General features: G+C 72.5%; 56 protein-coding genes (1 of these 56 cut by a window edge). 25 read left to right on the plus strand and 31 right to left on the minus strand.

The window, feature by feature from the left end; genetic code table 11:
• The 5 genes from ACIBKY_RS25645 to ACIBKY_RS25665 all read right to left on the minus strand — a co-directional run.
• Positions 1 to 49 carry the 5' portion of an ABC transporter permease subunit gene (locus ACIBKY_RS25645; protein WP_397100127.1) on the minus strand. It extends 713 nt beyond the left edge of the window, so the window shows 49 of its 762 coding nt (coding positions 1-49); the start codon lies at positions 47 to 49; its stop codon lies off the left edge, out of view.
• Positions 46 to 957, minus strand: coding sequence for an ABC transporter ATP-binding protein (locus ACIBKY_RS25650; protein ID WP_397100129.1), 912 nt, complete (start codon positions 955 to 957; stop codon positions 46 to 48). The genes ACIBKY_RS25645 and ACIBKY_RS25650 overlap by 4 nt, the downstream gene beginning before the upstream one ends.
• Before the next feature lie 108 nt (positions 958 to 1,065).
• On the minus strand, positions 1,066 to 2,082 hold the full coding sequence (locus ACIBKY_RS25655; RefSeq protein ID WP_397100131.1) for an NAD(P)/FAD-dependent oxidoreductase: 1,017 nt from the start codon (positions 2,080 to 2,082) through the stop codon (positions 1,066 to 1,068).
• A complete protein-coding gene (locus ACIBKY_RS25660) occupies positions 2,079 to 2,603 on the minus strand; it encodes an isoprenylcysteine carboxyl methyltransferase family protein (protein ID WP_397100133.1) in 525 nt (174 codons plus the stop codon). The genes ACIBKY_RS25655 and ACIBKY_RS25660 overlap by 4 nt, the downstream gene beginning before the upstream one ends.
• A gap of 6 nt (positions 2,604 to 2,609) precedes the next feature.
• Positions 2,610 to 3,659, minus strand: coding sequence for a type III polyketide synthase (locus ACIBKY_RS25665; RefSeq protein ID WP_397100135.1), 1,050 nt, complete (start codon positions 3,657 to 3,659; stop codon positions 2,610 to 2,612).
• A 63-nt stretch (positions 3,660 to 3,722) separates the two neighbouring features.
• Here ACIBKY_RS25665 and ACIBKY_RS25670 point away from each other — a divergent pair, with 63 nt between their 5' ends.
• Positions 3,723 to 4,529 (plus strand): UbiA family prenyltransferase, encoded by an 807-nt coding sequence (locus tag ACIBKY_RS25670; protein WP_397100137.1) that lies wholly within the window; start codon positions 3,723 to 3,725, stop codon positions 4,527 to 4,529.
• A 34-nt stretch (positions 4,530 to 4,563) separates the two neighbouring features.
• On the opposite strand, the gene ACIBKY_RS25675 is transcribed toward ACIBKY_RS25670, so the two are convergent.
• Complete coding sequence (locus tag ACIBKY_RS25675) at positions 4,564 to 5,703, minus strand: NAD(P)/FAD-dependent oxidoreductase (protein ID WP_397100139.1); 1,140 nt, start codon at positions 5,701 to 5,703, stop codon at positions 4,564 to 4,566.
• Between the two features lie 103 nt (positions 5,704 to 5,806).
• Here ACIBKY_RS25675 and ACIBKY_RS25680 point away from each other — a divergent pair, with 103 nt between their 5' ends.
• The 5 genes from ACIBKY_RS25680 (at position 5,807) to ACIBKY_RS25700 (ending at position 9,666) form a co-directional block, all read left to right on the plus strand.
• On the plus strand, positions 5,807 to 6,409 hold the full coding sequence (locus ACIBKY_RS25680; protein WP_397100141.1) for a sigma-70 family RNA polymerase sigma factor: 603 nt from the start codon (positions 5,807 to 5,809) through the stop codon (positions 6,407 to 6,409).
• The gene (locus ACIBKY_RS25685; protein ID WP_397100143.1) at positions 6,393 to 7,541 is read left to right on the plus strand and encodes a hypothetical protein; all 1,149 of its coding nucleotides are present in this window, start codon (positions 6,393 to 6,395) and stop codon (positions 7,539 to 7,541) included. Before ACIBKY_RS25680 ends, ACIBKY_RS25685 begins: the two co-directional genes overlap by 17 nt.
• Entirely contained in the window at positions 7,538 to 8,500 is a 963-nt protein-coding gene (locus tag ACIBKY_RS25690) for an ABC transporter ATP-binding protein (RefSeq protein ID WP_397100145.1), read from the plus strand. The genes ACIBKY_RS25685 and ACIBKY_RS25690 overlap by 4 nt, the downstream gene beginning before the upstream one ends.
• A complete protein-coding gene (locus ACIBKY_RS25695; protein WP_397100147.1) occupies positions 8,497 to 9,360 on the plus strand; it encodes an ABC transporter permease subunit in 864 nt (287 codons plus the stop codon). The genes ACIBKY_RS25690 and ACIBKY_RS25695 overlap by 4 nt, the downstream gene beginning before the upstream one ends.
• Positions 9,361 to 9,489: 129 nt before the next feature.
• Entirely contained in the window at positions 9,490 to 9,666 is a 177-nt protein-coding gene (locus ACIBKY_RS25700) for a TetR/AcrR family transcriptional regulator C-terminal domain-containing protein (RefSeq protein WP_397100149.1), read from the plus strand.
• Here ACIBKY_RS25700 and ACIBKY_RS25705 read toward each other — a convergent pair whose 3' ends face one another.
• Complete coding sequence (locus ACIBKY_RS25705) at positions 9,667 to 10,200, minus strand: hypothetical protein (RefSeq protein WP_397100151.1); 534 nt, start codon at positions 10,198 to 10,200, stop codon at positions 9,667 to 9,669. It lies immediately after the preceding gene.
• Between the two features lie 324 nt (positions 10,201 to 10,524).
• Between ACIBKY_RS25705 and ACIBKY_RS25710 the strand changes: the two genes are divergently transcribed.
• Complete coding sequence (locus ACIBKY_RS25710) at positions 10,525 to 11,793, plus strand: DUF6585 family protein (protein WP_397100153.1); 1,269 nt, start codon at positions 10,525 to 10,527, stop codon at positions 11,791 to 11,793.
• Here ACIBKY_RS25710 and ACIBKY_RS25715 read toward each other — a convergent pair.
• From ACIBKY_RS25715 to ACIBKY_RS25725, 3 genes are read right to left on the minus strand one after another with little or no spacing between them, the layout of a single operon-like run.
• Complete coding sequence (locus tag ACIBKY_RS25715; RefSeq protein WP_397100155.1) at positions 11,775 to 12,320, minus strand: chorismate mutase; 546 nt, start codon at positions 12,318 to 12,320, stop codon at positions 11,775 to 11,777. The two genes, ACIBKY_RS25710 and ACIBKY_RS25715, sit on opposite strands and share 19 nt — an antisense overlap.
• Positions 12,321 to 12,323: 3 nt before the next feature.
• Entirely contained in the window at positions 12,324 to 13,319 is a 996-nt protein-coding gene (locus ACIBKY_RS25720; protein ID WP_397100157.1) for a methyltransferase, read from the minus strand.
• 59 nt (positions 13,320 to 13,378) lie between these two features.
• Complete coding sequence (locus ACIBKY_RS25725) at positions 13,379 to 14,731, minus strand: GntP family permease (RefSeq protein ID WP_397100159.1); 1,353 nt, start codon at positions 14,729 to 14,731, stop codon at positions 13,379 to 13,381.
• A 125-nt stretch (positions 14,732 to 14,856) separates the two neighbouring features.
• Here ACIBKY_RS25725 and ACIBKY_RS25730 point away from each other — a divergent pair, with 125 nt between their 5' ends.
• Together ACIBKY_RS25730 and ACIBKY_RS25735 are read left to right on the plus strand one after the other, a co-directional pair.
• Entirely contained in the window at positions 14,857 to 15,729 is an 873-nt protein-coding gene (locus tag ACIBKY_RS25730) for a LysR family transcriptional regulator (RefSeq protein WP_397100161.1), read from the plus strand.
• Positions 15,730 to 15,798: 69 nt separating this feature from the next.
• Positions 15,799 to 16,872: a tartrate dehydrogenase gene (locus ACIBKY_RS25735; protein WP_397100163.1), complete on the plus strand. Its 1,074-nt coding sequence runs from the start codon at positions 15,799 to 15,801 to the stop codon at positions 16,870 to 16,872.
• Positions 16,873 to 16,892: 20 nt separating this feature from the next.
• Here ACIBKY_RS25735 and ACIBKY_RS25740 read toward each other — a convergent pair whose 3' ends face one another.
• Both ACIBKY_RS25740 and ACIBKY_RS25745 read right to left on the minus strand, forming a co-directional pair.
• Positions 16,893 to 20,033: a choice-of-anchor P family protein gene (locus ACIBKY_RS25740; protein WP_397100164.1), complete on the minus strand. Its 3,141-nt coding sequence runs from the start codon at positions 20,031 to 20,033 to the stop codon at positions 16,893 to 16,895.
• A gap of 85 nt (positions 20,034 to 20,118) precedes the next feature.
• Entirely contained in the window at positions 20,119 to 21,084 is a 966-nt protein-coding gene (locus tag ACIBKY_RS25745) for a LysR family transcriptional regulator (RefSeq protein WP_397100166.1), read from the minus strand.
• Between the two features lie 92 nt (positions 21,085 to 21,176).
• Here ACIBKY_RS25745 and ACIBKY_RS25750 point away from each other — a divergent pair, with 92 nt between their 5' ends.
• From ACIBKY_RS25750 to ACIBKY_RS25765, 4 genes are all read left to right on the plus strand, one after another.
• The gene (locus ACIBKY_RS25750) at positions 21,177 to 22,385 is read left to right on the plus strand and encodes an MFS transporter (protein WP_397100168.1); all 1,209 of its coding nucleotides are present in this window, start codon (positions 21,177 to 21,179) and stop codon (positions 22,383 to 22,385) included.
• Positions 22,382 to 23,188: an alpha/beta fold hydrolase gene (locus ACIBKY_RS25755; protein ID WP_397100170.1), complete on the plus strand. Its 807-nt coding sequence runs from the start codon at positions 22,382 to 22,384 to the stop codon at positions 23,186 to 23,188. Before ACIBKY_RS25750 ends, ACIBKY_RS25755 begins: the two co-directional genes overlap by 4 nt.
• 141 nt (positions 23,189 to 23,329) lie before the next feature.
• Positions 23,330 to 23,983 carry a M23 family metallopeptidase gene (locus ACIBKY_RS25760; RefSeq protein WP_397100172.1) on the plus strand — a complete coding sequence of 218 codons (654 nt, stop codon included), beginning with the start codon at positions 23,330 to 23,332 and terminating at the stop codon, positions 23,981 to 23,983.
• A gap of 75 nt (positions 23,984 to 24,058) precedes the next feature.
• Positions 24,059 to 24,289 carry a hypothetical protein gene (locus ACIBKY_RS25765; RefSeq protein ID WP_397100174.1) on the plus strand — a complete coding sequence of 77 codons (231 nt, stop codon included), beginning with the start codon at positions 24,059 to 24,061 and terminating at the stop codon, positions 24,287 to 24,289.
• Here the strand turns inward: ACIBKY_RS25765 and ACIBKY_RS25770 are convergent.
• Together ACIBKY_RS25770 and ACIBKY_RS25775 are read right to left on the minus strand one after the other, a co-directional pair.
• Positions 24,286 to 24,939 carry a response regulator gene (locus ACIBKY_RS25770; RefSeq protein WP_397100176.1) on the minus strand — a complete coding sequence of 218 codons (654 nt, stop codon included), beginning with the start codon at positions 24,937 to 24,939 and terminating at the stop codon, positions 24,286 to 24,288. The two genes, ACIBKY_RS25765 and ACIBKY_RS25770, sit on opposite strands and share 4 nt — an antisense overlap.
• Positions 24,936 to 26,036: a sensor histidine kinase gene (locus tag ACIBKY_RS25775; protein WP_397100178.1), complete on the minus strand. Its 1,101-nt coding sequence runs from the start codon at positions 26,034 to 26,036 to the stop codon at positions 24,936 to 24,938. Before ACIBKY_RS25775 ends, ACIBKY_RS25770 begins: the two co-directional genes overlap by 4 nt.
• 112 nt (positions 26,037 to 26,148) lie before the next feature.
• Here ACIBKY_RS25775 and ACIBKY_RS25780 point away from each other — a divergent pair, with 112 nt between their 5' ends.
• A complete protein-coding gene (locus ACIBKY_RS25780) occupies positions 26,149 to 27,138 on the plus strand; it encodes a DUF418 domain-containing protein (RefSeq protein ID WP_397100180.1) in 990 nt (329 codons plus the stop codon).
• 8 nt (positions 27,139 to 27,146) lie between these two features.
• On the opposite strand, the gene ACIBKY_RS25785 is transcribed toward ACIBKY_RS25780, so the two are convergent.
• Both ACIBKY_RS25785 and ACIBKY_RS25790 read right to left on the minus strand, forming a co-directional pair.
• The gene (locus ACIBKY_RS25785) at positions 27,147 to 27,665 is read right to left on the minus strand and encodes a GNAT family N-acetyltransferase (protein ID WP_397100182.1); all 519 of its coding nucleotides are present in this window, start codon (positions 27,663 to 27,665) and stop codon (positions 27,147 to 27,149) included.
• Positions 27,666 to 27,745: 80 nt separating this feature from the next.
• The gene (locus tag ACIBKY_RS25790; protein WP_397100184.1) at positions 27,746 to 27,955 is read right to left on the minus strand and encodes a hypothetical protein; all 210 of its coding nucleotides are present in this window, start codon (positions 27,953 to 27,955) and stop codon (positions 27,746 to 27,748) included.
• 54 nt (positions 27,956 to 28,009) lie between these two features.
• Between ACIBKY_RS25790 and ACIBKY_RS25795 the strand changes: the two genes are divergently transcribed.
• A complete protein-coding gene (locus tag ACIBKY_RS25795; protein WP_397100185.1) occupies positions 28,010 to 28,501 on the plus strand; it encodes an SMI1/KNR4 family protein in 492 nt (163 codons plus the stop codon).
• 3 nt (positions 28,502 to 28,504) lie between these two features.
• Here the strand turns inward: ACIBKY_RS25795 and ACIBKY_RS25800 are convergent, their stop codons facing one another.
• Entirely contained in the window at positions 28,505 to 28,771 is a 267-nt protein-coding gene (locus ACIBKY_RS25800) for a hypothetical protein (protein ID WP_397100187.1), read from the minus strand.
• A gap of 293 nt (positions 28,772 to 29,064) precedes the next feature.
• On the opposite strand from ACIBKY_RS25800, the gene ACIBKY_RS25805 reads away from it, so the two are divergent.
• Positions 29,065 to 29,421 (plus strand): NIPSNAP family protein, encoded by a 357-nt coding sequence (locus ACIBKY_RS25805; RefSeq protein ID WP_397100189.1) that lies wholly within the window; start codon positions 29,065 to 29,067, stop codon positions 29,419 to 29,421.
• On the opposite strand, the gene ACIBKY_RS25810 is transcribed toward ACIBKY_RS25805, so the two are convergent.
• The 7 genes from ACIBKY_RS25810 to ACIBKY_RS25840 form a co-directional block, all read right to left on the minus strand.
• Entirely contained in the window at positions 29,403 to 30,653 is a 1,251-nt protein-coding gene (locus ACIBKY_RS25810; protein WP_397100191.1) for a cytochrome P450, read from the minus strand. The genes ACIBKY_RS25805 and ACIBKY_RS25810 overlap by 19 nt on opposite strands.
• A gap of 104 nt (positions 30,654 to 30,757) precedes the next feature.
• Positions 30,758 to 32,035, minus strand: a complete 1,278-nt coding sequence (locus ACIBKY_RS25815) for a cellulose binding domain-containing protein (protein ID WP_397100193.1) — start codon at positions 32,033 to 32,035, stop codon at positions 30,758 to 30,760.
• Positions 32,036 to 32,060: 25 nt separating this feature from the next.
• Entirely contained in the window at positions 32,061 to 32,909 is an 849-nt protein-coding gene (locus ACIBKY_RS25820; RefSeq protein ID WP_397100195.1) for a carbohydrate ABC transporter permease, read from the minus strand.
• The gene (locus ACIBKY_RS25825) at positions 32,906 to 33,790 is read right to left on the minus strand and encodes a carbohydrate ABC transporter permease (RefSeq protein WP_397100197.1); all 885 of its coding nucleotides are present in this window, start codon (positions 33,788 to 33,790) and stop codon (positions 32,906 to 32,908) included. Before ACIBKY_RS25825 ends, ACIBKY_RS25820 begins: the two co-directional genes overlap by 4 nt.
• On the minus strand, positions 33,787 to 35,184 hold the full coding sequence (gene ngcE, locus ACIBKY_RS25830) for an N-acetylglucosamine/diacetylchitobiose ABC transporter substrate-binding protein (protein WP_397100199.1): 1,398 nt from the start codon (positions 35,182 to 35,184) through the stop codon (positions 33,787 to 33,789). The genes ACIBKY_RS25825 and ngcE overlap by 4 nt, the downstream gene beginning before the upstream one ends.
• Positions 35,185 to 35,212: 28 nt before the next feature.
• Positions 35,213 to 35,959, minus strand: coding sequence for a sugar isomerase domain-containing protein (locus ACIBKY_RS25835; protein WP_397100201.1), 747 nt, complete (start codon positions 35,957 to 35,959; stop codon positions 35,213 to 35,215).
• Positions 35,956 to 36,858, minus strand: coding sequence for a MurR/RpiR family transcriptional regulator (locus ACIBKY_RS25840; protein ID WP_397100202.1), 903 nt, complete (start codon positions 36,856 to 36,858; stop codon positions 35,956 to 35,958). The genes ACIBKY_RS25835 and ACIBKY_RS25840 overlap by 4 nt, the downstream gene beginning before the upstream one ends.
• Before the next feature lie 37 nt (positions 36,859 to 36,895).
• Between ACIBKY_RS25840 and ACIBKY_RS25845 the strand changes: the two genes are divergently transcribed.
• Positions 36,896 to 37,921: an N-acetylglucosamine kinase gene (locus tag ACIBKY_RS25845; protein ID WP_397100203.1), complete on the plus strand. Its 1,026-nt coding sequence runs from the start codon at positions 36,896 to 36,898 to the stop codon at positions 37,919 to 37,921.
• Here the strand turns inward: ACIBKY_RS25845 and ACIBKY_RS25850 are convergent.
• Positions 37,899 to 38,504 carry a TetR/AcrR family transcriptional regulator gene (locus tag ACIBKY_RS25850; protein ID WP_397100204.1) on the minus strand — a complete coding sequence of 202 codons (606 nt, stop codon included), beginning with the start codon at positions 38,502 to 38,504 and terminating at the stop codon, positions 37,899 to 37,901. The two genes, ACIBKY_RS25845 and ACIBKY_RS25850, sit on opposite strands and share 23 nt — an antisense overlap.
• Before the next feature lie 108 nt (positions 38,505 to 38,612).
• Here ACIBKY_RS25850 and ACIBKY_RS25855 point away from each other — a divergent pair, with 108 nt between their 5' ends.
• Both ACIBKY_RS25855 and ACIBKY_RS25860 read left to right on the plus strand, forming a co-directional pair.
• Positions 38,613 to 40,028, plus strand: coding sequence for an APC family permease (locus ACIBKY_RS25855; protein WP_397100206.1), 1,416 nt, complete (start codon positions 38,613 to 38,615; stop codon positions 40,026 to 40,028).
• The gene (locus ACIBKY_RS25860; RefSeq protein ID WP_397100208.1) at positions 40,004 to 41,575 is read left to right on the plus strand and encodes an amidohydrolase; all 1,572 of its coding nucleotides are present in this window, start codon (positions 40,004 to 40,006) and stop codon (positions 41,573 to 41,575) included. Before ACIBKY_RS25855 ends, ACIBKY_RS25860 begins: the two co-directional genes overlap by 25 nt.
• On the opposite strand, the gene ACIBKY_RS25865 is transcribed toward ACIBKY_RS25860, so the two are convergent.
• Complete coding sequence (locus ACIBKY_RS25865) at positions 41,576 to 42,919, minus strand: serine hydrolase domain-containing protein (RefSeq protein WP_397100210.1); 1,344 nt, start codon at positions 42,917 to 42,919, stop codon at positions 41,576 to 41,578. It lies immediately after the preceding gene.
• Between the two features lie 93 nt (positions 42,920 to 43,012).
• Between ACIBKY_RS25865 and ACIBKY_RS25870 the strand changes: the two genes are divergently transcribed.
• The 3 genes from ACIBKY_RS25870 (at position 43,013) to ACIBKY_RS25880 (ending at position 45,981) form a co-directional block, all read left to right on the plus strand.
• Positions 43,013 to 43,900 carry a helix-turn-helix domain-containing protein gene (locus tag ACIBKY_RS25870; protein WP_397100211.1) on the plus strand — a complete coding sequence of 296 codons (888 nt, stop codon included), beginning with the start codon at positions 43,013 to 43,015 and terminating at the stop codon, positions 43,898 to 43,900.
• Between the two features lie 61 nt (positions 43,901 to 43,961).
• On the plus strand, positions 43,962 to 45,119 hold the full coding sequence (locus ACIBKY_RS25875; protein ID WP_397100213.1) for an epoxide hydrolase family protein: 1,158 nt from the start codon (positions 43,962 to 43,964) through the stop codon (positions 45,117 to 45,119).
• A gap of 88 nt (positions 45,120 to 45,207) precedes the next feature.
• A complete protein-coding gene (locus tag ACIBKY_RS25880) occupies positions 45,208 to 45,981 on the plus strand; it encodes a hypothetical protein (protein WP_397100215.1) in 774 nt (257 codons plus the stop codon).
• On the opposite strand, the gene ACIBKY_RS25885 is transcribed toward ACIBKY_RS25880, so the two are convergent.
• Positions 45,982 to 47,958: a S9 family peptidase gene (locus ACIBKY_RS25885; protein WP_397100217.1), complete on the minus strand. Its 1,977-nt coding sequence runs from the start codon at positions 47,956 to 47,958 to the stop codon at positions 45,982 to 45,984.
• Positions 47,959 to 47,994: 36 nt separating this feature from the next.
• A complete protein-coding gene (locus ACIBKY_RS25890) occupies positions 47,995 to 49,272 on the minus strand; it encodes an NAD(P)/FAD-dependent oxidoreductase (protein WP_397100218.1) in 1,278 nt (425 codons plus the stop codon).
• Positions 49,273 to 49,683: 411 nt separating this feature from the next.
• On the opposite strand from ACIBKY_RS25890, the gene ACIBKY_RS25895 reads away from it, so the two are divergent.
• Together ACIBKY_RS25895 and ACIBKY_RS25900 are read left to right on the plus strand one after the other, a co-directional pair.
• Complete coding sequence (locus tag ACIBKY_RS25895; RefSeq protein WP_397100220.1) at positions 49,684 to 50,202, plus strand: hypothetical protein; 519 nt, start codon at positions 49,684 to 49,686, stop codon at positions 50,200 to 50,202.
• Between the two features lie 231 nt (positions 50,203 to 50,433).
• A complete protein-coding gene (locus ACIBKY_RS25900) occupies positions 50,434 to 50,859 on the plus strand; it encodes a hypothetical protein (protein ID WP_397100222.1) in 426 nt (141 codons plus the stop codon).
• Between the two features lie 126 nt (positions 50,860 to 50,985).
• Here the strand turns inward: ACIBKY_RS25900 and ACIBKY_RS25905 are convergent, their stop codons facing one another.
• A complete protein-coding gene (locus tag ACIBKY_RS25905) occupies positions 50,986 to 51,558 on the minus strand; it encodes a TetR/AcrR family transcriptional regulator (protein ID WP_397100224.1) in 573 nt (190 codons plus the stop codon).
• 100 nt (positions 51,559 to 51,658) lie between these two features.
• On the opposite strand from ACIBKY_RS25905, the gene ACIBKY_RS25910 reads away from it, so the two are divergent.
• Positions 51,659 to 52,246: a DUF2867 domain-containing protein gene (locus ACIBKY_RS25910; RefSeq protein WP_397100226.1), complete on the plus strand. Its 588-nt coding sequence runs from the start codon at positions 51,659 to 51,661 to the stop codon at positions 52,244 to 52,246.
• Positions 52,247 to 52,362: 116 nt separating this feature from the next.
• On the opposite strand, the gene ACIBKY_RS25915 is transcribed toward ACIBKY_RS25910, so the two are convergent.
• Together ACIBKY_RS25915 and ACIBKY_RS25920 are read right to left on the minus strand one after the other, a co-directional pair.
• Positions 52,363 to 52,779 (minus strand): ester cyclase, encoded by a 417-nt coding sequence (locus ACIBKY_RS25915; protein ID WP_397100228.1) that lies wholly within the window; start codon positions 52,777 to 52,779, stop codon positions 52,363 to 52,365.
• Between the two features lie 72 nt (positions 52,780 to 52,851).
• Positions 52,852 to 53,973, minus strand: coding sequence for an RNA polymerase sigma factor (locus ACIBKY_RS25920; protein ID WP_397100230.1), 1,122 nt, complete (start codon positions 53,971 to 53,973; stop codon positions 52,852 to 52,854).
• Positions 53,974 to 53,975 lie beyond the last annotated feature (2 nt).

Genomic DNA, 53,975 nt, shown 5'->3' on the forward strand with positions numbered 1-53,975 from the left:
GGCTGCGGAACTTGATCCACTCCGCGTGAAGGGTCCGTGTGAAGGTCACGCCGCCCCCTGGTACTCGACGCTGTCCTTGGTCAGCTCCATGAAGGCGTCCTCCAGCGAGGCCGGCTGCGGGGTGAGCTCGCTGAGCGCGACGCCGTGGTAGGCGGCCAGCTTGCCGATCTCCTCGCCCGTCATGCCGGAGACGACCAGCGAGGACTCCAGTCCGTCGCGCACGGTGGCCCCGGCGGCGGTGAGCCGCCGTGCCAGCGATCCGGGGTCGGAGGCGCGCACGAGCACGGTGCCCGCGCCGTTCGCCCGCATCAGCTCGCCGATGCCGGTGTCGGCGATGAGCCGCCCCCGGCCGACGACGACCAGGTGGTCGGCGGTCTGCGCCATCTCGCTCATGAGGTGGCTGGAGACCAGCACCGCCCGTCCCTCGCGGGCCAGCGAGCGCATGAAGTCCCTGATCCACCGGATGCCCTCGGGGTCGAGGCCGTTCACCGGCTCGTCGAAGATGAGCACCGGCGGATCGCCGAGCAGCGCCGCCGCGATGCCGAGCCGCTGCCGCATGCCGAGCGAGAACCCTCCCGCCCGCCTGCCCGCGACGCCCTCCAGGCCGGTTCTGGCCAGCACCTCGCCGACCCGCCGCCGGGGCAGGCCGTTGCTGACGGCCAGCGCGAGCAGATGGTCGTACGCCCTGCGGGCGCCGTGCACCGCCCCGGCATCCAGCAGCGCGCCCACCTCGGTCAGCGGCACGGGCAGGTCGGCGTAGCGGCGGCCGCCGATGGTCACCGAGCCCCGGGTCGGAGCCGCCAACCCCATGATCATTCTCATGGTGGTGGACTTGCCGGCGCCGTTCGGCCCGAGAAACCCGGTCACCCGGCCGGGTCCGACGGAGAACGACAGGTCGTCCACCACGGTGTCGGGCCCGTATCTCTTGGTCAGTCCTCTGACGTCGATCGTGGTCATGCGGGAGATCCTGGCGGGCCCGGCTGGGCGGGTTCTGAGGGCTTCTGGGAGAACTCTGAGAACCGGCGAAGGCCCGGCTCGCGGCGGCCTCGCCCACACAGGAAACTCTCAGCCGGAAAGGGCGCGGACCACCCCGGTGAAGACCGACGGCAGCCGGGCCGCCGCCGGGACGATCAGCTTCGCCGACGCCCGCCGCCGCGCCGCGGCCAGGAGCGCGGCGGTGAGCACCCGGTGTTTGCGCGTCAGCAGCCGCCAGGCCCGCTCGTAGTCCTGCGGCCGCTCCTCGACCAGGCAGCGCACCAGGGCCCGCGCCGTCAGGACCGCCAGGCACAGTCCCTCGCCGGTGAGGGCGTCGGTGTAGCCCGCCGCGTCCCCCACCAGCAGGATCCGCCCCGCCACCCGGCCGCGTACGCGCTGGCGCAACGGCCCCGCCCCGCGCACCGGGGTGGCCGCGGGGCCGTCCAGCCGCGCGAGCAGGCCGGGAAAGGACGGCAGGCGTTCGTCGAAGCCGCCCCGGTCCCGGCTCAGGATCGCCACGCCCACCAGGTCGTCGGCCACCGGCGTCACGTACGCCTCGCCGGCCGCCGACCAGTGCACTTCGACGTGGTCCGACCAGGGGGCGACCCGGTAGTGGCGGCGCAGGCCGTACCGGGCGGGCGCCCGGTCGGGCAGCCCCAGCCGCAGCCAGGAGCGCAGCGGGGAGTGCAGGCCGTCGGCGGCGACCAGCCAGCGGGCCCGCAGCCCCGCGGCCTCGACGCCGTCCCGGTCGTGGCGTGGCCGCACGACCTTGCCGGCGACGATCTCCACGCCCAGTTCGGCGGCCCGCGCGGACAACGCCGCGTGCAGCACGGTCCGCCGTACCCCCAGACCGGGCGTGTCGCCGAAGTCGGCGCGCGCGTGGGTGCCGGCGTCGAGGTAGTCGATGCCGAGGAGCGGGTGGCCTGGCAACTCCACGCCCATCGCCCGCAGCGCCGTCACGCCGCCGGGCATCAGGCCTTCGCCGCACGCCTTGTCGACGGGCGAACTGCGCGGCTCCACGACCACGGCGCGCAGCCCGGCCAGCGTGGCGTGGATCGCCGTGGCCAGCCCGGCGGGACCGCCGCCGGCCACGACGACGTCGATCACGCGACCTCGTCCAACTGCGCGAGCGCCCGGTTCTCGCAGCGGATGCGGACCACCATGAGCACGGCGTTCAGCACGGTGAAGACCAGCGCGGTCACCCAGGCGGTGTGCACGAGCGGGAGCGCGAGTCCCTCGACGGCGACCGCCACGTAGTTGGGGTGGCGCAGCCGGCCGAACCGGTACGGCCCGCTGCGCACCAGCGGCAGTCCGGGCACGACGATCACCTGCGTGTTCCAGCGCGGTCCGAGCGCGGTGATGCACCACCAGCGCAACCCCTGCGCGGCGATGACGAGCGCGAGCATCGTCCAGCCGAGCGCCGGGACGAACGGCCGCCCGGCCAGGAACACCTCGGCCAGGCACCCGGCCAGCAGGCCGGTGTGCAGCAGCACCATCCAGGGATAGTGGCCCTGCCCGCTGAGGATGCCGCCGCGTTCCATGCTCCAGCGGGCGTTGCGGCGGGCGACGACGAGTTCGGCCAGGCGTTCCAGGCCGACGAGCAGGATGAGGAGGGGGTACCAGAACATCGGCGGCTACCAGCGCAGCAGGACGAGTTCGGAGCAGAATCCAGGGCCCATGGCCATCATCAGACCATAGCTTCCCGGCGGTGGGGTACGGCTGCGCAAAGTGTCACGAAGGACATGCAGTACCGACGCCGACGACAGGTTGCCGTGGCCGGCCAGCGAGCGCCAGGTCAGCTCCAGCGCCTCGCGCGGCAGGCCGAGCGTCTCCGCGACGGCTTCGAGCACCTTCGGCCCACCCGGGTGGCACACCCAGGTGGTCACGTCGTTCCTGGTCAGGCCATGTTCGGCCAGCAGGCCGTCGACGTCGCCGGCCAGGTGGGCGCGGACGACCCCCGGCACGCCGGCGTCGAGGACGACGCCGAAGCCGCTGTCGCGCACCTCCCAGCCCATGACGTGCTCGGTGTCCGGGTACAGATGGCTGCGGGTGGCCACCACCTCGGGCCCCGCCGGCGTACCGGAGCCCCGGACCACGACGGCCGCGGCGCCGTCGCCGAACAACGCGCTGGCCACCAGGCTCGCGACCGAGCCGTCGCCGCGCTGCAGGGTCAGCGAGCAGAGCTCGACCGACAGCAGCACGGCCACGTGGCCCGGCCAGCCGCGCAGGTAGTCGTGCAGGCGGGCGATGCCCGCCGCGCCCGCCACGCAGCCCAGGCCGAAGATCGGGATCCGCTTGACGTCCGGGCGCATGCCCAGCCGCAGGCCCACCCTGGCCTCGATCGAGGGCGCAGCGATGCCCGTCACCGTGGTGAACATGATCAGATCGACGTCGGCCGGGGTCAGCCCGGCCTGCTCCAGCGCGCCGGACACCGCCTCGGCGCCCAGATCGACGGCGGCCGCGACGAACACGTCGTTGGCCGCGCCGAAGCCGTCGAGCTTGCCGTACTCCTCCAGCGGCAGGACCAGGTTGCGGTGATCGACCCGGGCGCTGTCATGCAGCCGGTTCAGCAGGCGGCGGTCGGCGCCCTCCGGGAGGAAGGACCGTGCCGCCATTTCGGTGATTTCGGGCTGTGCGTACCGATGCGCGGGTACCGCGCCGTGCACGGCTGCGATCCAGGTCATAGCCGGAGATTGCCCCGCACCCATGGTTACTATGCCCATAAAGCGTCATGGATCGAGGTGCGTGTGCGAACGGTGGCAGGGCTGGCGCGCGCATGTCATCCCGGGCCCACGCTCGCCGTCACCGCCTTCGTCACCGCCGTGACCGCGGCCAGCGGACGCGACCTCGCCGGAACGGTCCTGGTCGCGGCGGCGATCCTGACCGGGCAACTGTCCATCGGGTGGTGCAACGACGCCGCCGACGCCGCCCGCGACGCCGCCTCCGCGCGCGGCGACAAGCCGATCGTGGCGGGCCTGGTCGCCGCGGGCACCGTGCGCGCGGCCGCGTTCGCCGCCCTGGCGCTGTGCGTTCCGCTGTCGCTGGCCTCCGGCCCGCTGGCGGGCCTCGCGCACCTGCTCGGCGTCGGTGCCGCCTGGGCCTACGACCTCGGGCTGAAGGCGACCGTGCTGTCGTGGCTGCCGTACATGATCGGGTTCGGCGTGCTGCCCGCGTTCGTCACGCTCGGCCTGCCCGGACGGCCGTGGCCGGCGTGGTGGGCCGTCCTCGGCGCCGCGCTGCTCGGGCTGGGCGCGCACCTGGCCAACGTCCTGCCCGACATCAAGGACGACCTGGCCACCGGCGTACGCGGCTGGCCGCAGCGGCTCGGCCCCGCCCGCGTCGCCGCGCTCGTCCCGCTGCCCCTGCTGGCCGCCACCGCGCTGATCTCCTTCGGCGTGTACGGCGCCGCCTCCTGGCCGGCCCTCGCCGTGGCGGCCGCGGTGACCGTGGCCGGGCTGTGGCGCGGCGGCAGGGCGCCGTTCCTCGCGGCGATCGTGGTGGCGGGGATCGACGTGGTGCTCCTGGTGATCAACGGCTCCAGGCTCACCGGCTGAACACCCACCCCCAGCCCGGTCCTGGCTTCGAGGCTCAGCGGCTGAGCGCCGCGCCCAGGCTCGTCCTGGCCCAGCGGCTCACCACGGCGGCGGCCAGCGGGACGGGGACCGTACCGGCGCCGAGGCCGACCTCCACGAGGAGGTCGAAGACCTCCGGGCGGCGCGCGGCGGTGGCGATGGCCGCGTCGATGAAGCCGGGTGACTGCGCCGCCCGCGCCAGCACGTCGGTCGTGCGCAGGTGCCGCCCGAGGGCGGCGCGCAGCCCGCGCCGGTAGACGGGCAGCGGGTCGGCGCTCGCGGTGACGGCCGCCTCGCCGGCCAGGCGGCCCGACAGCAGCGCGTAGTAGATGCCCTCGCCGGTGAGCGGGTTGATGAGGCTGGCGGCGTCCCCGGCGAACAGTACCCGCCCGACGCCCGCGCGCGGCCGGCCGGGCGACAGCGGCAGGTGATGGGCGCGCAGGTCGCGGGCGGGCAGGTGCGGCAGCAGTTCGGCGAGCCTGCCGTGCAGGACCTGGCGGCCGGGCAGGCCGGTGGCGCGCAGGTGGGGGAGCAGCATCCCGAAGCCGACGTTCGCGGTGCCGTCGCCGATCGGGAACGCCCAGGCGTAGGCGGGCCACCCGGCCCGCTGCATGGCGATGAGCTGGGCGTCGTCGTCGTCCGGAAGGTCGGCGTAACCGCGTACGGCGATCGCGACGTGCCGCTCGGGCGTCGGCCTGGCGCCCAGCAGGCGGCGTACCGAGGAGTAGGCGCCGTCGGCGGCGACGACGGCGCGGGCGGTCAGCGTGTCGTCCACGGTCGGCAGGCCGTCCCGGTCGGCCAGCGCGCGCACCCGGTGGCGCCGCACCTCGACGCCGCGCTCGCGGGCCGCCTCGACCAGCCGCGCGTCGAACACCATGCGCGGCACGACGTGGTTGGGCCGGGCGACCGTCGCCGAGACGCGCACGCCGCCGGGGGAGACCACGGACAGGCGGCGCGTCGGGCGGTAGTCGTCGAGCAGGCCGGGCAGCCCGAGCAGGTCCAGTTCGTCGCGGCCGTGCGCGGCGATGCCGTCGCCGCAGGCCTTGTCGCGCGGGAAGTCGTCGCGGTCCAGGAGCAGGACGCTCGCCTCGGGCCGTAGCTGTTTGGCGCGCAACGCGGCCGCCGCGCCCGCGGGTCCGCCACCGATGACGAGCACATCCCACACGTTGGCCACGTAGCGCCTCTACCCACTCCAACGATCGCGGCAACGCCCGGTGTCACACGCGGGGCATCGGCGGTGCTCTACAGATGTGAACGTTGTGAGGCATCGTAGGAGCGCATCGGCCGCGGTGGCCAGGCGGGCCGAGTGGAAGGACGGCGCGGTGGTGTCGAGTCCCCCGGGCGTCCGGGCCGACCTCGAGCAGGTCTTCCGCACGGCCTACCCGCGCGTCGTCGCGGTCGCCGCCAGGGTGCTCGGCTCCCGGGACGAGGCGGAGGACGTGGCCCAGGAGGTGTTCCTGACGTTCGGGCGCTCCACGGTTCCCGCGGGGGAGGCGCTCGGCTGGTTGTCGGTGGCAGCGGCGCACACCGCGCTGAACCACCTGCGCACCGGCCGCCGCCGCGCCTCGCGCGAGGAGGCCGCCTCCCGTACGGCCGCTTCGCGCGAGAAGGTCGCCGGTGAGGTTGTGAGCCCGGACGTCGCCGACGCGGTCGTCACCCGCGAGGAGCGCCGCCGCGTGCGCGAGGCGCTGGCGAGGCTGCCCCGCAGGCAGGCCGTCGCGCTCGTCCTGCGCCACAGCGGCCTCAGTTACGCCGAGGTCGCCGCCGTTCTCGACCTGTCCCCGGGCAGCGTGGGCACCACGGTGCGCCGCGCCGAGTCCGCTCTGCGCAAGGAGTTGAACCGTCATGCGTCATCCGAGTGACGGCACGCTGCGCCGGCTCCTCGACGAGCCCGCCGCGGTCGCCGACGCCGACCGCGAGCACGTCGCCGGCTGCCCGAACTGCCGGGCGGGGCTGGCCGTCGTCCAGCAGGACGCGGCGCTCGTGGGCGCGGCGCTGGGCACCACGCCCGACGTGGGTCTGGGCACCACAGCCGACGTGGACGTGGCGCCGGGCACCGCGCCCGGCGTGGACGTGGACGTGGACGCGGGCTGGCGCCGGCTGTCCGGCGCGCTCGCCGCCGGGGGCGGGCAGGTCACGGCCCCGGCCCCGCCGCACCGGCGGCGGTGGAAGGCGCTGCGCAGCCCGGTGGCCGTCGTCGTCGGCGCCGCCGTCCTGGTGAGCGGGGTCACCGCCGCGGCCGCCGTGGAATGGCTGCCGATCTTCCGCGCCGAGCAGATCACCCCGATCGTCGCGCCGCGCGCCGACCTGGTGCGGATGCCCGACCTGTCCGACCTCGGCGACATGGAGGTCACCGAGAGGATCAACCTGCGGCAGGTCACCGACGCCGCCGCCGCGCAGAAGGCCACCGGCCTGTCCGTCCCGCGGGTGACGACGCTGCCACGCGGCGTCACCGGACAACCCACCTTCCACGTCGTCGGCCGGGTGAGCGCGACGCTCACGTTCTCCGCCGAGAAGACGGCCAGGACCGCGGCCTCGGCCGGCCGGACGCTGCCGCCCACGCTCCCCGGCCTGGACGGCAGCCGCTTCCGCCTGGCGGCCGGTCCCGCCGTGGCCGCGGCCTGGTCGGCGGGCCGGCCGATGCCCGCCCTGATCGTGGCGCGCGCGGTTCCGCCCACGGCGGAGTCGTCCGGCGTGCCGTTCCGGACGGCCCGCGACTACCTGCTGTCTCTGGGCGTCCTGCCGGAGAACGTGGCCGCGCAACTGCGCGCCTTCTCCGGCGACGGTACGACGCTGCCGCTGTTCACGACCATCGAGAAGGTGACGAGCTCGGCCACCGACGTCGGCGGCGTACCGGCGACCCTGCTCGTCCCGCGCGACGGCACGATGGCGGCCGTGATCTGGATGGACCGCGGCGTTCTGACCGTGGTGGCCGGCTCGCTGAGTGCCGGCGAGGTGTTGTCGGTGGCCCGCGACCTGAAGGTGGAACGATGATCGACGACACCGCGACCCGGCTGCTCACCGGGCTGCCGCCCGCCGCGGCCGCGTGGGGTTCCGGCCTGCGCAAGCGTTACCGGCGCCGGACCGCCGTCGACGGCGTCTCCCTCAGCGTCGGGCGCGGCGAGGTGGTCGGTCTGCTCGGCCCGAACGGAGCGGGCAAGACCACCGTGATCAAGATGCTGCTCGGCCTGGTCCGGCCGGACGCGGGGGAGGTGCTCCTGCTCGGCGGGCCGTCCCACGACCCGCGCGCCCGCGCCCGCGTCGGCTATCTGCCGGAACTGTTCCGCTACCAGCCGTGGCTCACCGCCGCCGAGGTACTGGACCTGCACGTGCGGCTGGCCGGCGTCATCGTCCCCGACCGGGACCGGCGCGAATGCCTGGCGGCCGTCGGCCTCGCCGACCGCGCCGCGGATCGGGTGGGCGGCTTCTCCAAGGGCATGCAGCAGCGCCTCGGCCTGGCCGTCGCGCTGGTGGCCCGCCCCGAGCTCGTCGTGCTCGACGAGCCCACCAGCGCACTCGACCCCATCGGCCGCGCCGACGTCCGCGACCTCCTGCTGTCCTTGAAGGCCCGCGAGGTCGCCGTCCTGCTCAACTCCCACCTCATCGGCGAGGTCGAGCGCGTGTGCGACCGGGCCGTCATCCTCGACAAGGGCAGGGTCGCCGCCTCAGGCACCCTCACCGAGCTGCTCGGCGGCCGCGAGCTGCGGCTGCGTCTCGACGGGGTGAGCGCGGAAGCGGAGGTACGGCTGGCCGCCGCCGGCCGCGTCCACCGCACCGGGCAGGCGTACACCGTCGAGCTGCCCGCGGAACAGGACCCCGCCACTGTGCCGGACCTCGTCGCCGACCTGGTCGCCCTCGGAGTACGCGTGCACGCGGTCGAACCCGGCCGGGTCACCCTCGAAGAACGCCTCCTCGACATCGTCCGCTCCGACCAGGCGGAGGAAAGCCGATGAACGCCGCGATCGTCCTCACCCTCGCCGCCCTCACCATCAAGGAGTCGGCCCGGCGCAAGGTGCTGCGTGCGCTGGCCGTCCTGACCGTCGTGCTGCTGGGGCTCAGCGCGTGGGGATTCGCCCTGATGATCACGATCGAGTTCGACGGCGGCGTGATGACCACCGGGGAGGCCAAGCTGGTGGCCTCCCAGATGCTCAACCTGGTGATGTTCGGCCTGAGCCTGATCGCCGCGCTGGGCACCGCCTTCCTCGCCGGCCCCACCCTGGCCGGCGAGATCGAGTCGGGCATCGCGCTGGCGGTGCTGGCCCGCCCGGTGCACCGCTGGGCGGTGCTGCTGGGCAAGTGGCTGGGCCTGGTCGTGTTCGGCAGTGGCTTCGTGGTCGTGGCGGGGCTGGCCCAGTTCCTCATCGTCCGGTTCATCGTGGGCTATTGGCCGCCGCATCCGGTCACCGGCCTCGCGCTGCTCGCGGCCCAGACGACGGTGCTGCTCACCCTCGGCCTGCTGCTGTCCACGGCCGTCTCGCCGATGGCCTCGGGCATCGTGGCCGTCGGCCTGTTCGGCGCCACCTGGATCGCGGGCGTGGTCGGCGGCGTCGGGCTGGCCCTCGGCAACGAGGGGGTGGCCAGGATCGGCACCGTCTCCCAGATCCTGCTGCCGACGGACGGGCTGTGGCGCGGAGCCATGAACGCCTTCCAGGACCCGATCGTGCTGGCCCGCTTCGGCGGACCGGCGCTGGAGGGCGGTTTCCCGTTTCTGAGCAACGCCCCGCTGACGCCGGCGTACCTGGTGTGGACCGCGGTCTGGGTGGTCCTCGTCCTGGGCCTGGCCGCCCTCTCCTTCCGCCGCCGCGACCTCTGAGCTCAGGGGCGGGCGAGCTCGGAGAAGATCTCCACCAGCTCCGGCCGGTCGAACGGGCCGACGTGCGGCGCCGCGACGCCGCACGCGCTGGTCCTCACCGTCGCGCTGTCCATGGCGGAGGAGACCGGCGTGACGCTCGACCGATGGTGGCTCACCCAGCGCAAGAAGGCCGACGAACTCCTGCGTTCCGGGCGGTTCCCGCTGCTGGCCACGCTGTCCGGCGACGAGGTGGCGGACGCCGACGGCCTGTTCGAGTACGGCCTGGCCCGCCACCTCGACGGCTTCGCCACCCTGATCGATCGATGATCAGACGGTGCGCTTGGCCCAGAAGTGGATCCCGATCTGCGCGAACTGTGACAACGGAACGGCGCTGGACGACTGGCTCTGGCCGAGGTGCCGGAGCGTCTGGACGTTCTTCGTCGGCAGCGTGCCACCCGGGCCGACCACGGCGGTCGGGTGGAACCACTTCTGCCTGTCGCTGTTGTCACAGGTCGCCACGGTGACGTTCACCGTGTTCTTGGCGGTCAGGCACAGCGGGGCGCCGCTGTTGATGCTGGCCCGCAGGGTGTAGATGAACGCACTCTGCCCGCCTCCGGAGGAGACGGTGGCCGTCTGCGCCCACTGGCCGAAGCCGCTGTTCGTGTCGCTTCTCAGCACGACATCCGCCCCGTTGAAATTGGCGGAGGCCGTGAGCACCGTCCTGGCGCCGTCCCCCCGATACTCCAGCTCCTTGAACACCTCGGCGTGAGCCGGAGAGGCGACCAGCGCCCCGATCCCCGACAGGCTCACCGCGGCGAGCGTCATCGCGACGGAGCGGCGCAGGTTGTGTGATGCGGACATGAAGAAGGAACCCCCTGGTTGATGTCCCTTGAGACCGATCGGCTCAAGGCGGCATCAGTACACAGCCGGGGCCAGGTCGCGGTCAGCGCACAAATACCACTTCACCCGGCAGGCACACGAGACGTACATCACACCCGGCCGGGACGGCCCTGGGCAGGAGGGGGGTCACAGGGTGGAGTTCTGGTCTGTGGCCCGATTTGACTGGAAATGTTAGATCATAGGCTCGTGAATGATCAGATCAGGGACATTGCCGCCCGAAATGGACTTGGTAGGCCTGAGGCGGTCTATGGGCCCGCGGATGGGGGAACTCCCTGGGATCGGGAGATGCACCTCTTCGAGCACGGGCTGGTCGTCCGGTTGCCGGACGGGCGGGTTCAGGGGCTCCGGTGGGAGTCGGTGACGGTGCTGAAGGATGTCATCGACCCGTTCCGGAGCGTGTACTCGCTGACCGACGGCGGCTCGGCGCCCGTGGTGGTCGACGGGTTCGAACGGCCGGAGCAGTGGGGGCCCGCCATTCACGGGGCGGTACTCCGGGCGCATCTGCCGCAGGCGCGGGCGGCGCTGCAGGCGGGCAACACCGTGGCGTTCGGGGAGATCGCGGCGACCCGGCAGGCGTTGCTCACCCCGGCCGGCATGGTGCCGTGGCCGGAGATCAGCGAGATCGGGGTCGAGAACGGCGTCGCCTCGATCAAGGTCCGGCAGCAGTGGCAGCCGCTCACCACGACGCACGTGCGCGACCTGCCGAACTTCCTGGTCCTGTTCACGCTCATCGAAGAGCTCAAAGGCGGGGCCCCGGCCTCGGGTTCCCGGCTGGGCTGGGTGGTCGGCGGGGTCGTGAGCTTCCTGGTCATCGCCCTGGTGGCCGGGGGGATCGTCGTGGTCAAGCGCCTGGTCAAGACGGGTGTCCGCGAGGGGATCACCGCCGCGCAGGAGACGCCCACGCCCACGCCGTCCGACACGGCCTCGGCCGTTCCGCAGCCCTCGGAGACGTACACGCCGACGACCGAGCCGTCTCCGACCGAGAAGCCGTTCGACGCGACCTCGCTCGACGACGAGGACACCGATCAGACCCCGATCACGTCCGGCGCGCTGCTCGCCGACACCTTCACCACCCGCAAGGGCGTGCGCTACAACCTCAAGGGGACCCGGTCGGACAACTGTCCCGCCTGGTTCCAGGAGGGCCGGGTGCGGACGTTGCTGCGCAGCGCGCGCTGCAAGGAGATGATCTCGGGCGTCTACGCCAGCGCGAACTCGACGAAGAACAACCGGATCATGGTCGTGATCCGGGTCATCCCGTTCAAGGACTCGAGCACCGCCAAGCGCACGTTCAACAAGCTACCGGCCGGTTCCCGGGACTGGGGCTTCATGTGCCCGCTGAAGGGCCCGGGGTCCGGCCTGTGCGCGAACGGCCGCGGTAGCTGGTCCTCGGCGTACATCTGGGGCTGGACCCAGCACAACCACCGCTACGTCATCGCGACCCTGGCCCTGTACGAGAACCTCGCCGACGGCAGCAGCACCAAGCCGTGGCTCACCGACGCGTCGAAGGCGGCGCTGGAGGCGGCCGGCCCCATGGTCTACCACGACACCAACTGAACCCGGGCGCCGCAGAAGGAGCCGAGCGCACGGTGCAGACCGGCGCGGTACGGGCGGTCCAGGTCGCGCCGCGCGGAGATCCGGAACGCGGCCCAGGTCAGCTTCCGTTCGCACGAGGGGTGCGCGCGGGCCCGTTCCGCGGCCTTGATCGCCTTCAGCATGTCCACGGTGATCCTGTCGAGCCGCGGGCGGACCTCGGTCCGCAGGTCGGGGCGGTGGGTGGGCCGCGAGCCGGGGTCGGCGCCCCAGTGCCGGAACAGCGCGCGCTGGACCAGCTTGCTCGCCTCGATCTGGTCGCGGAAGATCGCGGTGGCCGAGGCCGGGTCGAGGCCCAGCCGTTCCGCCCGCTCGGCCACCGAGGCCAGCACCTCCTGCTCCCTGGGCGGATCGTCGATGGGCTGGCCGGTGCCCCACTTGGCGGCGGCCACCTGGCCGGCCAGCTCGATCCGATCAGCGGAGAGCGCGACGAAACGCGAGGTGTCCGGAGCGACGGTCACGGACAGCAGCAGCACGGCCACAACCAGCATCACTCAACGGTAGAGCACCAGGACGACGTGGCCGAGCGGGGTGTCGTGCAGGCCCGCGATCCGGAGCCCGGCTCCCGCGGCGAGGGTGGTGTAGTCCTCGACGGTCCGCTCGCGCCCGCCGCTGAGCACGAGCATGCGCAGGTCCATCTCGGCGAACGTGGCCGGATCGGCGCGCTGCTCGATGACGACCACCCGTCCGTCCGGCCCGGCCGCGTCGGCGCAGCGCCGCAGGATCCGCCGGGCGTCCTCGTCACCCCAGTCGTGGATGACCCGTCTGAGCACGTACGCGTCGCCGCCGGCCGGCAGCGGATCGAAGAAGCTCTGGCCCGCGAACGAGCACCGCGACTCCAGCCCGAGCCCGGCGAGGTGCCGCCGGCCGCGTTCCACGGTGCCGGGCAGGTCCACGAGCGTGCCCCGCAGTTCCGGGAAGGCGCCCAGCACCTCGCCCAGCAGCATCCCGGCCCCGCCGCCGACGTCGACCACGTGCCGCACACCGGACCAGTCGTAACCCCCGGCCGCGTCGGCGAGGTAGTCGGCCCCGTCCGCCATCATCGCGTCGAACGTCGCGCTCATCCGCGGGTTCGCCGCCAGAGAGGACCAGAAGTCCGCGCCGAAGACCGTCTCCCACGCCGGCAGCCCGGTGCGGACCGTGTGCAGCAGGCCGGTGAAGGCCAGGTCCATCTGCCCGCCGAACCCGTCCAGGTCGAGCCGTGCCCGCATCCCGGACGGATGACCCGAGGCCAGCAGCGCGGCCGGCTCGTTGACGGCGAACGTGCCCGGCTCCGGCTCGGCGAAGACGCCCTTGCCGGCCAGGTGCCGCAGCAGGCGTACCAGGGCATCGGGGTCGGCGCCCGAACGGCGGGCCAGCTCCCGCACGGGCACCGGCTCCCCGCCCATCAGGTCACTCAGCCGCAGGGTGGCCGCGACCCGCACCGCCATCGGGGTGACCAGGTCGGTCACCGGCGCCAGCACCGCCCACGCCTCTTCCCACGCTGTCATGGCCGGGAGCCTCTTTTCGCGAGATCAGGTCCCGAGCGTACTCCTGAGGGCCTTCGTGATCACAGGGCCGCCAGCAGCAGGATGAGCGGCAGCGAGATGACCGACGACAGCGTCATCGCCAGCGAGTGGGTCTTGAACGTGCCGCGCGTGGACAGCCCCAGCATGGTCTGGAACATCCAGAAGAAGTTGCTGCTCACGTGCGGCAGGAACAACGCGCCGGAACCGGCGGCCAGCGCCACGAACACCAGCGGCGTGTCCAGCGAACCGGCCAGCGGCGCGAGGATCCCGGCCGCGGTGATCGCGGCGACGGAGATCGAGCCGAGTGCGATGTGCAGCACCGCGGCGACCAGCCAGACCAGGATCAGCGGCGGCAGGAAGTTCGAGCCGAACGCGCCGCCGAGCACCTTGGCCAGCCCGGAACCCTCGATGACCGCCCCGAGCGAGCCGCTGATGCCCGACAGCACGAGGATCGGCCCGCACGACGACAGCCCCTGGCCCATGGCGGCGTGGATCTCCGCGCGGGAGTGCGTGCGGCTGGTCAGCAGGTACGACGCGGTCGCCCCGGCGAACATGGCCACCACCGGATCGGTCACGAAGCCGAGCACGGGCGAGGTCCAGCCGAGGTTGCCGGCCAGCGCGCCGAGCGCGATGAGCATCAGGGTGGCGACGACGGGCAGCAGCGACACCCCCAGCCCGGCCTTGGTCTCCTGCCTGACCAGCACGGACCCGGCGGCCGGGCCGCCGTCACCGGCCGGCTCCTCGTCGGGGATCTCGTCCAGGGCCGGGTTCCAGCGCAGGGCGCGCGGGGTGAGCAGGGCGAAGACCAGCATGGTGAGCACCGCGGTCGGCAGGCCGACGATGAGCCCGTACCAGAACATCTGGCCGAGCGGCACGTCCAGCAGCCCGGCCACGGCCAGCGCCGCCACCCCCGGCACCACGAACACCAGCCCGACCTCGATCCCGGCGGTCAGCGCCCCGCCCATCAACGCCTTGCCCTCGCGTCCCAGGCGCGGGCCGAGGCGGCGGGCCAGCGGCGCGGTCAGCACGAGCAGCACGTCGGAGTAGATCGAGGTGAACAGCGAGCTGAGTGACACCGCGAACACGTACGGGATGCTCCGCTCGCCGAAGACGCGCAGCATCAGCTCGATCAGCCGGCGCAGCGCGTCGGTCAGCGTCAGCAGCGAGCCCATCAGCACGCCGAACGTGACCAGCAGCCCGATGTCGGCCATCACCTCGCCGAACCCGGCGGTGATCGCCTTGGTGGTGCCTTCGGCCCCGACGCCGGTGGTCAGCCCGAGGAAGATCGTGCCGAGGAGCAGCGCGATGACGGGCGGGATCTTCCAGACGGTGATGGTGACGATGACGCCCAGGATGGCGACGCCGGTCATCGTCAGGAGCAGAGCGTTGCTCACAGTGGCCCTCCTCGGGGGGTGACGGGGCAATCCCCAGTCAGGCAGGCCACCCGGCATACTGTCCACGATGAACTTTGTCGTTCTTCCATAGGCAGCGCCTATGGAACCGGGGTGAGGAGACGGACGTGGACGCTCGCCAGCTCGCCTACTTCCTCGCCGTCGTCGACCACGGCGGCGTACAGCGCGCGGCCGAGGAGCTGTGGGTGGCCCAGCCCTCGGTCTCCCAGGCGATCAAGAAACTGGAGCGCGGCCTGGGCACCCCGCTGTTTCGCCGGTACGGCCGCCGCCTCGTGCTCACCCCCGCCGGCGAGGCCCTGGTCACCCCGGCCCGCCAGGTCACCCGCTGGCTGGCGGCGGCGGACGAGAGCGTGGCCGCGGTGGAACGCCTGCTGGCCGGGACTCTCACCATCGCCGCCATGCCCAGCCAGGCGGTCAGCCCGCTGACCGAACTGGTGGCCGCCTTCCGCCGCCTGCATCCGGGCGTGCAGGTGTCGGTACGGGCCGCCGACCGCCCGGCCGACGTCGCCGCGGCCCTGCGGACCGGGGCCGCGGAACTCGGCCTCATCGCCACGCTCGGACGCCCCGGCCCCGACCCCGAGTTGGTCGTGCACCCGGTGGACGAGCAGCCGTTCGTCCTGGTCGCGCCGGACGCCGCCGACCTGCCCGAGGGCGACGACCCCGTCGCGCCCGCGCTGCTGGGCGGCGCCCGGCTCATCGTCGGCCAGCCCGGAACCGGGATGCGCAGGGCCGCCGACCAGATCCTGGCCGCCGCGCCCGGGGCCGCGATCGCCGTGGAGATGGAGCACCGCGAGGCGCTGCTGCCGCTGGTCCTTGCCGGAGTCGGCATCGCCGTGGTCGCGGCCTCGTGGCGGCGCCTGGCCGAGCCGATGGGGCTGGTCGTGCGCGACCTGGCGCTGGAGGAGGTGCTGCACGTCTCGCTGGTGCACCGCACCGAGCCGGTCAGCGCGCTGGCCCGCGCCTTCGTCGCGGCGATATAGCGAACGCCTATAGGACGGCCACGATCCTCGTCTTGGACCGCGGCCCGCCGGTTGCGGCTCAATGGCGCCATGACCTCCCACCGCATCGCCCTCATCCCCGGCGACGGGATCGGCATCGAGGTGCTGCCCGCCGCGACCGCCGTACTCGACGCAGCCGGCCGCAGGCACGGCTTCACGCTGGGCTACGACACCTTCGACTGGTCGTGCGAACGCCACGAGCGTGAGGGCGCGATGATGCCGGCCGGCGGCCTGGACCGCATCCGTCACCACGACGCCATCCTGCTCGGCGCCGTCGGGCGGCCTGGCGTGCCGGACCACGTGTCCTTGTGGGGACTGCTGATCCCGATCCGCCGGACCTTCCGCCAGTACGTCAACCTGCGCCCCATCACCACCCTGGACGGCGTGGCGGGACCGCTGCGCGCCGCGGAGGGCGTGGACCTCGTCGTGGTGCGCGAGAACGTCGAAGGCGAGTACTCCGAGATCGGCGGCCGGCTCAACCGCGGCTTCCCCGAGGAGATGGCGGTCCAGGAGTCGGTGTTCACCAGGGCGGGCGTCACCCGGGTGGTGGACTACGCCTTCGACCTGGCCGCCCGCCGCCGCGGTGTCCTGACCTCGGCCACCAAGTCCAACGGCATCATCCACACCATGCCCTTCTGGGACGAACTCATCAGGGAACGCGCGCGGCCCGAGGTGTCCTGGAACCAGGAGCACATCGACGCGCTCGCCGCGAAGATCGTCCTGAGGCCGCGGGAGTTCGACGTCATCGTGGCCTCCAACCTGTTCGGCGACATCCTGAGCGACCTGGCCGCGGCCGTCGCCGGCGGCATCGGCCTGGCCCCGGCCGCCAACCTCAACCCGGAGCGCGACTTCCCGTCCATGTTCGAGCCGGTGCACGGCTCGGCCCCCGACATCGCGGGGACCGGCGTCGCGAACCCCGTCGGCGCCCTCTGGTCGGCCGCCATGATGCTCGACCACCTGGGCCACGCCGAGGCCGGTGACGAGGTGCGCGCCGCCTTCCGCGCGGTCCTCTCCGAGACCCCGGTACGCACCCCGGACCTGGGCGGCGCCGCCACGACCAAGGAGTTCACCGCCGAGGTGCTGAACCGCCTCGGCACGGGAGGAGGCCGCCCACGCCAGGCGTGAGCGGCCTCCCGATCAGAGGGTCACGGACAGTTGTGCACGCCGCTCCTGGCGGAGGAGACCACCACGTCGGCCAGCGCCGGGGCGCTCACGTGGACGGCGTTGACCAGCATCCCGGCGGACGTGCCCGCCACCGGCCGCTGCTCGTTCAGCGTGATCGTCGCCACGCCCGCCCGGATGACGGTGTTGGGCGCGATCGAGCCGACCGGGTGCGACACCCCGCCGATGGTCAGCGAGCCGAGCGTCGTCGTGCCGCTCGCGCTCGCGGTGTACGTCCCGAGCGCGCACGTGCTCGTCGAGGTGGCCCGCACCCCGGCGACCTTGATGACCGGCAGGCCGGGCAGCCCGATGGACACCTCGTCGGCCGTCGCCTGCCCCGTGGAACTGCCCAGGCCGGTGACCACCCCGGCCTTGAGCGCCTTGGCGTTGACCAGCGCGAGCGAGATCGCGGCCGTCGTCTTCTCGGTCGTGGACCTGGCCGAGGTGGACACCTCGCCGGTGTCGGCCAGGACCGTCTGCGGCAGCAGGATCGGCTTGACCGACAACGCGTGGGAACGGCCGGTGTAGTAGAGCAGCTTGGCCGTGCCGGAGGCGTTCGACGGCAGGTAGCACGCGTCGCCGGTGAAGCTCGCCTTGATCGCGACGCTCGTCGCGGTGGCCGGCTGGGCGACACTGGCGATCACGCAGCTCGCCACGCCCGCGGTGTCCGTGCGCGCCTGGCACGACTGCGCCGCCGGGCCCGTGCCGAGGGTCAGCGTCACGGGCCGGTCCTTGACCGGACGGTCCGCGGCGTCGGTGAGCGTGGCCTTCAGGGTGGCCGGGGCGTCGTTGGCGACGTTGGCCGGGCCGTTCACCTTCAGGCCCGTCTTGACCAGCACGTGGGTCTCGGCCTTGGCGGTGTCGTTGGCCGCGTTCGGGTCGGGACCGGCGAGGTTGTCGATCACCGCTGTCGCGGTGATCGTGCACTCCTCGCCGCTGTGCACGACGTCGTCCTGAACCTTCGCGCGGATCGTGATCTGCCGCGAGGTGCCTCTGGTCAGTTCGCCGAGATGGCAGGTGACCTTGGCGGCGTCGCGCACGCACGGGCCGGTGCTGTCGGTGAAGGTGACCTCGGGGGGCAGCGTGGTGGTGACCTCGACCGAGCTGGCCGGGTTGGGGCCCTCGTTGGTGGCCTTCACCGTCCAGGTCAGGGTCTCGCCGCCGCGCACCGGGTCGGGGCTGGCGGAGATGGCGACGCCGACGTCGGTCGTGTTGACCGCCTCCCAGTTGTCCTTCAGCTGATCGAGGGTGGGCAGTTGCTCCGGGACCGGTTCGGCCACGACGGGCAGGTCGGCTCCACGGCGCAGTCCGCCCGCGAAGCCGGGGAACGGGATCGAGGTCGCCACCCTGGCCCAGTCGTCGAAGCCGGTCAGCGTGTCGGTGCTGCTGGTGTTGGTGGCGCAGTCGGCCGGGTCCCTGGCGCCGGTGACCGGGTCCGGCGGGCCGGCGGTGTTGATGTTGACGGCGGGGTTGACCGGGTTGTCGTCTTCGTCGCCGTCGTCGTTCCAGTCCGGGTCGACGTTGACGTCCTCGGTGACCTTCGCGCCCTGGACGCCGGGGACGCCCGGGCTCTGGTCGCGGCCGTTGACGAAGATGAACCGGTTCTCGTTGTCGTCGGCGTCCAGGAGCCGCTCGTCGAGCGAGTTCTCGGTCAGCGTGCGTAGCACCTTGCCGCGCGAGGTGCCGTCCAGCGCCAGGCGGGGCGGCGAGAAGTCCACGATCCGGCCGCCTCCGACGCGCGGGATGCCGAACTGCAGGTCGTAGTTCATGGCGCTGACGTAGTTCGGCTTGCAGTTGACGGTGACGTCGCCGCCGTGCTCCAGCCCCAGCGTGTGGCCGAGCTCGTGCAGCAGCGTGCCGCCGTCGTGGTTGTAGTCGACGAAGAACCGGTTGTTGGTGCTGGCCTGGCCGCCGATGTTGCAGGTGGCCGCCTCGGCTGTGCTGATCGCGTAGCGGAAGACGCCGCGCCGTACCGCCGCGAAGTTGTTGGTGTTGCCGGCGGCGGCGTTGAAGGCGGCGTCGATGCCGCAGTTGTTCAGCGCGCCGACCATGCCGCCGCCGCCGAGGTCGTCGCCGACCAGGCAGGCCGGGTTGGCCGTGTCGGCGGCGGTGCACCGGCCGCCGGGGGAGGGGTCCTCGGCGCTGGCGTCGATGAACAGGCAGTCGGGGTCGGCGCCGTCACGCTGCCCGTCCAGGCCGTTGTCCTGGTCGTCGAAGCACGTGCCGGGCTGTTGCTGGCGGCGTACCGTCAGGTCGACCAGGTTGCCGGTGTCCACCCACAGGTTGATGCCGCGCGAGCCGTCCGGATTGGGGATCGGCGCGGACTTCATGGCGTTCTTCATCGCCTGGATGTCGACGCGGGTGGGCGCCTCGCCGGCCGTGTAGTCGAGCTCCAGGAAGAGGTCCTTGCGCAGGGGGTTCGCGCCGAACCGCTTCAGGTCCAGCGCCATCGAGCCGTTGGGGTTGCGGATGCCGTGGATCTCGGCCAGGTCGGTCAGGCCGTCGCCGTCGCTGTCGGTGCTGGAGCCGATGGCCGAGGAGATCGTGAAGCCGATCCTCGTCTTGGCGCCGTCGTTCTCCTCGGGGTAGTCGAAGTCGCCGTTGCCCTCGGCGCAGGTGTGGCCTTTCGGCACGCCGTCGCGCAGGCAGGGGGTGCCGACCGCGAGGTTGTCGCCGGAGAAGGTGGCGTTGACGATGTCGAACTCGAGGTCGAGCGTGAGGTCGCGCTCGTTCTTGCTGAGGTCCATCTGGTCGTCGCCGAAGTTGGTGCCGTCGTCGTAGTCCCAGATCTCGATGGCCAGGTCCACCGTCGTGTCGTTGCCCTGCAGGTCCACGACCTTGCTGAACACCCAGCCGTTGGGAGCCTCGGGCAGCCCCAGGGGCTCGAACTCGTCGTCCTCGATGCGCGGGCCGCGGGGGAAGCGCTCGCCGGCGATCGTGGCCACGGGGTAGTAGTCGCCGTCGCCGGAGGCGTCGTCGGGGTTGTCGATCTGTTTGAGGTAGTCGATCCTGACCGTGACCGTGACCTGGGTGGCCGCCGACGCGCTCCCGGTCAGCGCCACCATCAGGGCGGCGACCAGGACGCCGATCAGGGCGACGGATCTGCCGCGTGGTAAGAGTGCCATGATGTACCGCTCCAGAGAGATTCACAGGGGAATGTCCCTCTGACTGTCGGGGGCATCACGTCCGGAAACATGAGTAACCCCGTACTCAGAGCGGGTTGCGCAAGGGCTGGGCGGGCAGGCTCGCCTCCGGTTCCGGCAACCAGGCGTCGCCGGGCGGGGCCAGCCAGTCATCGGCCGTGGCCAGCTCGTCCACGGCCTCGCGCAGGGCGCGCAGGCCCGGATGGTCGCCGTCGGAACGCCAGATCATCATCCACGGAAACACCGCGACCGGATCCACGAGCGGTCGCAGCACCGCGCCCGGAATGTCAGGTTGCGTGGTCAACGTGAGGATGGGCGCGTCACGGTCGCGGATGTGCTGCGCGAGCTCGTCGCCGCCCCGCACGTGCGGGTGGGCGAGCGCGGGGTCCACGCCGAAGGGCGCGAGCAACTGCAGCAGCGCGTGCTCCCACCCGGGCGTCGCGTGGTCGCCCGCGCGGATGCACGGGTTGGTGCCGCGCAACGACTCCAGCGGTACGGCCGGCAGCTCGGCCAGCGGATGCCGCTCGGGCACCAGCACCGCGATGCGCTCGTGGCGGACAGGGCACTGCCGTACCCCGTCCAGCAGGCCGGGGCTGCGGCCGAACGTGACGTCGAGCCGCCCGTCGAGCAACAGCGGCACCGCGGCCTCCGCGCCGCTGTGAAAGCGGGCGAAGAACTCCACCCCCGGCGCCCGCCCGCGCGCCGCGGCCAGCACCAGCGCGGGCGTGAGGCCGGAGCCGACCACGTCGACGGTCAGCGACCGGGGCTGGCCGCGCAGTTCGATCATGGTCGCGTCGAACAGCCCCAGGATCTCCCGCGCCCGCGTCAGCAGCAACCGGCCCTCCGCCGTGAGCGTGACCTTGCGGGTCGTGCGCTCCAGCAGCCGGCGTCCCACCCGGTCCTCCAGCCGCCTGACGTCGCGGCTGAGCGCCTGCTGTGCCACGAACAGGCGCTGGGCGGCCCGGCTGAAGTGCAACTCCTCGGCCACGGCCACGTAGTGGCGCAACAGCCGGATCTCCACGTCGTCTGGCACTCCTCCTTCCTACCCGATTAACGCAGATGGCGCGTGAATCGCCTTCGAACAGGTGTTGGACCCCAGGCGAGGGCCGCCGCCAGGATCGAGGCATGGCGGGACGAGGAACGATCATGATGGCCTATGGGCTGACCGGTGTGATGAACGCGCTGTGGGGCGCCACGCTCCCGGCCACCGACGCCCGCCTGGAACTCGGGCCGGGACGGCTCGGCGGGCTGCTGATGGCGCTGGCCGTCGGCGCCCTCGTGGCCATGCCGGTGGCGGGACGGCTGGCCGAGCGGTGGACCGGGCGGCGCCTGCTCCGGATCTGCGCTCCCGCGGCGGCGCTCGGGCTGGCCGGCCCGGCGCTGGCCGCGACCGCCGGGACCCTGATGATCTCGGCGGTCGTGCTCGGCATGCTGTTCGGGCTGCTCAACGTGGCCCTGAGCCTGCAGGCGGCGACAGTGGAGCGTTCCCTCGCCCGGCCGATCATGAGCACGGTGCACGGGACGTGGACGCTCGGGGCCGTGGCGGGCGGCGCGGTCATCACCGCGGCCCTGCGGGCCGGGGTGGACGTGCGGGTGCTGATGGGCACGGGCGCGATCATCCTTGCCGTGGCATTGCTGGGGGTCAAAGGCATCCCGGAGCCTCCGGTGCGTCTCGTCCCCCGGCCCGCCGGGCAGGCGCGGCCGGCTCCGCCGCGGCCCGGGGTGATGGTGATGCTGGGCGTGGTCGGCGCGGCGGCCTTCATCACCGAGGGCGCCGCCACCGACTGGGCCGGGGTGCACGCCACCCGCGTCCTGGGCGCCGACCCCGCCACCGGCTCGCTCGTGTACACCGTCTTCTTCGTCGCGATGACGCTCGTCCGCTTCGCCGGCGACGCGCTGCGCACCCGGCTCGGCGTCCGCACCACGATCCGGCTGTGCGGCGCGACCGCCACCGCCGGTTACGGCCTCGTCCTGCTCGCCGGCGCCCTGCCCTTCGGCACGGCGGCACGGGTGGGCTGCGCCATGGCCGGCTGGGCGCTGGCCGGGGCCGGCATGGCCGTGGTCTGGCCGATCGTGGCCAGCCTGCTCGGCGCCGCCGACGGGGCGGCCCGCCGCCTGTCGGCGGTCACCACGATCAGCTACGGCGGCGGCCTCGTCGGACCCGCCCTCATCGGCTACGTCGCCACGACGGCGACGCTGCCCCTCGCCCTGGTGATCCCGGCGGCGCTCGCGCTGCTCGTGGCCATCGCCGCACCACCCCTGCTGAACGCGATCTCCGCGTCGGCGACCCACCACCGGCCCATCGGGGCCACCGCATCCAGGAGGACATCATGACCGTCGCCACTCTCGACATCCCGGGCGCCCGCCTGCACTTCGAGGTACGCGGCCAGGGCCCGCTCATCGCCCTCGTCGGCGCTCCGATGGACGCCGACTCCTTCGCCCCGCTGGCCGACCTGCTGGCCACCGACCACACCGTGCTCACCGCCGACCCGCGCGGCATCAAGCGCAGCCTCCTGGACGATCCCGCCCAGGATTCCACGCCGGCGCTGCGCGCCGCCGACCTGTCGCGCCTGCTGGCGCGCGTGGACGCCGGTCCCGCCGTGGTCTTCGGCTCCAGCGGCGGCGCGATGACCGCCCTCGCCCTCGCCCAGACCCACCCGGAGCAGCTGCGCGCGGTCATCGCCCACGAGCCCCCGCTCGTCGAACTCCTGGAGGACCGCGACAAGCTCCACACCCAGACCGACGAGCTCATCGCCACCTACCTCGGCGGCGACACGGTCGGCGCGTGGGCGAAGTTCATGGCGCAGGCCAACATCGCAGTGCCGGACGGCGCGCTGGAGATGATGTTCGGCGGCGAGCGCGACCCGCAGCACGTGATCGACGAGCGTCGCTGGTTCGCCCACGAACTGCACGGCACCACCCACTGGGTGCCCGACCTGGACCGGCTGCGCGCGGTCCCGCGCCTCGTGATCGGCATCGGCGAGGAGTCGGCCGGGCAGCTGTGCGACCGTGCCTCCCGCGCCCTGGGGGCCGCCCTGGGCATCGAGCCGGTCGTGTTCCCCGGCGACCACACCGGCTTCGCCGACGACCCCGGCGGCTTCGACCCCGCCCTGCGCGCCGTCCTGTCCCACCTCTGACCTTCCGCGAATATTCTGTAAACCCGGAAGCTTTCAGGGTCCCCGGATATAACGCATCGACAGGGAATCCAAAGCGCTTATTCATAGTGTCCTTCACCAACGGGAAATCAGCTGGATTTCCCCGGTTTCGAAGGAGCTTCCATGTTTCTGAAATTCGCCGTCGGCGTGGCGGCCGTCCTGGCAGTGGCGGCCCCCGCGCAGGCCTCTGAGCAGCGGACCGAGACCGCTGCCCCGCAGGCGGCCGAGCAGTCGGCCGACCTGCGCAAGACGGTCAAGCGGCCCAAGTTCCAGATGCCTTTCACCTGCAACCAGAAATGGTATGCGGAGGCGTCGACCAGCGATCACAACCCGGCGCTCGACTTCTGGATGGGCGACCACAACACCAACAAGCCCTCGACCAAGGGGCAGTGGGTACGCGCGTCCGCCTCGGGCAAGGTCGTCCTTTCCTACAAGGACAGCCAGGCGGGGCACGTCGTACAGATCAGGCACACGTTCAAGACCGGAAAGGACTGGTTCACGACCTACCTTCACCTGAAGAAGCGCGACGTGAAGAAGGGACAGACGGTGCCGATGGGCAAGAAGATCGGTGAGGTCGGCCGCAGCGGGCCGACCGCCAACGGCGTGTACCACCTGCACTACGAGCAGGCGGCCTCCTACGGGAAGACCGCGGATTGGGGGAACCGGGGCGCGCCGCGCAAGGCCGTCAAGTTCAACAACAAGACCTATACCGGTGTCGGGGAGTCGTGGCAGATCCGCAGCCGTAACACCGGCGCCCAGGACAGCTGCGGCACCTGACCGCCGGCCGGGGGCGGCCGCACCCGCCCCTGCCGGCCGGAGGTTTGGCACAAGCCGTCCGGGCAGATGGACGGCATGGACGAACGAGAGCCCGAAGACCTTCCCGAAGCCGTCGGGCGGGTCAACGGCGAGAGCGACATCCGCGCCGAGCGCGCCGGCGTCGAAGTCCGCGAGACGCGGCGCCCGATACCGGCCGAGCCGATCGACCCCCCGCCCGATCCCGAGCGGAAGGTGCGCGAGGAGCGGCGCGAGGCCGCCGAACAGGACGGCCAGGACGTGGAGCCCGACGCCGAGCCCACCGACTAGGAGCCGTCCATGAGGCGGCTCTCCCAGGCCCAGGCGACGATCTCGACCCGCCCCCGGACTCCGAGCTTGTCCAGGATGCCCGAAACATACCCCTTGACCGTGCTCAGCGACAGGAACAGCTCATCGGCGATCTCCTGGTTGGTACGCCCCTTGGCGATCGCCCGGACGATCTCGGCCTCCCGCGCGGTCAGTGGCTGCTCCGGCACCTCCGCCCTGGCCCGCCCCCCGCGTTCGGCCAGATGGCGCAGCAACCGCAGCGTGATCGACGGCGAGATGAGCGCGTCCCCCGTGTACGCGGCCCGCACCGCCTCCACGAGCAGCTTGGGACCCGCGTCCTTCAGCACGAACCCGGCGGCCCCCAGCCGCAACGCCCCGTAGACGTACTCGTCCAGGTCGAACGTGGTCACCATGACCACCCGCGTCCGCGAGCCGGCCAGCGCGCGGGCCACGCCGATCCCGTCCAGGTTGGGCATCTGGATGTCCACCAGGCAGACGTCCGGCCGCGTCCGGCGCTCCTGCTCGATCGCCTCCACGCCGTCGGCGGCCTCGGCGACCACGATGATGTCGGGCTGGTCCTCCAGAATGATCCGCAGGCTGGCCCTGATCATCTCCTGGTCGTCGGCCAGCAGCACCCGGATGGGCGGCGTCATCGCTGTCCGCCGGTCGGGATGACGGCACGGACGGACCAGCCGGAACCGGGCCGGGGCCCGGCCGCCAGCGTCCCGCCGACCGCTTCGAGGCGCTCGCGCATCCCGATGAGCCCATACCCGGGCCGGCGGTGGCGGCGGCCGCTCGTCCGCGGCGCGTCGTCCTCGACCGCGACGGTCACCGCCCGGTCGTCCTCGCTGATGCCGACGGTGACCGCGCGCGCGTGCGGCGCGTGCCGGGCGACGTTCGTCAGCGACTCCCGCACGATCCGGTACACGGTCCCGCTCACCTCCGGCGGCCAGCCGGACGGTTCCGCGTCCATCCGCAGGTACGCCCGGCGGTCACGGCTCCCGAAGCCCTCGATCAGCTCGCCGAGCTGTTCATGGTCCTCGCCGGCCGGGGCGGCCTCGCGCAGAAGGCCGACCACGCGCCGGGTGGCGGCCAGCGCCGCCGTGCCCGCCGACTCGATTCCGGCCAGGGAGCCTGGAGTCCGGTCCGGATGCCTCGCGGTGACGAGCTGGGCGGCCTGGGCCTGGAGCACGATGCTGGTGATGTGGTGGGCGACGACGTCGTGCAGTTCTCTGGCCAGTTCCAGGCGTTCGGCCTGCCGTACCCGCTCGGCCGCTGCGTGGCGGCGGGCGGCGAGCAGCCGGGGGGCGAGCCCGAGCAGCACGGCGGCCAGCCAGGCCAGGGCGCTCAGCTGCGGCACGGCCGAGCCGGGATCGGCGAGGAAGCCGCCTGCCACCACGGCCAGCCCGGCGGCGGCCACGCCGCCGGCCACGCGGACGGGCAGCGTCCTGACGGCGGTGCCGACCAGCACGGCCAGCGCCAGCGAGGTGGCCGGGCTGGGCTCGGCGGGCAGGGGGACGAGGCGGGTGGCGAGAACGGCGAGCGCGGCGACGGTCAGGCCTGCGACCGCCGTCCACAGCGGGCTGAGCCCGCGCACGAGAGCGAGCACACACACCACGACCGCCACCGCCGCCCCGAACAGCCCATGACCGGGGCCCCAGCTCGCGGCGACCTGGTACGCCTGGAAGGCCACGGCTGCGGCGAACCCGGCACCGAGCCCCGCGGCCTTGAGCTGTTCGCGAACACGCACGTCACCCAGGCTAGGAGAGGAACCCCGCCGGACAGTACCGGCCAAAGGTACTGTCCCTTTCCCTGCTTTCCGCCGATGTGGGGGCCGGTCCCGGCTCGCAGGATGAAGCCTCATGTCACAAGAAACGCTTCCCGCGACGTCCTCCGGCCGGCCGAGGGTCGCCGCGCTCGACGTGCTGCGCGGGTTCGCCCTGTGCGGCATCCTGCTCGCCAACGTCAAGCCGATCGCCCACATGGGCGGCACCGCACCGGCCGATCCGGACGGCGGGCCCTCTCTGCTGGGACTGCTCGTCGACCAGCGCTTCTTCCCGATCTTCTCGCTGCTGTTCGGCGTCGGATTCTCGCTGTTGCTGGAGTCGGCGCGCCGCCACACCCCCCGTCCGCGCGTCCTGCTGCTGCGGCGGCTCCTGGTCCTGGCCGCCATGGGTCTGGCGCACATGTTCCTGCTGTGGCGGGGCGACATCCTGACCATCTACGCCGTCGTCGGCCTCGTGGTACTCCTGCCCTCGACCTGGCTGCCACGCTGGGCCGTAGCGGGGCTGGCGGCCGTCCTCATCGCGACGCCGCTGATCCTCGGCGGCAACGGCGTGCCGCTGGTACCCGGGCTGTTCCTGCTGGGCTCGGCGCTGACGCGCTACGGCGTGATCGACAGGATGGAGCACGCCGTACGCGCTCCGGCCGTCCTGGGGGCGCTGTTCGTGGCGGGGGCGGTGCCCGCCGCGTGGCTGCAGGCCGGGACCGGCTCCAACCTCTGGTTCTCCCTGGCCGGACTGCTGACCGCGGGCGTCTACGTGTGCGGCCTGCTGCTCCTGCTTCGTACGCCGCTGCGGCCGGTGCTGCACAGGGTGTTCGCGCCGCTGGGCAGGATGGCACTGACCAACTACCTGACCGCCACCATGCTCGTCCTGCTGGCCACCTTCGTGCTCGGGGGGTCTCCGGACGAATGGTCATCGGAGATGGTCGTGCTGATCGCGGTAGCCGTACTCGTGCCCCAGTGGGTGGTGTCCACGGTGTGGCTGCGGCGCTTCCGGCAGGGGCCGCTCGAATGGCTCTGGCGATGGGCCACCTGGGCCCGCCGCCCGGCCCTGCACCGCACCCCGTGACCGGCTCGTCAGAGGGCGGGGCCGGGGATGGTCCGATCGAACTCCACCAGGGCGATCGGCGGGCCCTCGCCGAAGTCATGGTCGTGCCGCCTGCCGGTCTCGGCGAAGCCGTGCTTGCCGTAGAAGCGGCGCGCCTGGGCTGAATCCCGGAGCGTCCACAGGTGCACCCGGTCGTAGCCGGCCTCCCGCAGGCGGTCCAAGGTGGCGGTCAGCAGGGCCGCCGCCAGGCCGCTGCCCCAGACGTCCGGGTGGGCGAAGAAGGTGTGGATCTCCGCCAGTCCGGGGCTGGAGGAGGCCCCGGAGCGGGAGAAGGCCCCTGCCCGGTCGTCCAGGAGCGCGAGCAGGATCGGGTCCCCGCCCTCGGCCAGGATGCCGTGCCACTTGGCGCGCCGCTCCTCGATCCCGGCGGCGGCGACCTGCGGCGTGCACAACGGGCCGTGCGAGATGCCCCAGGAAACGGCGTGAATCTCGCCGAGGACGCCGCCGTCGCCGGGCCCCGCCTCGCGGATCGTGATCGTGCTGTGCATGGAGTCGACCCTATGCCGTGGCCTCGGGGGATACGTGCTCGGGGGTCTCCGCCGCCCGGAGGATCGGGCGCGTGCCAGGTTCACGTATCCTGCGGTGCCGCGGCCGGCCATCCGTCCAGCGCGCCGTAGGTGATGAGGGCCAGGGCGTGGTCGACGCCGGGCCGCGCCGGGGTGCCGGGGCGTGGACGCGGGCGGTCGAGCCCCAGCCGTACGGCCCTTGCGGTGTCGTCTCCTCCGGAGCAGGCGAGCAGGGCCAGGTCGATCCCCGCGCCGAAGTCCGCCGCGGTCATGATCCTGCCGTCGCCAGGGCGAAACCGTCGGTGGCGGCTGCCAGGATGGCCGCCATGACCGACGATCTGCTCCGGCGGGTGATCGCCAAGGCGTCCGCGGAAGCCCTTCCGCCCACCGTGACCGCCGACGAACTCGGGCGGGCCGAGCGTGAGCTGGGCTTCCCGCTGCCGCCCCTGCTGCGGCGCCTCTACCTGGAGGTGGCCGACGGTGGCTTCGGGCCCGACTACCAGCTGCTCTCCTTGCGCGAGGCCGTCGCGGCCCGCGAGGAGGAGCCTTGGCCGGTGGGCGTTCTGCCGGTGCTCGACTGGGGCTGCGGGATGTACGCGGCGATCGACTGCGAGCACGCGCGCGCCACGGTGCTGCTGTACGAGCCGAACGGGCTGGGCGGCGACGATGACGGGCATCTCGCCTGGTACGTCGACGCCGACGACCTGACCGGCTGGCTGGAGACCTGGCTGGCGGAAACGGGCTGGTACGAGGAGGACGCGGAGGAGACGGCCGAGATGCCGCACTGGACGCCCGCCCGGGAGCGCCTGAACCGGTGAGCGCTACCGGCCGCCGCGCGCCGGGCCGCCCGCGAAGCCGTCGGGCGCGAGGCCGTCTCGCGTCCGACGGCCCGTGACGCCGTCGTCCGGCGGGCCGACCGTGACGCCGTCGTCCGGCGGGCCGACCGTGACGCCGTCGTCCGGCGGGCCGACCGCGACGCCGCCTTGCGGCGGGGCGCTCGCGAAGCCGTCGCGCATGATCCGGAGGAGCTCGCGCGCGTGTTCCGCGCCGGTGGCGGCGACGGCGGCCGCGCTGGTCAGGGCAGTCACAGGAAGGTGATCGCGCGACGCGTCCCCCTCCGCGGTTGGCGCGAAATATCAGGACAAGGTCTGGCTAACGGCCACGCCTGCGCGCCCGTCCGGCCGCTCGGTCGAACGCCGGCTTCCCGCAGATGAAGGAGCAGGTTCGCGGCGAGGCGGTTGAGGCCGGAACGGCAGGGCGGCTGCGGCACGGTCTTCTCACCGGTCATGCTGTGCACTCCGCTGGACAAGGTTGACTGCTCTGCCGGCGTGATCTGGGCACGCCATGATGTTCCTCGTCCGCACCGTGACAAAGGAGCGTCATGTTGGTTCTCGAGTTCCGGACCTACCGCCTCAAGCCCGGCACGCGTGCCGACTTCGTCGACGCGATGGCGACGCTGGCCGTACCGCTGCTGCGCCGGTACGGCATCGACGTCGTGGACAGCGGGGCGTCGCTGGTGGACGAGGACGGCCACGAGGAGGCGTATCTCATCCGGTCCTTCGCCTCGCTCGAGGCCCATCGCGAGCAGGAGGAGGAGTTCTACGGCAGCGACGCCTGGCTGAAGGGTCCCCGGGAGGAGATCATCTCGCGGATCGAGAGTTACCACTCCATCGTGATCGAGGTGCCGGAGGAAGCCGTTCAGGCACTGCGCCGCAACGGTCAGCTGGTGAGGCGGTAGCGGATCGGCAGATGCTTCAGGCCGCCCACGAAGGTGGTCGACATCCACTCGGGCGTTCCGGCGAGTTCGATCGAGCCGAGGCGGGGGAGGAGCTCCTCGAACAGGGCCCGGGTCTCCATGCGGGCCAGGGCCGCGCCGAGGCAGTAGTGGACGCCGAACCCGAAGGCGAGGTGCTTGTTGGGGTCGCGGCCCGCGTCGAAGCGGAACGGGTCGGTGAAGACGGCCTCGTCGCGGTTGGCCGAGGGGTAGGACAGGAGCACCGACTCGCCCGCCTTGACGGTCACGCCGTTCACCTGGGTGTCGGCGGCCGCCGTACGCATGAACTCCTTGACCGGCGTGACCCAGCGGATCATCTCCTCGACCGCGGTCGGCAGCAGGGCGGGATCGTCGCGCAGCCGGGCCAGCTCGGCGGGGTGCTCGATGAGCGCGTGCAGGCCGCCGCTGATCGTGGAACTGGTGGTGTCGTGGCCGGCGGTGGCGATGATGACGTAGTAGGAGGCGGCGTCGTAGTCGGACAGCGGCTCGCCGTCGACGCGGGCGTTGGCGATGGCGGAGGCGAGGTCGTCGGTGGGGGTGTCCCTGCGCGCGGCGGTCAGGGCGTGGAAATAGGTGAAGAAGTCGAGCAGCGTCGCCATGATGTCCTCGGTGGTGCCGCCCCGCTGGAACTCCTTGTCGGTGCCGCCGAACAGCTGCTGGGTGAGCGTGAGCATCCGGGGGAAGTCCGACTCGGGCAGGCCGAGCAGCGAGAGGATCACATACAGCGGGTAGTGCGCGGCGACCTGGGTGGCGAAGTCGCAGGCGCCGCCGTACTCGCTCATCCGGTCCACGTACTGCCGGGCCAGTTCGCGCACCCGCTGCTCCATCGCGCGCATGGCCCGGGGCTTGAACCAGTCGGCGCCGATCGCGCGGGTCACCCGGTGCCGTGGATCGTCCATGTGGATCAGCGTCCGCAGGGCGGTGCCCTCGGCCCGGCTCCGCGCCATCCGCGCGTCCGTCTCGGCCTTGGCGAGCACCGGCCGGGGCGCGTTGCGGAAGACGGGATGGTTGCGTTCGATCTCCATGATGTCGGCGTGGCGGGTCACGGCCCAGAACGGGTGGTAGCCCTCCGCCTCCACCCAGTGCACCGGGTCGTCGCGGCGCAGCAGGCCGAGCGCCCGGTGCAGCCGGGCCTCGTCGGCGTACGCCGACGGGTCGGCGAGGGTCAGTCCCGCCTCGGTCAGAGTCATCGTCATGGGGGAGATCCTTGGTGTGGGCGGAAACGGCCTCACTACGATCTTCCACCCGGACGGGCACGGGCAAGGCCGGCTCGGCCCCGGGGAGGCCGAGCCGGTTCCGGTCAGATGGTGTCCTGCCAGGTGACGTCGCCCGCGCGGTAGCCGGCGACCCGGCTGCTCACCTCGGCGGGGGAGACCACCTCGTTCTTGCTGTGGTAGACCCAGTCGACCTGCTGGATCCAGGTGCGCGCCGGGCCGTTCTGGCCCGCCGTGATGAACCACTGGTTGAAGTTGATCGACATGGGAGTCTCGGGGTAGTACTTGCCGCCGTGCTCGGCGGCGAGCCGGCCGTCGACGTAGTAGCGGATCGTGCCGCCGGAGACCTGGACGACCAGGTCGTGCCAGCCGGCGTGGCTGGAGTTGACGAACGTCGAGGTGTTGTCGGCCAGCCACGGGTCGGGCTGGTAGGTCTCCCAGCTCGTCATGTACATCAGGGGGCCGGTCAGGCCCCACCCGCCGTTGGGCAGGTACTCGAAGTCCAGTTCGCCGTAGTCCGGGTCCATCGGCGCGTCCAGCGGAGTGATGGTGAAGAACGTCTGCACCGTCTCGTCCCCGTCGGCGCCCGTGGTGGGGGCGTCGCTGAACTTCACCCGGGCGGCGTAGGTGCCCTCGAAGAACTTGCGCTGGTGCAGCATCTCCGACTGGGTGACGTTCACGCCGTCATTGGTCGCCTTCAGCTGCATCACCTTGGCGCCGTCGGCCGTCGGGAAGGTCACGTTCCCCTTCGGCCAGGTGGCGCCCGGCACGCCCGGCCCGCCGGGGTTGGTGCGGACCGTCCAGTTGCGCGCGGCGATGAGCGGGTCATCGGCATGGGTGTACGCGAAGTCGTCGAACAGCACGCCGGCGGGACCCGACGTGGGCGGCGGGTCGCCCCACATCAGCGTGCCGGCCCGGTGGACGGTGGCCTTCGGCCAGTCGGTGTAGGCCGGTACGGCGCCGAAGGAGTAGTCGTCGCTCTGGCTGAACGACTGCCAGTCGGCCCGGTGGAAGCGCACCTCCAGCTGGGTCTGGGCGCCGGCGCCCAGCGTCCCGCCGCGGAAGCCCAGCTCCAGGTACCCGTTGCCGAACGTCCCGGTGACCTGCGGGCATCCCACCCGCGCCCACGAGCAGGCGAAGACGTGGGGCCCCGAGCCGGTGAAGTAGTAGCGGATCTTCAGATCGCGCAGCTGGAGCGTGGTCGTGCCCGTATTGACGAGGTTGAAGATCGGCTCCGCCTGCGGTGCGGCGGGCTGGGGCGCGGTCGTGTAGTACTGCAGGCGCACCGCCGGAGCGGCCGTGGCCCGCGCGGGCACGGCGAGCGTGCCCAGCACGGCCATGGCCACGAGTAAGTGCTTCATCATGGGGGGTTCTCCTCACCTGTTGGTGCTAACGGACGGCTCCGGCGGTGAGGCCGGAGGTGATACGGCGCTGGAAGACCACGTACGCGGCCAGCACCGGCAGCATCGAGATCGTGAGCCCGGCGAACAGCCCGCTCCAGTCGCTGGCATAGCCCTGCCGTACGGCCAGCACCGCCAGCCCCTGCGCCAGGACGAACTCGGACTCCTCCGGATTGAGCGCGAGCGGCAGCAGGTACTGGTTCCAGAGGCCGAGGAAGTTGAAGATGCCGACGCTGATGAGGCCGGGCTTGGCCATGGGCAGCATGACCCGGAAGAACACGCCGGAATGGGAGCAGCCGTCGAGGAAGGCGGCTTCGGCGACGGAGGTGGGCAGCGTGCGGAAGAAGGAGGTCAGGAAGAAGACGGTGAACGGCAGCGCGTACGCGGTGTAGACGAGGATCAGCCCGAGCGGGGTGCCGAGCAGGCCCAGGGAGCGCACGACGAAGAAGAGCGGGACGAGGGCGAGGAAGAGGGGGAAGGCCATCCCGGCGATGAACAGGTAGTAGATGAGCCGCGCACCGGGGAAGCGGTAGCGGGCCAGGACATAGGCCACCATCGCCCCGAACAACATGGTGAGGACCACCGCGCTCCCCACCACAACCGCCGAGTTCAGGAAATATCGGCCGATGGAGGCTTCCGTCCATGCCCGGGCCCAGTTCTCCCCATGCAGCCGGTCCGGCAGGCTCCATGGGCTGGTCAGGATGTCCCGGTCGGCCTTGAACGAGCTCATCACCGCCCACACCAGCGGCAGCGTGACGATGACGCCCCAGCCGACGAGGGCGAGGTGCAGCAACGAGCTCCACGGGCGCGGCCGCCGTACCCGATGAGTAAGGGTCATGCCATCTCCACCCGTTCGCGGCGCGAACCGCGCAGCACGAGCACGGCGAGCGCCAGGGTGAGGAAGAACAGCGCGACCCCGAGCGCGGAGGCGTAGCCGAACTTCCCGTAGGTGAAGGCGTTGCGGTACAGGGTGAGGCCGAGCACCTCGGTGGCGTTGTCGGGGCCGCCGGGACCCACGGTCATGATCTGCACGATGGCGAAGCCGTCGAGGGCGGCCATGCCCAGGTAGATGAAGGCGACCTGGACGTTCTCCCAGACCAGCGGCAGCACGACGCGGGTCAGGCGGGTGAGCGCGGAGGCGCCGTCGATGGCGGCGGCCTCCAGGATCTCCCGGGGGATCGACTCCATCGCGGCGCAGAACAGCACCACGTAGAAGCCGACCGCGCTCCACACGACCACCGCCATGACCGCCCACAGCGCGAGCGACGGGTCACCGAGCCAGGAGCGTCCCTCGATGCCCAGCAGGTTCAGGACTCCGTTGAGCAGCCCGGAGTTCGGGGTGTAGACGAACTGGAACAGGACCCCGACCACGGCGACCGACAGCAGTTGCGGGAAGAAGTAGACGACGCGGTAGATCCCCGCGCCCCGCCGGCGGCCGAGGCTGAGCGCCGCGGCCAGGAACAGCGCGAGCACCACGGTGGCGATCGGCACCACCAGCAGCATGAGCGCGTTGTTCTTCAGCGCCGCCAGCACCTGCGGATCGTCCGGCAGCCGGGCGAAGTTGTCCGCCCCGACGAACTCCGCCCGCGCCGAGACCCCGCGCCAGTCGGTCAGCGCCAGGTAGAACGCCTGCGCGTAGGGCGAGAGCACGAGCACCGCGTACAGCGTCAGCGGCAGGACGAGGAACCCCGCGATGAACGGCAGCCGGCGGTGCCTCATCGCTTGTACTTGGTGATCGAGGAGTCCGCGGCCACCTGGTCGGCGGCCTTCTGCACGCGCTCCGTCCACTGCGCGGCGCTGACCCGGCCGTTGAGCAGCTCTCCCGTCGAGTCGTGTACGGCTTTCGCCAGCGGCGCGTACCAGCCGGGAAAGCGGTAGGACAGCGCGTGCTCGCCCGCCGCCGCGACCAGTTCGCCCACCGACTTCAGCCCGCTGGACAACGGGAGCCCCTCCAGCGCGTCCTTGCGCACCGGCATGGCGCTGGCGGTCGTGGCGAAGTTGGCCGCGCTCTCCTTCGCCAGCATGAGGCGCAGGAACTCCAGCCCGCCGGCGGTGTTCCTGCCCTGGGCGGGGACGATGAACGGCTCGCTGCCCGCGGCCTGGATGGCGGTGCCGGGCAGCTTGTCGCCGTCCGAGAGCCGGGGCGTGGGCCCGGCGACCATGTCGAAGCCGGCGGGGGTGACCTTGGCCTGCTCGGCCTCCAGCCAGGAGCCGCAGGGGATGAAGACGGCCTTGCCCTGGCACCAGGCGGTCTGCGCCTCGGTGTGCGAGAGCGCCTCGGAGCCCTTCATGATGTGCCCGCGCCCGGCCAGTTCGGCGAAGGCCTCGACGACCGCCCTGACGCTGCCGGCCCGCCAGGCGCCGGGCTCCAGGTTGTCGATGGCGGCGACCTGCTCCATGCCGCCGGCCTTGGCGACCATGGTGAGCAGCGGGTCGTTCATGTACTCGGGGTACTTGCCCTGGTACGTCCAGGGGGCCAGGCCCGCCTTCTTGATCTCGTCGCCGAGCGTCAGCATCTCGGCCCAGGTCGCCGGGTAGGTCCAGCCGTGCTTGGCGAACAGCGAGGAGCTGTACCACAGGCCCCAGACGGTATAGGCGTAGTTGAGCACGTACGGCACGCCGCCGAAGCTGCCCGCCTCGACGATGCCGGGGACCAGGGTGTCGCGCACCTTGACGGCCGGATCGTCGGCCGAGGGGGCGTCGAGTAACTTCTCCAGCGACAGAAGCTGCCTGTCGGCGACGAGCGAGGCCACGTCCAGCGCCCCGGCGCCGGAGTTGTCGATCACGTCGGGCGGGTCGCCGGCCACCATGCGCGGCTGCATGGCCTGGCCGACGCCCTGGATGCCGGCGTGCGTGATCTTCGCCCCGGGATGGCGCCTGGTGTAGAGCGACTCGGCGAACTTCGCCCAGTCGTCGCCGAAGCCGCCCTTGAAGATGACGACGTCCAGCGGATCCTTGGCGGCGACGCCGAGCGGGTTGGCGGCGCTGGTGGGCCCGGCGGCGGCCGGGGCGGAGGCCACGGGCGCGCCGCCGCCGGTGGCGCAGGCGGCGACGACCGGGGTGAGGGCGAGCAGGCCGAGGAATCCCCGGCGGGTGGGGGTGTTTTCAGGCATGACGAAGACAGCTTTCGGCTAAGGGAGTTCAGGAGCCGCGGCGGATCCGGCCCGCGTAGAGCGCTTCGAGGCGCAGGTTGTGCTCGTCGCCCTCCGGCACGTTGGCCGACAGGTAGATCGGCGGGATCTTGCCCGCCTCCAGCTGGTCGCGCACGACCCGCGTGACGACGAGCTGGGCGAGCAGGGCCGAGGTGATCGTGGAGACCGCGCCGACCGCGCCGCCGTCCGGAAGGGGGAGTACGGCGTCGCCGTACGGTGCCATGTTGTCGAGCACCACGTCGGCCAGGTCGCACAACCGGGCGCCCGAGGGGTGGCGGGAGGCCACGGCGGTGCTGTGGGCCAGGGAGGTGATGGCGATCAGGTCGTGACCGCGTTCCTTGACGGCCCGGGCCAGCTCCACCACGACGCCGTTGACGCCGGAGTTGGAGATGACCACGAACAGGTCCGGCTCGCCGATCGGGGCGGCGGCCAGGATGCGGTGCGCGACCGCGGGGTCGCGTTCGAGGTCGTAGCGGGTGAGTTCGGCGCGGTCGGCTCCGCCGTACAGGACGATGTCGCGCAGGGCGAGCCGGTTGGTGGGCACGAGACCGCCGGCGCGGCCGGCGATCTCCATGGCGACCGCTTCTGAGTGGCCGGAGCCGAAGGCCTGGATCACGCCCCCGTTGTCGAGGCAGGTGCCGATGAGCCGGGCGGCCCGCCCGATCTCGCCGGCGTGGGTCCGCGGAATGGTCCGGACCAGGTCGGCCACGTGTGTCGCGTAAGTGTCGGGATTCATCGCCCTCCGTCTAGGCGGTGTCCGGTGACGGCGCGTACCGTCAGGTCGAACGCCTCCTTGGTGCGCTCGTAGGTGCGCTGCGCGACCGCGACGTAGACCACGTCGAGGACGAGCAGCTGGGAGTGGATCGCGGCGAACCCGTCGCTGCGGAAGGTCGTCTCCCGCGCCGCGGTCGTGAGGACCAGTTCGGCCACCTCGGCCAGCGGCGAGCCGGGGTGCGAGGTCACCGCCACGGTGATCGCGCCGTGGCCGGCCGCCTCGGCGAGCACCTCGATGACCTCCCTGGTCCTGCCGCTGTGCGAGATGCCGATCGCCACGTCGCCGTCGGTCAGCAGCGCGGCGTCGGTCAGCGCGCTGTGCGCGTCCGACCTGCTCCAGGTGGGGACGCGGATGCGCTGGAGGCGGTACTCCATCTCACCGGCGACCGCCGCGCTGCTGGCCACGCCGAACAGCAGCACCCGGCCGGCGTTCTTGATGACGTTGGCCACCTTCTCCACCGTGGCCAGGTCGAGCTGGGCGGCGGTCTCCTGGATCAGCCGGATGTCGCTGTTGGAGACCACGCCCAGCACCTTGTCCAGGCCGTCGGCGGGCAGGATCTCCTGCCCTATGTCGGTGTCCCAATGTTGCTGGGCGGCCCGGCCGGTCTGGCTGGCGATCGTGACCCGGAGCTCGGCGTAGCCGCTGAAGCCCAGCGCCCGGCAGAACCGGGTGATCGTGGCCGTGGACGTGCCGCTGCGCTCGGCCAGGTCGACGATGGTCATCCTGGCCGTCTCCGCCGGGTCGTCCAGGATCACCTCCGCGACCTTGCGCAGCGCTTCGGGCATCTCGCCTTGCTCGGCCCGGATCCGGGGCAGTAGTTCCACGTCGTCCTCCTTGATGGTGAAAATTATGCTCAACATCTGGTGCAGTCAAGGCTTTGCGCCGATAATTCTTGACATGAGCTTAGTTCTCGGCGTGGACGCCGGAGGGACGTCGTCGCGCGCGGTCGTCACCACCCTGGACGGGCGGGTGCTGGGGCGAGGGCGGGCCGGGTGCGGAAATCCGGCCGCGTGCCCGCCCGGAGAGGCCTTTCTTCAGGTGGGAAAGGCCATAGAGGAGGCGTTGGCGACATCCGGGCCCGGCGGCGTCCGGGCGGCGGTGATCGGCCTGGCGGGCGTCGAGGGGCTGCCCGAGGGGCTCGCCGCGCACTTCCCGGTGCCGCCCCGGGTGGTCGGGGACGTGGTCGTGGCCTTCGCCGCGGGCACCCCCGCGGCCTCCGGAACCGTGCTGATCTCCGGCACGGGAGCGATCGCGGCGAAAATTATTGACCACGAGATCGCGGCGACGGCCGACGGGCACGGCTGGCAGCTCGGCGACGAGGGCTCGGGGTTCTGGATCGGGCGGCAGGCGGCCCGCTCGGCCGTCCGCGGGACACCGGGCCTGCTCACCGCGTCGGTGCTCGGGCGGCTCGGCGTCCGCGCGCCGGAGATGGTGGCGGTGGCGGTCCAGGCGGCCCCGCCGCTGGCGCTGGCCGAGCTGGCGCCCCTGGTCAGCCGGGCGGCCGGCGAGGGCGATCCGGCGGCGGTGAAGATCGTCGAGCGTGCGGCCGGTCTGCTGGTGCGGACCTTCCGGGAGGTGCACGTGCCCGGCACGCCCGTGGTGCTGGCCGGGAGCGTGCTGACCAGCGAAGGCCCGGTACGGCGGGCCGTAGGGGATCTGCTGCCTGACTGCGCGCCGGCGGTCGCCGGGCGGGGCGAGGACGCCGCGGCCTGGCTGGCGGCGCGCTCACTCGCACCCGGAACGCCCCACCGGGACTTCCTGCCACGTCCCGCGGACGTAGGCGGAGGAAGGCCTCATGGTGGCCACCCGCCGGGGTCGCGAGAGTGGTTGATCCCCGCATCGAGGCCCGTGGCCTGCGAAGGCCCCCTGCCAGGCGGCCAGGGCCAGGTCGAAGGAGGCGTCAGCGGCTCGCCAGGGTCCTGAAGTGGGCCAGGCAGGCGGACAGGGCCAGATCGAAGGCGTCGTCGGCGCGCGACGGCGGGGCGGCGGCCATCGCCTGGGACAGGGCGGGGGCGCCGCTCTGGCCGGACAGGTCCCAGATGGGGTCCGGCGCGGCCAGGTCGAGAGCCGAGCCGAAGATCAGGTTCTCCACCGCGGTGATCATGGTCAGCACGTCCCGGAGGGCGAACCCGGCCTCGTTCAGCATCCGTACGGCCTGCTCATACTGCCCCAGCACCCGCGGCGTCCGCACCGGCGTCGCCAGGAGCAGCGGGATGGCGCGCGGGTGCGCGGCGAAGGCGGCGCGGTAGGAACGGGCCCAGCCGGCCAGCGCCTTGTCCCAGGGCGGGACGTCGAGCATGGAGGAGTCGATCCGGTGGGAGACGTGCTCGCGGATCAGCTCGATGACGCCCTCACGCCCGTCGACGTGGTGGTAGAGCGAGCCGGTCTGCACGCCGAGCCGCCGGGCGATCTGCGGCAGGCTGACCTCGCCCTGCTCGTCGACCAGGGCCAGCGCGGCGGTGGTGATGCGTTCGCGGTCAAGGAGTGGTGTCCGAGGCCGGCCCATGTGTCGTTCTCCCGGTTACGTCTTCTCAAGCGTGCCCTCAGAGGCTACATTGCCAAAATCAAAATGCTTTAGGTTTTTGGTGCTGGTGCCTAGAAGGGCGTAACCGCCATGCCTCTCAGATCCGACTCGCTCGGAAGCGTCGACATCTCCTTCTTCGTCATCTCCGCCGCCGCGCCGCTCACCGTGATGGCGGGTGTCTCGCCCATCGCGATCATGCTCGGCGGCATCGGCGCCCCGGCCGGCTACCTGGTCGCGGGTCTCGTCCTGGCGATCTTCGCGATCGGCTTCACCACGATGAGCAGGCACGTACGCGGCGGCGGCGCCTTCTACGCGTTCATCACCCGCGGCCTGGGCCGTCCGGCGGGAGCCGGTGGCGCGCTGGTGGCCATGGTCGGCTACAACGCCATGGAGATCGGCGTGTACGGCCTGCTCGGCAGCGCCACCGCCGGCACGCTGAAGAGCCTGCTGGGCATCGACGTGCCCTGGATCGTCATCGCCGTGGCCGGGCTGCTGATCACCTACTACGGCGGCTACCGCTCGATCACGTTCGGCGCCAAGGTCCTGGGCGTCCTGCTCGTCGCCGAGACCGCGATCCTGCTGCTCCTGGCCGGCGGGGTGCTGCTGAAGGGCACGCTGAGCCTGGACTCCTTCGCCCCGGTCAACGTGACGGCACCGGGCATGATCGCCGTCCTGGCGTTCGCGTTCGGCGCGTTCACCGGGTTCGAGTCGACCGTGATCTACCGGCGCGAGGCCCGCGACCCCGGCCGCACGATCCCGCGGGCCACCTACGTCGCGCTCGCCTTCCTCGGCGTCTTCTACGCCTTCATCGTCTGGATCGTGATCCAGGCCTTCGGCGGCGCCGCCGTCGTGAAGGCCGCCGCGGCCGACCCGGCCGGCCTCTTCTTCGGCGCGATCACCGCCTACGTGGGCGGATGGGCCGCCGGCCTCATGCACATCCTGATCGTGACCAGCATCTTCGCCTCGCTGCTCGCCTTCCACAACGCGATCAACCGCTACACCCTGTCGCTGTCGGAGGAGCGGGTGCTCCCGTCCGTGCTCGGCCGGATCCACCCCCGTCACCAGTCCCCGTACGCCGCGGGCATCGCGCAGACCGCGCTCGGGCTGGTCGTCGTGCTCGCCTTCTGGCTGGCCGGCGCCGACCCGTACACCCACCTGCTGCTCTGGGTGAACACGCTCGGCATGATGAGCCTGGTGACGTTGATGCTGCTGGCGGCCGTCGCCGTACCGTTCTACTTCAGCAGGAACCGGCAGGGGGAAGGTGTCGTGCGCACGCTCGTCGCGCCCGTCGCCGCCGCGGTCCTGCTCGCCGGGGCGCTCGGCCTGATCGTCACCAAGATCTCCCTGTTCACCGGCGGCGCCGTCGCGGTGAACACGGTCATCCTCACCCTCATCCCCGCGGTCTTCGCCATCGGAACAGGGCTGGCGCTCTGGCTCAGGAGGCACCGCGCGGAGGTCTACCAGAACTTCGGGAGTGAACCGTGCCCACAGCCGACCTCGTCCTGATCGGCGCCCGCGTCCGTACCCTCGACCCGGCCCGGCCGCGCGCCACCGCGCTCGCCGTCAAGGGCGGCCTGATCGCCGCCGTCGGCGACGACACCGACGCGCGTGACTGGCGGGGGAACGGCACCCGCGTCGTGGACCTGGCCGGAGCCACCCTGGTGCCCGGCCTGACCGACGCGCACGCCCACCCGCTGTGGGGCCTGGACCTGGCGACCGGCGCCGATCTGTCCGCGGTCACCGACCTCGGCGGCCTGCGCGCCGCACTCCGCGCGGCGCCGCGGGTGGACGGGTGGGTGCTCGCCTACGGGCTCGACCACAACGTGTTCGGCGGCCGGGCGCTCCACCACGACCTGATCGAGGAGGCGGTGTCCGGCGCGCCCGCGCACCTGCGGCTCTACGACGCGCACTCCGTCCTGGTCAGCAGGGCCGCCCTGGAGCTGGCGGGCATCGAAGGGCCGCGCGCGTTCGCCCAGCGCGCCGCCGTCGTCTGCGACCCCGGTGGCCGCCCCACCGGCCACCTCGTGGAACACGCCGCGATGGACCTGATGAAGCCGCATCTGCCCCTCACGCCGCCGGCCGTACGGGCCGAACGGCTGCTGGAACTCCTGTCCGGCATGGCCGCGACCGGCCTGACCGGCGCCCACGTCATGGACGTGGGCGCCGGCGACCTCGACCTGCTCGCCGCCGTCGAGGACAAGCACGACCTCCCCGTACGGCTCCGCCTGGCGCCGTGGTGCATGCCCGGCGACGGCCCCGACGAGTTCGCCGGCCTGATCGGCATGCAGCAGAAGCACGGCCGCGCCTGGCGGGTCGGCGGGGTGAAGCTGTTCATGGACGGCACCGTCGAGGGCGGCACCGCCTGGCTCGAACACGCCGACTGCCACGGCGAGGGCACCGAGGCGTTCTGGCTCGATCCGGCCGACTACCGGCATGCCGTACGGACGCTGCACCAGGTGGGCGTGCCCACCGCGACGCACGCGATCGGCGACGCGGCCGTCCGGCATGTCCTGGACACGATCGAGGGGCTGGGGGCGGGCGGCCCGCGCCACCGCGTCGAGCACATCGAGACGCTGGCCGACGACCAGGTCGGCCGGTTCGCCGGGCTGGGTGTGGCGGCCTCGATGCAGCCCCCGCACACCGCCTACACGCGCGCCGACCACACCGACGAGTGGTCCAGGCGCCTCGGTGACGAGCGGGCCGCGCGCGCCTGGCGCTGCCGTGACCTGCGCGAGGCCGGCGCCACCCTCGCGCTGGGCTCTGACTGGCCGATCGCCCACTACGACGCCCGCCAGATCCTGGCCGCCGCCCTTGAGCCGCGCGGCGCGGCCACCGGCGGCGGGCTGAGCGGCCTGATGGCGCTGGAGGGCTGCACCTCGCACGCGGCGCTGGCCTCCTCGACCGAGTCGGTCTCCGGCCGGATCGCCCCCGGGTTCCTGGCCGACCTCACCGCGCTCGCGCTCGACCCGGTCACCGCGCCAGCGGACGAGCTGGCCGAGTCCCCGGTCACGCTGACCGTGACCGGGGGACGCGTCGTCTTCGAGCAGACCTGATCAGGCGATCTTGGGGGTGGCGCGCATCCCGACGAACACGCATGGGGTGCCGTCGGTCAGCGTGGAGAACACGACGGGCATGGAGTCGTCGTTGAACGAGGGACCGGCGCCGGTCCCCGCGAACACGGTCGCGGTGACGGGTGCGAGCTCGACGTCCAGAGGCGGGGAGATGCCCTCCATGCCGTCGGCGAACTCGTACAGCAGCCGCCCTTCGGTCACGGTCAGGACCGCGCCTTCGCGGCGGTAGGTGCCGGTCAGCGACGCCCAGTCGACCGCGGGCGGCTCGGCGGCGGGGCCGAACGGCTCGGGCAGGCGCACGCCGGCCAGTTCGGACAGCAGTTCGCCGAACAGGTCGGCGTACAGCTGGCGGGTGGCGCCGCCGTTGGTCAGCAACGCGATCGCCACGCCCGCTCCCGGCACCACGCGCAGGTAGGCGAACTGGCCCACGGCCGAGCCGTCGTGGCCGTAGCCGGGGACGCCGTTCCAGTCGTACAGCGTCCAGCCGAGGCCCCAGGCGTCGGCGCTGACGGTCCACTTGTCCGGGCACTCGACCTCGCGCCGCCGCATCGCCGCGATGGTCTCGGGGGAGATGACGCCGGCGCCGCCGTTCAGGTGCATCTGGGCGAAACGGGCGAGATCGCCGGCGGTGGCCAGGACGCGGGCGGCGGGGGCGGCGGCGCGGGACTGGAAGTCCCACACGGGGGCGGGCTCGGGGTAGGCACCGGCGCCGCCGAGGTGGCTCATGGCCACGCGGAAGCGCAGCGCCTCCTCGGGCAGCGTCATCGTCTGATCGAGTCCGAGCGGGGTCAGGATGCGCTCCTTCAGCGCCTGGTCCCAGGTCAGGCCGGTGATCACCTCGACGATGCGGCCCAGGATGATGTAGCCGCTGCCGCTGTAGGACAGCGCGGTGCCGGTGGGGCAGTCCAGGCTCAGGTTCGCGCAGGCCTCGACGTAGCGGGCGACGCAGTCGTCGCCGCGGCCGGTGTCGAGGTGGAAGTCGCCGCTGAGACCGCTGGTGTGGGTGAGCAACTGCCTGACCGTGATGGTCGTGGTGGCCTCCGTGTCGGCGACGGCGAAGCCGGGCAGGACGTCGGCGACCCGGGTGTCGAGGCCGAGCTCGCCGGAGTCGACCAGGCTCATCACCAGCGTGGCCGTGTAGATCTTGGCGACCGAGCCCAGCTGGAACACCGAGCCGGTGGTGGCCTCCACCCCCGTGCCGCGGTGGAGCAGGCCGCCGGCCAGCTCGTGGAGCTCGCCGCCGGCCACCACGGCCAGGCTCGCGCCCGGCACGTGGTGGCGGGCGCGCAGCGCGTCGAGCCGGGTCTGCCAATATGCGAGATCCATGGTTCATCCTCCGCAGATGCGTACCGCGTTCCTTGATGCGCACACTGTACGCATGAGGATGGCGGACGCGCAAGCCCGGCTAGCCTCGGCCGTATGGTGTTCAACTCCGTTCACTTCGACCTCCAGCCCTATGCCGGTTTCGACATGGATCGCTATGTCCGGCGGACCCATTGCAGCTGGGAGAACCTCGGCTGGCGCTCGCTGCTCGTGCAGCGGTTCGAGCACGTCCCCGAGGTCGAGGACATGGAGTTGCCGGCCGCCGCCGACCTGCACCTGATCCTGCCCGTGGGCGGCCGGGCCACCATGGAGACGCGGACCGGCGCCCGATGGAGCCGCCGCACCTGGACGCCGGGCCGGCTCGAACTGGGCGTGCCGGACCGGCCCCTCCGCCGTCGCTACCGAGGGGACGGGCCGCTGCGCAGCGTGCAGGTCCACATCCCGCGCGGCACCGTCGAACGGACCGCCGAGCAACTGGGCGGCCGCCGGCCGGACTACCCGAGCATGGCGGCCTCCGTGGCCGCGGGAGATCCGCTGATCGAGGAGGCCGTACGCGCCGTGGGCGCCGCCGGCGAGGCCGGCGACCTGTACGCCGAGTCCGCGGCGTCCTTCCTCGCCGTCCACCTGCTCACCCGCCACACCCGGGCGCCCGAGCGGCCCCCGGCCCGGGAGGACGCCCGCGTCCGCGCGGCGATCGCCCTCATGCGCGACCGGCTCGCCGAGCCCCTCACGCTGGCCGACATGGCGGACGAGGTGTACCTCAGCGTCTTCCACCTGGTCCGCGTGTTCCGCGCGGCGACGGGGGAGACACCGCACCGCTACCTGGCCCGCCTGCGGATCGAGAAGGCACGGCACCTGCTGCGGGAGAGCGGGCTCACGGTCGCCGAGATCGCGCCGCTGTGCGGTTTCGCCGGCCCCGGTGCCCTGTCGGCGGCCTTCCTGCGGCACACGGGCACGCGGCCGTCCGCGTATCGCAATTCCTGACCGCTTTTCCGGCAATCCGCGGCATGGCCAGCCGGGGTGAGCCGTTCCTAGGGTTTTGTTCATGCCTGACATCGAGCCCTACCCCATCCGCGTCCCCGACCGTGACCTGGAGAGTCTGCGGACCCGCCTCGACGAGGTACGGCTGCCCGAGCCGGAAACGGTGCCGGACGCCACGCAGGGCCTTGAGCTCGACCGGCTGAGAACGTTGCTCGGCACCTGGCGCCGGCACGACTGGCGGGCGGTGGAGGACCGGTGGAACGCGATCCCGCACTACCGCGTACGCCTCGACGGCCTGCCCATCGCGTTCTGGCACGTGCGCTCACCCGAGCCCGGCGCGCTCCCCCTGCTGCTGACCCACGGCTGGCCGGGCTCGGTCCTGGAGTTCGAGAACGTCCTGGGCCCGCTCAGCGACCCCGTCGCCCACGGCGGCTCGGCGAGCGACGCCTTCCACGTGGTCGTCCCGGCGCTGCCGGGCTTCGGGTTCAGCGACCGTCCCCGCGAACCCGGCTGGCACCCCGGCCGTACCGCGCGGGCGTGGGCGGACCTGATGACCGCGCTCGGCTACGAGCGGTTCGGCGCGCACGGCGGAGACTGGGGCGCGTTCGTCAGCACCGAACTCGCGCGCCTGGTCCCCGAACGCGTCACCGGCCTGCACCTGACCATGCCCCTCGCCTCGCCCCTGCCGGAGGACCGGATCGCCCCGGACCCGGCCGAACAACGCATGCTCGAACGCCGCGACACGCATCTGGCCGACGGCTACGGCTTCGCGATGATCATGGCCAGCCGTCCCCAGACCCTGGGCTACTCCCTGCTGGACTCGCCCGCGGGCCTGGCCGCGTGGCTGGGCGAGAAGTTCGCCGCCTATTCCGACCCCCGCCCGGAGTACGGCGGCGGAGTCAGCCTGGCGCAGCAGGCGGACACCATCGCCCTGTACTGGCTGACCGGGACCGGCGCCTCCAGCGCCCGCTGGTACTGGGAGACCATGCGGTGGGTGCCGCGCAGCGCCGAGGCGGAGAACGCCCAGCCGGTGACGGTGCCCACCGCCTGCTCCCTGTTCCCGGCCGAGCCGTGGCCGACCGCCCGCCGCTGGGCCGAGCGCCGCTACCACGACCTGCGCTCCTGGAACGAACTGGACCGCGGCGGCCACTTCCCCGGCCTGGAACAGCCCGGCCTCCTGGTCTCCGAACTCAGGGCGGCGTTCCGGCACCTGCGCCGTTGAGGATGACAGACACCTGGTGAGAGGCCTTCCCGCGCTACGCTGGCCGTCGTCCGCCCAGCCCGCCTCGCCGGGACAGAGGAGAGTCAGCATGGAGTACGGCCGGCGCCGCATCATCGCCACCACCGGCGAACTGGCCGCCATCGCCGACGGCTGCTCGGACGGCACGCCGGTCATGCTCGACGTGGACGAGATCGAGCCCGGTCACGACCCGCGCGAACCCCGCGACTGGGCGGTGGTGGCCAGGATCGACCACCTGCCGCTCAACGAGGCGGGCGAGCTCGCGGGTCCCGGCGACCGCATCGCCACCGGCGAGCCGGACGCCGAGGGGCAGGAGCCGCTGCTGTTCACGCCGGTGCTGATGCTGCAGTCGCGCAAGCTCGCCACCCCCGGCGAGATCGGGCCCGTCGCCCGCGCGGCCGACCCGTGCCAGCGGCGCGCGGACGCCTACGAGTTCATCGAGCGCGAGGGCGAGGCGGGCCTGTACCTGATGGAGCTGCTGGAGGCGGTGGCGGAGCTGCGGCGCGAGGTCGCCGACCTGGCGGCCGACAAGGACCGCCTGCTCCACCCGGCCGCCCGCCGGCACCTGGACAGCCTGGGTGACGCGCTGCGCGAGGCCAGGTCCTCCGCCGACCACGCCAGCCGCTTCAGCACGGTGTGCGAGCTGCTGCGGGGCGGCGCCACGGACAAGTGGGCCGACGAACTCGACGCCGACCGGCCCTGCGACCCCGGCGGCCTGCACCAGATGCTGGTCGAGCTGCCCGGCATGGGAGGTTCCGAGCCGGCCTGCCGGGTGCACGCCGCCGTGGCCCGCGAGCGGGTGCCGGACGCGCTGGTCAGCCCGAACCCGCACGCCGCACCCTGATCAGCCGCGGGTGGCCGGCATGTGCTTCTGGAACCAGTCCACGACCCGCGTACAGAAGTCGATCACCGCGGGGAAGGCGCGGACGCCGTGCCCTTCGCCCGGGTAGATCGCGAGCTGCGACTCGACCCCATGCTCCAGCAACGCCTGGTGGAACTCCCTGGCCTGCGTCGGGGGAGTGCAGCGGTCCAGGGCGCCGGCGACGTTCAGGCAGGGGGTACGCGCCTTGCTGGCGTGGGCGACCGGGCTCCTGGCGTGGAACTTGTCCCCGGGCACCTCCGGATTCCCGTCGAGGAACAGAGCGTCGAAGAAGGGGATGTTACTGGTGAAGTGCTGGCTGTACCAGTTCGTCACGGGTGCCACCGGCACGGCGGCGGCCCAGCGCCGGTCCTGGGTGACCAGCCAGGAGGACATGTAGCCGCCGTACGAGCCGCCGATGACGCCCACTCTGGCCGGGTCGGCGATCCCCCGCTCGACCAGGGCGTCCACCGCCGAGGTGAAGTCGGCCGTGTCGTCGCCGCCCATCTCCCCGAACACCAGCCGGGCGAAGTCCTGGCCACGGCCCGAGCTGCCCCGCGGGTTGGGGTTGAGGACGGCGTACCCCTGGGCGACCAGCAGCGGAGTCCAGGCGTACAACATCGACCACAGATGACGGAAGCTCCATACCGGGCCGCCGTGGATGTTCACCACCAGCGGGAAGGGCCCCTCGCCGTCGGGCACGCACAGGATCCCCTCCAGCGGCAGGCCGTCCGGCGCCGACCAGGCGACCGCCTCGGCCCGGCCCGCGATCGACAGCTGGTAGTCGGTGCCGGAATGCGAGATCGCGGCCAGTTCGGCCCGGTCCTCGCCCAGCACCACGACGCGTTGCGGAAGCGCGTAGCCCTCCTCGACGATCACCACGCGGCCGTCGGCGGTCCAGGCCGCCTCCGGGTAGCGCGTGCCGCAACTGGTGTCCGTGCTCGACCACAGCTCGGTCGTCTTCCCGGTCACGGCGTCGTACACGGCCGCGACGGTCTCCAGGCCGCGTATCCCGACGAATCCCAGGCGATCGGCGTCGATCCACTGGGTCGCGGTGACGTCCACCCCGCCGGAGTCGACCCGCTCCGGGGCCGCGTCACCGGAGCCCACCAGCAGGTCGCCCGCGACGACCCAGCGGTCGCTGCACACCGCCTCGACCACGGCCAGCCGTCCTCCGGAGGGCGAGGCGGCGGGCCAGCCGAACTGCACGCCGGAGCGGGCACGTTCGCTGAGCGTCCCGTCCAGGCCCAGGCGGGAGAGCACGGCCGTGTACCAGGCGCCCTCGTCCGGAGCGGTGCCGGTGACCGCGAGGACGGCGTCCGGGCCTGACCAGACGGCCTCCCAGACGTTGACGCCGTCCGGCGACAGCCGGGTGGTCGCGCCCGCCGCGAGGTCGTGGACCCACAGCGAGCGCCACGCCTCCTCCGTCGCGCCGGCCTCGACGTGCGGGTGCCAGTCCGGCAGTTCCTCCTCCGGCTTGTACGTCGTGCCGCTCCCCTGGCCGCCGGCCAGATCGGCGCCGAGCCCGGCCACCCCGAGCAGCACCCGGGTGCCGTCCGGCGACCAGGAGCAGTACTCGACCGTCCCGGGCACGGCCGGGGTCGCCTCCGCCTCACCCAGGTGGCCCTCGCGCAACAGGTACAGCTGGAACCTGCCCGCCTGCGCGCGATCCGACAGGAACGCCACCGCCGCGCCGCCGGGGGAGAAGCACGGTTGCCTGGAGGAGCCGGACGATCCGGTCAGCGGCCGCAGTTCCGTGCCGTCGACCAGGAAGCAGGCCTGCCGGGGCAGGCCCGCCAGCTCGTCGTAGACCAGGCCGGTCACGGCGATCCGCGACCCGTCGGCGGAGCAGGCCGGCTCCAGCACCCTGTGCGGCCGGCCCAGCACCGGGTCGTGCAGCCTGCGGAAGTGCTCGTCGACCAGGTTCCATGTGGCACTGCCGCGCACGTCGATGTGTGTCATGAGGACTCCTGTCCGTCGGTGGTGGGTGAAGCGGGCTCAGCCCATGACGGTGCCGGTGCCGCCGGTGCCGGCGGGCCTTTTCCTGGAGAAGGCGGCCAGCCCGATCCGGTGCCCGGTGTGCGGGGCGAGATAGTCCAGGGGCTCGCGGTCGTGGTCCCTGCCGCCTTCGACCGCCTCGATCAGGGCCGTCATGATCCGGCCGACGACCGGGGCGTTCTTGAACTGGTTGCCGCTGGTGCCCATCGCCACGTAGAACCCGGGCAGCTCCGTCCGGTCGTAGACGGGCGCCCAGTCGTCGGTCACGTCGTAGACGCCGACCACCCCCTTGGCCCGGCCGGGCACGGTGAGTGCGGGAAAGCGGCGCGCGGCCCGGGTGACCTGGGTCTCGAACGAGGACGCCGTGGGCGCCATGGCCGCCTGATCGGGGTCGTCCAGCCACTCGAGCGGGTCGCAGGCCGGTTCTGTGCCGCCGACGAGCAGCCCGCCGCCCGGCTCGCCGCGCAGGTAGACGCCGAGGTCCAGGTCGGCGACGATGGGCCCGAACCCGGGGGGAGCGGCGGCCACGTGATGGACCTCCTGACGCAGGGGCCGCGTCCGCACGGACGTCACACCGGCCAGCCGGTTGAGCGCCGCCGACCAGGGACCGGCCGCGTTGACCACGATCGGGGCGGCGATCAGGGTTCCGTCGGCCAGCCGTACACCGGAGACCCGCCCGTGTGAGCGGGCGACCTCCACCACTTCCCGCCGGTAGCGGAAGGACGCGCCGCGGCGGCTCGCGGCGGCGGCCAGGCCGGCGGCGGCGAGTTGCGGGTCGTCGACGTAGCCCGCGTCCGGGGTGAACACCGCGCCGAGCCGGCCGCCGGGCTCGCTCCAGAAGCGCTCGTCGTCGAGCCGCGCGGGCGGCCAGTGCCGGCCGGTGTCGATGCCGGGGACGCGCGCGGCGAGCGTGTCGGGATCCCACTCCTCGTACGGCACGCCGGCCCGGTCGAACAACGGCAGGATCCGCGCACGGGGAGCGGCCCGGACGTCCAGCATGACCAGGCCCGTGCGGTGATAGCGGGGGAGGGGCTCGTCCGCCGGCGCGCCGAGGTGGTCGCGCCAGGACTCCCAGCAGTGCTTGGCCTCCCAGGCCAGCGCGACGCCGTCCCAGGTGGAGAAGTTGAACCTGACCACCGCGCTGGAGGCCCCGGTCGAGCCCTGGCCCGCGCCGCCGCCCTTGTCGGCGACCAGCACGTTCAGGCCGGAGCCCGCCAGCTCGTACGCGATCGACGCCCCGATCACGCCGGCACCTATGACCACCGCGTCCGCGTTCATGCCGTCAGCCTGCCCGCTGGGTCCGGCCGGATCCACTGACGAACCTATGGCGGCGGATGCCCGTGATGCGACATTCGTCGAAAGGCTCGCGGCCTGGCGACATGCCAAGAAATCTACTTTGTAAAGGCGCCCGGCGGGCGAGGCATGCCTCGCCCGCCGGAAAACATCACAACCCTTCACCCACGCCCAAGCCGGGACGAGGGCGACGGCGAGAAGGCGTTTCACCGGCGGGTCCTTCGGCTCGGGAGAGGGCGTACCGCCGACCGGATGGTGCCGGGGGTTTGTCCGTCAGGTCCGCAGGTAGCGCAGGACGGCCGGGACCCGGCGGTGGTCGCCGTCGGCGGGTGGCAGGCCGAGCCTGGTGAAGATCTTTGTCACGTGCTTCTCCGCCGGGCGCGGCATGATCGATGGATGAACGTTCCCATGTTGATCATCAGTGGTCCGGTGGGTGTGGGCAAGACGTCGGTGGCGGGGGAGATCTTCGATCTGCTGCTCGCCCGGGACGTCTCGCACGCGGTCGTCGATCTGGACAACCTCGGATTGTGCTGGCCGTTCGGCGACGGCGACCCCTTCAACGACCGGATGGCCCTGCGCAACCTGGCCGCCGTCTGGCGGAACTACGCGGCGGCCGGGATCGAGCGGCTGGTGGTGGCCCGGGTGGTGGAGTCGCGTGCCGAACTGGACGGCTACCGCGCCGCCGTACCGGATGCCGAGATCGTGGTGTGCCGGCTCGCGGCCGAGGCTGCGACGTTGCGCGGCAGGGTCGCGCGGCGGGAGGCCGGGGCGGCGCGGGAGGCGTTGTCGCGCCGGGCGGTCGAACTCGCCGAGACTCTGGCCAGGAGCGACGCCGCCGACTTCGTGGTCGCGACCGACGACCGCCCCGTGGCCGGCATCGCCGAGGACGTCCTGCGCGGGGCGGGCTGGATCTGATCACCGGGCCGCGGGGGTGTGGTCAGCCTTCGCTACGATGACCGCGGACCATGACGGGCGGCAGGTTCGTGCCGCCGAAACGCGCGAGGAGTGCGGATGCAGCCGAATCCACCGCAGCCTGGGGTTCCCCAGTATGGTCAGCCGCCGATGGGAGGCGGGCCCGCGCCGTGGGGTGGCGGGCCGGGCCCGTGGGTGGCGCCGCCCAGGCCGAGGGCGAATGCCGCGGCGGCGGTGATCGCCGGCGTCCTGGCGCTGATCGCCGTCGGCATGCTCGTCTGGTTCGCGCTCAATGACGCCCTGTATGCCATCGGGCATGATGACTGGTCGCGCATGGTGCTGCAGAACGTGTTCGGCGGCCTGATCGGGGCCGGGTCGCTGCTGGTCGCGGCGGGGTTCACGGTCGCCCGCAGGATTGCCGGCGCGTGGACGCTGTGTGGGCTTTGCGGGTTTTACGTCGTGGCGAACCTCGTGCTGGCGCCGTTGCTGAATGGCACGCCTTTCGGGGCGCAGCTCACGTTCCTCTTCGGCTTCGACAAGGTCAACGGCACCGCCGCGGGGCTGGCGACCCTGTTCTGCGCGCTGACGGCGATCATGGCGGCGATCGCCGGCAGCGTGAAGTCGTCCGGGCCGGCGACCGCCGTGTCACCCCGTCCGTGATCTCAGCGCGAGCCGCGCTCTCAGACCGGCCGAAGGCGCCGGAGCATCCCGGCCGGGCGAGGTGGGGCCGGATTCCGCTGCTTCCTGCCGCGAGCCGCGGTGCCGTCCTCGTTCCAGGTCGCGGATTCAGGCCGGAGGGCCGGCCGGTGGGCGGTTGAGGATGATGTCGCCGGCGCGGGCGATGACCTCGGCGCGTGTCTGGCCGGGGTGGTCTGCGGCCAGGAAGTGGCTGCCGATGGCGCCGCAGAAGGCCAGCAGGGCGCGAGCCTCGACTTCCTGCGGGTCGGCGCAGAAGGTGCCGATGGCCTCGCGCAGGAGTTGCATGCGTTTGTTGTCCACCCGGCGCAGGCGCTCGGCGACGTCGTGGTCGCGGCGGGCCCAGTCGCGCACGGCCAGGTCGATGGGGAGCAGCCGGTCGGAGAAGGTGAGCCGCCCGGCCAGCCTGGCCTTGTCGGCGATCTCGCCGCCCTCCTGCTCGATCCGGTCGAGGACGTCGTCGGTGGCCTCCCGCTCCCAGGCGTCCAGCATCTCCGCCAGCAGGGCGTCGCGGCCGGCGAAGTACCCGTAGAACCCGCCCCTGGTCACTCCCAGTGCCTTGGCCAGGACGTCCACGCGCACGGCGTCCACGCCGCCTGAGGCCAGCGCCCGCAGGCCCTGCTCGACCCATTTCTCGCGGGGTGTGCGCAACGTGCCCATCATGTGGCCCACCTCACCGCCCGCATCGGTTGTGCAGGACTGTATAACCGGTCTAGCTTCGATTTATACACAACTGTATAACTCCTTCGGAGGAGGCAGGGCCATGTCTGACAGGCTCCCCGTCATCGAGCACACCTCGTGTCCGTGGCGCATCCACGCGATCGCGCCGGACTACCGGGTGGAGGACGTGTGGTCGCTGCCGACCCCCGGTGGCGCGGGTGACTTCCCGCGGCTGGTGGACCAGTTCACCGCCGGCCCCGACCACCCGATCGTGCGCGCCCTGCTGGCGATCCGCCTGCGGCTCGGCGCGCCGCTCGGCCTCAACCCGCCCGGCACGCGGGCGCGGTGGCGCGGCGAGCCGATCCCCGGCGACCTGCGCGGCCGGCCGGGGCCGGACTTCGGCCCCTTCGCCTGCCTGTACCGCACCGAGACGGAATGGGCCGCCCACGCCACCACCAGCGGCGTGGACGCGATCGCGCACCTGGGCTGGGTTCCCGACGGCCGCGGCGCCTACCGAGGCCAGTGGGCCACCCTCGTCAAACCCCATGGCCCGCTCGGACGGGCCTACATGGCGGGCATCGCGCCGATCCGCCACCGGGTGGTCTACCCGCTGATGATCCGCTCCATCGGGCGCGGGTGGCATCCGGCGATGAGCGCCGGCCGTACCGGTGATCTGTCCAGGAGCGCCTGATCATCACCGCACCCGGCCGCGCCACGGCCCTGCGGGGTGAAGGCCGCCGCCCCGGCGTGGCGGCTCCGTACCTCGCCCGCACTCAGGGAGGGCATCTGCGCGGCCGGTGTCGCGGCTCAGGCGGGGATGGCGCCGATCTGGCGTAGCTGCGCGTGGACGTCGGTGACCCCCCAGATCTCGGCGATCAGGCCGTCGGCGACGCGGATGATGAAGATCTCCTGGTAGGTGACCGTGTTGCCGGTGGGCGCGATGCCCCGGTACTCGCCCAGGTGGGTTCCGGTGACGGTGTTGCGGTAGACGACCTTGTCGCCGTCGGCGACCACGTCCTCGACGGTGACCCGGATGTCGGGGAAGGCGCGCAGCAGCATCGTCCACGCGTTCGTGATCACCTGCGCCGCGTTCGCGTCGGTCGGCACGGGCGTGTGGAAGCGTGCCTGCGGATGGACGACTTCGCCGGCGGTCTTGGCGATCGCCTCCAGGTCGCGGGAGCGGACGGCGTCGTTCAGGCGGTCGAAGACGGCGGTGTTGGACATGGGGTTTCTCCTCGGGTTGTCGTCGTTCACATCGGGGCGACGAACGGGCCCGTGGCCGGGGGACACCCCGGGTCAGAGCTGTTCGAGCCGCCCGGACAGGAAGCGCCGCTCGGCGGTCGAGGTGGCCAGGTCGAGGGCGCGGCCGTAGGCCTGGGTGGCCTCGGCGGCGCGGCCGAGGCGCCGTAGCAGTTCCCCGCGGGTGGAGTGGAAGTAGAGGTAGTCGTCCAGGTTCAGGCGCTCGACGGCGCGCAGCGCTTCGCCGGGGTCGCCGGCCTGGGCGAGCGCCACGGCGCGGTTGAGCTCGACGACCGGTGAGCCGGTGAGCTTGGCCAGCCGCCCGTACAGGCCGGCGACCTGTGCCCAGTCGATGCGGCGGTGCGTCTGCAGCGAGGCGATGACGGCCTGGACCACGTACGGTCCGCGCCCGCCCAGCATGAGCGCCCGGTCGAGTACCGTTCGTCCCGCCGCGATCTGGCCGGTGTCCCACAGCGAGCGGTCCTGGTCGTCGAGCAGGACGAGGTCCTCGCCGGAGAAGCGGGCGCGCCGCCGCGCGTGGTGGATCATCATCAGTGCCAGCAGTCCGTGCGCCTCCGGCTCCTCCGGCATGAGTACGGCCAGCACCCGCCCCAGCCGGATCGCCTCGGCGCCCAGGTCGACGCGGCCGCTGTAGCCCTCGTTGAAGATCAGGTAGAGGACGGCCAGCACGGCGCCGAGCCGGTCGGTCAGCAGGTCCGCGCCGGGCACGGCGAACGGGATGCCGGTCGCCTTGATCTTGGCCTTGGCACGGGTCAGCCGCCGCTTCATGGTCTCCTCGGGCACGAGGAAGGCGCGGGCGATCTCGGCTGTCCGCAGTCCGCCGAGCGTGCGCAGCGTGAGCGCCACCTGCGCCTCCGGCGGCAGCGCCGGGTGGCAGCAGGTGAAGATCAGCTCCAGCCGTTCGTCCTTGATCACCGTTTCGTCCAGCTCGTCCATGACGACCTCCGGCACCGGCAGCAGGTGGATCTTCCCGGCCAGCGTGCGGTCCCTGCGGATCCGGTCGATCGCCCGGTTGCGCGCCGTCGTCACCAGCCACGCCCCCGGATTCGCCGGTACGCCCGACGTGGGCCAGCGCCGCGCGGCGATCGCGAAGGCCTCCTGGGCGGCGTCCTCGGCGCGATCGAAGTCTCCGAGGTAGCCGACCAGCGAGGCCAGCACCC

The sequence above is a fragment of the Nonomuraea sp. NPDC050394 genome (genome assembly GCF_044459065.1).
In the GTDB taxonomy this organism is placed as follows: Bacteria; Actinomycetota; Actinomycetes; order Streptosporangiales; family Streptosporangiaceae; genus Nonomuraea.

Excerpts from the sequence above, each read along its gene's own strand:
- ACIBKY_RS25650 (WP_397100129.1), bottom strand. The coding sequence starts at position 957 with ATGACCACGATCGACGTCAGAGGACTGACCAAGAGATACGGGCCCGAC.
- ACIBKY_RS25660 (WP_397100133.1), bottom strand. The coding sequence starts at position 2,603 with ATGTTCTGGTACCCCCTCCTCATCCTGCTCGTCGGCCTGGAACGCCTG.
- ACIBKY_RS25665 (WP_397100135.1), bottom strand. The coding sequence starts at position 3,659 with ATGACCTGGATCGCAGCCGTGCACGGCGCGGTACCCGCGCATCGGTAC.
- ACIBKY_RS25685 (WP_397100143.1), top strand. The coding sequence starts at position 6,393 with ATGCGTCATCCGAGTGACGGCACGCTGCGCCGGCTCCTCGACGAGCCC.
- ACIBKY_RS25690 (WP_397100145.1), top strand. The coding sequence starts at position 7,538 with ATGATCGACGACACCGCGACCCGGCTGCTCACCGGGCTGCCGCCCGCC.
- ACIBKY_RS25695 (WP_397100147.1), top strand. The coding sequence starts at position 8,497 with ATGAACGCCGCGATCGTCCTCACCCTCGCCGCCCTCACCATCAAGGAG.
- ACIBKY_RS25705 (WP_397100151.1), bottom strand. The coding sequence starts at position 10,200 with ATGTCCGCATCACACAACCTGCGCCGCTCCGTCGCGATGACGCTCGCC.
- ACIBKY_RS25710 (WP_397100153.1), top strand. The coding sequence starts at position 10,525 with ATGCACCTCTTCGAGCACGGGCTGGTCGTCCGGTTGCCGGACGGGCGG.
- ACIBKY_RS25715 (WP_397100155.1), bottom strand. The coding sequence starts at position 12,320 with ATGCTGGTTGTGGCCGTGCTGCTGCTGTCCGTGACCGTCGCTCCGGAC.
- ACIBKY_RS25720 (WP_397100157.1), bottom strand. The coding sequence starts at position 13,319 with ATGACAGCGTGGGAAGAGGCGTGGGCGGTGCTGGCGCCGGTGACCGAC.
- ACIBKY_RS25735 (WP_397100163.1), top strand. The coding sequence starts at position 15,799 with ATGACCTCCCACCGCATCGCCCTCATCCCCGGCGACGGGATCGGCATC.
- ACIBKY_RS25740 (WP_397100164.1), bottom strand. The coding sequence starts at position 20,033 with ATGGCACTCTTACCACGCGGCAGATCCGTCGCCCTGATCGGCGTCCTG.
- ACIBKY_RS25750 (WP_397100168.1), top strand. The coding sequence starts at position 21,177 with ATGGCGGGACGAGGAACGATCATGATGGCCTATGGGCTGACCGGTGTG.
- ACIBKY_RS25755 (WP_397100170.1), top strand. The coding sequence starts at position 22,382 with ATGACCGTCGCCACTCTCGACATCCCGGGCGCCCGCCTGCACTTCGAG.
- ACIBKY_RS25760 (WP_397100172.1), top strand. The coding sequence starts at position 23,330 with ATGTTTCTGAAATTCGCCGTCGGCGTGGCGGCCGTCCTGGCAGTGGCG.
- ACIBKY_RS25765 (WP_397100174.1), top strand. The coding sequence starts at position 24,059 with ATGGACGAACGAGAGCCCGAAGACCTTCCCGAAGCCGTCGGGCGGGTC.
- ACIBKY_RS25770 (WP_397100176.1), bottom strand. The coding sequence starts at position 24,939 with ATGACGCCGCCCATCCGGGTGCTGCTGGCCGACGACCAGGAGATGATC.
- ACIBKY_RS25780 (WP_397100180.1), top strand. The coding sequence starts at position 26,149 with ATGTCACAAGAAACGCTTCCCGCGACGTCCTCCGGCCGGCCGAGGGTC.
- ACIBKY_RS25785 (WP_397100182.1), bottom strand. The coding sequence starts at position 27,665 with ATGCACAGCACGATCACGATCCGCGAGGCGGGGCCCGGCGACGGCGGC.
- ACIBKY_RS25790 (WP_397100184.1), bottom strand. The coding sequence starts at position 27,955 with ATGACCGCGGCGGACTTCGGCGCGGGGATCGACCTGGCCCTGCTCGCC.
- ACIBKY_RS25795 (WP_397100185.1), top strand. The coding sequence starts at position 28,010 with ATGACCGACGATCTGCTCCGGCGGGTGATCGCCAAGGCGTCCGCGGAA.
- ACIBKY_RS25805 (WP_397100189.1), top strand. The coding sequence starts at position 29,065 with ATGTTGGTTCTCGAGTTCCGGACCTACCGCCTCAAGCCCGGCACGCGT.
- ACIBKY_RS25810 (WP_397100191.1), bottom strand. The coding sequence starts at position 30,653 with ATGACGATGACTCTGACCGAGGCGGGACTGACCCTCGCCGACCCGTCG.
- ACIBKY_RS25815 (WP_397100193.1), bottom strand. The coding sequence starts at position 32,035 with ATGATGAAGCACTTACTCGTGGCCATGGCCGTGCTGGGCACGCTCGCC.
- ACIBKY_RS25820 (WP_397100195.1), bottom strand. The coding sequence starts at position 32,909 with ATGACCCTTACTCATCGGGTACGGCGGCCGCGCCCGTGGAGCTCGTTG.
- ACIBKY_RS25825 (WP_397100197.1), bottom strand. The coding sequence starts at position 33,790 with ATGAGGCACCGCCGGCTGCCGTTCATCGCGGGGTTCCTCGTCCTGCCG.
- ngcE (WP_397100199.1), bottom strand. The coding sequence starts at position 35,184 with ATGCCTGAAAACACCCCCACCCGCCGGGGATTCCTCGGCCTGCTCGCC.
- ACIBKY_RS25835 (WP_397100201.1), bottom strand. The coding sequence starts at position 35,959 with ATGAATCCCGACACTTACGCGACACACGTGGCCGACCTGGTCCGGACC.
- ACIBKY_RS25840 (WP_397100202.1), bottom strand. The coding sequence starts at position 36,858 with ATGTTGAGCATAATTTTCACCATCAAGGAGGACGACGTGGAACTACTG.
- ACIBKY_RS25845 (WP_397100203.1), top strand. The coding sequence starts at position 36,896 with ATGAGCTTAGTTCTCGGCGTGGACGCCGGAGGGACGTCGTCGCGCGCG.
- ACIBKY_RS25850 (WP_397100204.1), bottom strand. The coding sequence starts at position 38,504 with ATGGGCCGGCCTCGGACACCACTCCTTGACCGCGAACGCATCACCACC.
- ACIBKY_RS25855 (WP_397100206.1), top strand. The coding sequence starts at position 38,613 with ATGCCTCTCAGATCCGACTCGCTCGGAAGCGTCGACATCTCCTTCTTC.
- ACIBKY_RS25865 (WP_397100210.1), bottom strand. The coding sequence starts at position 42,919 with ATGGATCTCGCATATTGGCAGACCCGGCTCGACGCGCTGCGCGCCCGC.
- ACIBKY_RS25870 (WP_397100211.1), top strand. The coding sequence starts at position 43,013 with ATGGTGTTCAACTCCGTTCACTTCGACCTCCAGCCCTATGCCGGTTTC.
- ACIBKY_RS25875 (WP_397100213.1), top strand. The coding sequence starts at position 43,962 with ATGCCTGACATCGAGCCCTACCCCATCCGCGTCCCCGACCGTGACCTG.
- ACIBKY_RS25880 (WP_397100215.1), top strand. The coding sequence starts at position 45,208 with ATGGAGTACGGCCGGCGCCGCATCATCGCCACCACCGGCGAACTGGCC.
- ACIBKY_RS25885 (WP_397100217.1), bottom strand. The coding sequence starts at position 47,958 with ATGACACACATCGACGTGCGCGGCAGTGCCACATGGAACCTGGTCGAC.
- ACIBKY_RS25890 (WP_397100218.1), bottom strand. The coding sequence starts at position 49,272 with ATGAACGCGGACGCGGTGGTCATAGGTGCCGGCGTGATCGGGGCGTCG.
- ACIBKY_RS25895 (WP_397100220.1), top strand. The coding sequence starts at position 49,684 with ATGAACGTTCCCATGTTGATCATCAGTGGTCCGGTGGGTGTGGGCAAG.
- ACIBKY_RS25905 (WP_397100224.1), bottom strand. The coding sequence starts at position 51,558 with ATGATGGGCACGTTGCGCACACCCCGCGAGAAATGGGTCGAGCAGGGC.
- ACIBKY_RS25910 (WP_397100226.1), top strand. The coding sequence starts at position 51,659 with ATGTCTGACAGGCTCCCCGTCATCGAGCACACCTCGTGTCCGTGGCGC.
- ACIBKY_RS25915 (WP_397100228.1), bottom strand. The coding sequence starts at position 52,779 with ATGTCCAACACCGCCGTCTTCGACCGCCTGAACGACGCCGTCCGCTCC.